This is a genomic window from Streptomyces sp. NPDC000075 (assembly GCF_040301925.1).
GTDB classification, from domain to species: Bacteria; Actinomycetota; Actinomycetes; order Streptomycetales; family Streptomycetaceae; genus Streptomyces; species Streptomyces polychromogenes.
The window spans coordinates 1-57,671 of sequence record NZ_JBEPFL010000001.1 but is presented as its reverse complement, the minus strand read 5'-3'; the positions used below and the strand labels follow the sequence as shown (position 1 = coordinate 57,671).

Genomic DNA, 57,671 nt, shown 5'->3' with positions numbered 1-57,671 from the left:
GGTTCTTCGAGGCCTACGAGCGGCTCCGCCATGACATCGCCGCGGTCCCCGGCCACCTCGGCGACCAGCTGTGCCAGTCCTTCGAGAACCCCTCGCAGTGGCTGATCACCAGCGAGTGGGAGAGCGCGCCGCAGTACCTCGCCTGGGTCAACAGCGAGGCGCACGCCGAGCAGGTCAAGCCGCTGGGGGCCTGTGCCCGCTCGATGCGCCCGCTGAAGTTCACGGTGCTGCGCGAGACCGGCCGGCGCTACGACGCCCCGCGGGCCGGCTTCGGCGCGCGGCTGCAGGACGGGCCCCGGCTCGGCGAGGGGATCGTCCGGCACGCGCTGACCTTCACGGTCAAGCCGGGCAGTGAGGGGAAGGTCGCCGAGATCCTCTCCTCGTACTCCTCCCCCGCCGCCCGCGTCGACGACCACACCCGGCTGCTGCGCACCTCGCTGTTCATGCACGGCAACCGGGTGGTGCGGGCCGTGGAGGTGCAGGGCGACCTGACGGCGGCGCTGCGGCACGTGTCGGAGCAGCCGGAGGTGCGGGCGGTGGAGCAGGCCATCAACCCGTACCTGGAGCAGGACCGGGACCTGTCCGACCCGGAGTCCGCCCGGATGTTCTTCATGCGCGCGGGCCTCCCGGCCGTCCACCACGTCGCCGCGCACGGCCCCCAGCCCGACCGGATCACCCGGCACGCGCTGTTCTACCCGGCCAAGCCGGGCTGCGGCCCGCTCGTCGCCCGGTTCCTCGCCCGCCAGGACGAGAACGCCTCGAAGATCCCCACCAGCCCCGTGCTGAGCAGCAGCATCTTCCAGCGCGACGACGTCGTGGTCCGGCTGCTCGACGTCAGCGGGCCGGCCGACGGCCGCTTCGCGGGCGGCTTCGGCATGGACGGCCCGCGCGACGCGGCGGTGCTGGACCGGCTGCTGGCCGGCGCCCCGCAGGCCCCGCACCCCATGGACCTGATCACCGACCGTCGGGCTCCGGCGCAGTCCTGATCCGGACGGGCGGCGCCACCCCCCGCGGGTGCCCGCCCCCGGCCCCGAACCACCCCACCCCCACCGGCAGCCCGTGACAGGGCTCCCGTCCGCCAGGAGGAAGTCCGCCGTGACCAAACATCACCCGCGCATCGTCGACCTCAGCGAGACCCAGCCCAACCGCAGGCGCGGAGGCGATCTGCGTGCCGTCCTCACCCCGACCTCGGTGGGCTCGACCAGCGGTTTCATGGGCCTGGCGGTGATGGCCCCGGGCGAGTCGATCGCCGAGCACTACCACCCGTACTCCGAGGAGTTCGTCTACGTGGTCGCGGGCACGCTGGAGGTCGACCTCGACGGGGAGACCCACCCGCTGCGCACCGACCAGGGACTGCTGGTCCCGCTGAACGTGCGCCACCGCTTCCGCAACGTGGGCTCCGCCGAGGCCCGGATGGTCTTCCACCTCGGTCCCCTCGCCCCGGATCCGAAGCTCGGGCACGTGGACACCGAGGAGGCCCCGAACCCGGACGCCACCGCCTGGGCGGAGCGCCCGCCGGAGCGCACCGGAGCCGTCTCGTGACCCGCCGGCGGGTGGCCGTGACGGGGGTGGGGGTGGTGGCCCCCGGCGGCATCGGCGCCCCCGCCTTCTGGGACCTGCTGTCCAACGGCCGTACGGCGACCAGGGGCATCACCCTCTTCGACCCGGACGGGTTCCGCTCCCGGATAGCCGCCGAGGTCGACTTCGACCCCGTCGAGCACGGCTTCACCGGGGACGAGGCGGCCCGGGCGGACCGGTACATCCAGTTCGCCCTGGTCGCGGCCCGCGAGGCGGTGGCCGACTCCGGCCTGGAGCTGGACGGCGAGAGCGCCTGGCGCACCGGCGTGTCCCTGGGCACGGCGGTCGGCGGCACCACGCGCCTGGAGCACGACTACGTGGACGTCAGCCAGCGGGGAGCGTGGTGGGACGTGGACCACCGCCTCTCCTCCCCCTTCCTGCACCGGGCCTTCACCCCCGCCACGCTCGCCTCGGCGGTGGCGGAGCGGACGGGGGCGCGCGGTCCCGTACAGACCGTCTCCACCGGCTGCACCTCCGGGCTCGACGCCGTCGGGTACGCGGTGCACTCCATCCAGGAGGGACGGATGGACGTCTGCATCGCGGGCGCCTCCGACTCCCCGGTCTCCCCCATCACCGTGGCCTGCTTCGACGCCATCAAGGCGACCTCGGCGAACAACGAGGACCCGGCGCACGCCTCCCGGCCCTTCGACGCCGACCGGGACGGTTTCGTCCTCGGCGAGGGCGGGGCCGTACTGGTCCTGGAGGAGCTGGAGCGGGCGCGGGCCCGCGGGGCGCGGATCTACTGCGAGATCGGCGGGTACGCGACCTTCGGCAACGCCCACCACATGACCGGGCTGACCACCGAGGGCCTGGAGATGGCCCGGGCGATCGAGACGGCCCTGGCCCAGGCCCGGGTCGACGCCCGGGACATCGACTACGTCAACGCGCACGGCTCCGGCACCAAGCAGAACGACCGCCACGAGACGGCGGCCGTGAAGCGGGTGCTCGGGGACCACGCCTACAAGACGCCGATGACCTCCATCAAGTCCATGGTGGGGCACTCGCTCGGCGCCATCGGGGCGATCGAACTCGCGGCCTGCGTCCTGGCGATGACCCACCACGTGGTCCCGCCGACCGCGAACTACGAGACCCCCGACCCGGAATGCGACCTGGACTACGTACCGCGCACCGCGCGCGGGCACACGCTGCGCAACGTGCTGTCGGTGGGGAGCGGCTTCGGCGGCTTCCAGTCCGCCGTGGTCCTGACCCAGCCCAAGGAGGTACGCGCGTGAAGAGCCGTACTGCCGGCCCCGTGGCGGCCATCACCGGTATCGGGGTGGTCGCGCCGAACGGGATCGGCGCGGAGGCCTTCTGGAAGGCGACCCAGGCCGGCGACAGCGTCCTCGACCGGGTGACCCGGCAGGGGTGCGAGCACCTGCCGGTGCGGGTGGCGGGCGAGGTGCGGGGGTTCGACCCGGGCTCGCTGGTGGAGGACCGGTTCCTGGTCCAGACGGACCGCTTCAGCCACTACGCGCTGGCCGCGGCCGACCTCGCGCTGGAGCACGCCCGGCTGGGCCGCGCCGACTACGAGGACGACCCGTACGCGGTGGGCGTGGTGACGGCGGCCGGCTCGGGCGGCGGCGAGTTCGGCCAGCGCGAGCTCCAGCGGCTGTGGGGGCAGGGCCCCCGCTACGTCGGCCCGTACCAGTCGATCGCCTGGTTCTACGCGGCCAGCACCGGCCAGATCTCCATCCGGCGCGGGTTCAAGGGCCCGTGCGGGGTGGTGTGCAGCGACGAGGCGGGCGGGCTGGACGCCTTCGCGCACGCCGGCCGGGCGATCCGGCAGGGCAGCCGGGCGATGCTCGTCGGCGCGACGGAGGCCCCGCTCGCCCCGTACTCGGTGGTCTGCCAGGTCGGTTACGAGGGACTGAGCACCGCGGACGACCCGGAGCGCGCCTACCGGCCCTTCACGGCGAAGGCCTGCGGGTTCGTCCCGGCGGAGGGCGGCGCCATGTTCACCGTCGAGGACGCGGCCAAGGCCGCGCGGCGCGGCGCGCCCGTCCGGGCCCTGCTGGCCGGGCACTGCGCGACCTTCACCCCGCCCGGCCGGACGGACGACGCCGACGGGCTGGCGCACGCCGTCCTCGGCGCCCTGCGGGAGGCGGGCTGCGCGCCGGAGGAGGTGGACGTGGTCTTCGCGGACGCCCTGGGCACTCCCGAGGCGGACGCGGCCGAGGCGGCGGCGCTGCGGGCGGCGCTGGGCCCGCACGCGGCGAAGGTGCCGGTGACGGCGCCCAAGACCGGTACCGGGCGGGCGTACTGCGCGGCCGGGACCCTCGACGCGGCCGCCGCCGTCCTGGCGCTGGAGCACGGGGTCGTGCCGCCGACGCCGAACGTCTTCGACGTCTGCCACGACCTCGACGTGGTCACCGGCAGCGCCCGCGTCGCCCCCCTGCGGACCGCGCTCGTCCTGAGCCGCGGCCGGATGGGGTCGAACACGGCACTCGTCCTGCGCGGGGGACCCGGTTCCCGCGCGCAGTGATCCGTACCCCTTCCGCCAGGGCCGTACGGGCGACCGGCCGGCCCCCGGGAAGCAGGAGAGAGAAGGCACCATGTCCGACCGACTGACCATGGAAGAGCTGGCGACGCTGATGAAGAGCGCCGGCATCACCGTCGACCCCGCCGAGCTGACGAGCCGTCCGGACTCGCGGTTCGACGACTACGGCCTGGACTCGCTGGGCCTGCTCGGCATCGTGGGCGAGCTGGAGAACCGGCGCGGCCGGGCGCTGCCCGCGGACGCCGACCGCTGCAAGAGCCCGCGCGAGTTCGTCGACCTCGTCAACAACAGCCTCATGACAGGAGCCTGAGATGCCCGGCCACACCGACAACGAGATCACCGTCAAGGCGCCCGTGGACCTCGTCTGGGACGTCACGAACGACCTGCCGAACTGGCCCGAGCTGTTCAGCGAGTACGCCTCGATCGAGATCCTGGAGCAGGCCGGGAACACCACCCGGTTCCGCCTGGCCATGCACCCGGACGAGAACGGGGTGGTGTGGAGCTGGGTCTCGGAGCGGACGGTGGACCGCGCGGGGCTCACGGTGAAGGCGCGCCGGGTGGAGACCGGTCCGTTCGCGCACATGAACATCCACTGGGAGTACGGCGAGGTGCCGGGCGGCACCCGGATGCGGTGGGTCCAGGACTTCGCGATGAAGCCGGAGGCGCCGATCGACGACGCCGGGATGACCGACCGCATCAACCACAACTCCAAGATCCAGATGGAGCTGATCCGGGACAAGATCGAGCGCGCCCACCGGGCGAAGGCCGCGTCCCCCTCGGGCCGCGGTTGAGCCCCCGCCCTACCCCGCCCTACCCCGCCCTCCCCGAAAGGCGATCCCCGATGCACCAAGCCCTCATCGTGGCCCGGATGGCACCCGGTTCCGCGCCCGACATCGCCGGCCTGTTCGCCGCCTCGGACGCCGGGGAGCTGCCGCACCTGGTCGGGGTGCGGCGGCGCAGCCTCTTCCAGTTCGGGGAGGTGTACATGCACCTGGTCGAGTGCGACTCGGATCCCGGGCCGGCCATCGCCAAGGTCGTCTCGCACCCCGAGTTCCGTGACCTGAGCGACCGGCTCCAGGCGTACGTCAGCCCGCACGACCCGGAGACCTGGCGGAGCCCCCAGGACGCGATGGCCCAGCGGTTCTACCTCTGGGAGCGGGACGCCGCCCGGTAGTCCGTACGGGTGCCCAAGCCCGCGCCGCACCGCCGGACGGCCTGGGCACCCACGGCCAGTGACGGGGGGAATTCGGCAGGTAGTTTTTGAATGAATACCTGACTGAATTGCCGTCAACAAGGTTCCGCCTCTTATCTCGATTTGATAACGACCTCGCTTTAATGGCCTGGACCTTTCCCGTGCAACGCGCGTAACTCCCTTGATTTTCAAGCGAATTGACAGTTCATCAAATCAGGCCCGAAGGTAACGGATAGATTTCCCGGGCCCGGCTCCCGTTTGTCCGAATTCTCCACGGCGCTCATCTGGCACGCTTCTGCGCACCCACTCCCCTGACCAGGACTTGAGGTGCGCATGACAGCACGACCCAAGGGCCGGCGCCGCCGGGCCGACCAGCGCCGCACACCGCGCAAACTGATACTCCTGACCGCCGCGGCGGCGTCGGCGGCGCTGCTCGCGGGCGGTCTGGCCTACTCCCGCCTCGGCCCCGACGCCGAGGCCACCACCGTCGCCGCGGCCGGAGCACCCGCCGCCGTCGCGGAACCGGCCGCCGCACCGGCCCGGGACGAGGAGCCCGCCCCGCTCGCGAAGAAGCCCGCGAACGAGGACGCCAAGGGCATGGTCTACGACGGCCTCGACACGGCCCCGAAGGGCGACCGCTGCGCCGGCGTCTACCGCACGGAGGCCGGCCTGTGCACCCACGGCCCCGACGCTCCCCCCAAGGACGTCGACATCAAGGCCGACGTGCAGCCCGTGGTCAAGTCCAAGGCCGCGGCGGCCGATCCGGCCGCCCCCGCCTCCGCCGACCCGGCCGCCACCGACGGCGGCGGGCGTCCTCAGGACGCGCCCGCCGCCGACGCCCGCAACGTCGCGGCCAACGCGAAGGCGCCGGCCCCGCCCACCGGCGGCCAGGCGGTCGCCACCGGCCCGGCCGGACAGACCGTCCAGTGCGACGGCGACGGCACCACCGGCAACCGCGTCCAGGTCGTCTACGCGCACGGCCCGGGCCGCGACCGCTACGCCGAGTACGCGGCCTCGTTCCGCAAGTGGGCCGTCGACGCCGACATGATCTACGCGGCCAGCGCCAAGGAGACCGGCGGCATCCGCCACATCCGCTACGTGACGGCCGCCGACTGCACCCCCTCGGTGCTGAACATCGAGCTCCCGGACTCCGCCCTCGCCGAGTTCAGCGCCACCAACAACGCGCTGGCCGGCAAGGGGCTCAACCGCCGCGACCGCAAGTACATGATCTTCGCGGACACCCAGGTCTACTGCGGCATCGGCACCTTCAACGGCGACGAGCGCCACGGCCAGGACAACCTGAGCAACTTCGGCCCCTCCTACGGCCGTACCGACTCCGGCTGCTGGGGCGGTCACACCGCCGCGCACGAACTCGGCCACAACCTGGGCGCGGTCAACAACAGCGCGCCCAACACCAGCCGGGGTGCCCACTGCACGGACGAGTACGACGTCATGTGTTACTCGGACACGCCGTACTACCCGCAGATGCGCTACGTCTGCAACAACCAGGCGAAGGAGAACATCCTCGACTGCAACCACGACGACTACTTCCACACCAGCCCGCAGGCCGGCAGCTACCTGGCCACCCACTGGAACATCGCCGACAACCAGTTCCTGATGCGCACGGAGGGCGGCACCGACCCGAACCCGAACCCGAACCCCTCGCCGAAGCCGACGCCGTCCCCCACCAAGAAGCCCTCGGGGGCCCCGGCGGTGACGGCCGGCCAGATCCAGGCCGACTCCGTGGTGCTGAGCTGGCCCAAGACCGAGGGCGCCGTCTGGTACCAGGTGCTGCTCAACGACAAGCACCTGACCTGGGTCCAGTCCACCTCCCTGCGCGTCTACAACCTCCGGCCCGGCACCGCGTACACGGCCGCCGTCTCGGTCCGTGACGCCTCCGGCCGCGACAGCGGCCCCGGCAAGGCCACGTCCTTCCGCACCTCCGACTCCGGCGGCGGCGCCACCACCCCGGGCACCCGCTACGTGCTCGGCAACGGCAGCAGCGGCATGGCCGCCGAGCTGTGGGGCGGACGCACCGCGGACGGCACCGTGCTCGTCGGCGGCCGGTCCAACGGCTACGCCCAGCAGCAGTGGTACTTCGACGACGCCGGCAACGGCCTCGTGCGGATCCGCTCGGCGGTCTCCGGCAAGTGCCTCCAGCCCGGCGGCGCCCCGGCCGCGGGGATGTGGATCGCGCAGCAGCCCTGCGGCGGCTCGGCCGCCCAGCAGTGGAAGGTCTCCTCGCGCGACGGCGCGGTGACCGTCTCCGACCCGAGCGGCGGCTTCGCCCTCGCGGTGAGCAACCGGCCCTACTACGGGGACTGGCTGCTCGAACTCCAGCGCGCGGACGGACGTCCGGCGCAGGTCTGGACGGCCCGCAAGGCCGCCTGACCCCGTGTGACCGGCGGGCGGCCCCACTCCCCTGGGGCCGCCCGCCCCTTCGACTTCCCCCTCCCGCACTCCACCTCATCTGGAGCACCGTGAGCACTCCGAGCACCGCGCACGCCCGTATCCGGCGGGCCGCCCTGCCGCCCCTGACCGCACTGGCCCTCACCGTCCTGGGCGCCGCCGTGGCCGGGCCCGCCCTGGCCCACGGCGACACCCTGAACGTGGTGATCACCGGGGAGCGGGCCGGCCACGTCACCGCCGACATCACCTGGGAGAACGACGGGGACGCCGTCGAGGAGGCCGTGGCGGCCACCGTGAACGCCGTCAGCCCCGACGGCACCCGGACGCAGGGCCCCTGGAAGCTGGTGCGCGACCCCGGCCGCGCCGCGGGCTGGACCACCGCCGAGGCGCTCCCGGCCGGAACCTGGACGGTGACCGTCGAAGCGGGCTTCCCCTCGCTCGGGCACGCCCGCAAGGAGATCGGCGTCCCGGTGACCGACCCGGCGCCCGCGGCCTCCTCACCCGCTCCGGCCTCCCCGGCTCCGGCCTCCCCCGCCGCTGCCGCCGCCTCCGCCGCTGTGGCCCCTCCGGCCTCGACGGTCCCACCCGCCTCCACCGCATCGGCCGACCCGGCTCCCGGGGGCACCGGCACCGGCTGGTGGACGACGGCCGGGGTGGCGGGCATCGCCCTGCTGGGGGCGGTCGGCGGCATCCTGCTGCGCCGCGCGCGCCGCCGCTGACGCCGGCCGGCGGAGTGTCGCCCCGCCCGGCCGGGCGGGGCCCTGCATGGTGGTTCCGGCAGCGGACGACCACGTTTGGGGACGGCACACATGAAGGCCACGGACGTACTCGCAGACGGCTTCGGGCGGATCCGGGAGGTGGTCCACGAGGCGGTCGGCGACCTCGGGCCGGAGGCGCTCAACGCCCGGCTCGACCCGGAGGCCAACTCGATCGCCTGGCTCGTGTGGCACCTGACCCGGATCCAGGACGACCACGTGGCGGGCGTCGCCGGGCAGGAGCAGGTGTGGCGGTCCGACGGCTGGGCCGACCGCTTCGCCCTGCCGCTGCCCGTCGACGACCACGGCTACGGGCACACGGCGAAGCAGGCCGGGACGGTCCGCGTCGACTCGGCCGGCCTGCTGCTGGGCTACTACGACGCCGTGCACGAGCGGTCGCTGCGCTACGTCCGCGGCCTGGCCGCCGGCGACCTGGAGCGGATCGTCGACGAGCGCTGGGACCCCCCGGTCTCCCTGGGGGTCCGGCTCGTCAGCGTCCTGGCCGACGACCTCCAGCACGCGGGCCAGGCGGCGTACGTACGGGGGCTGCTGGAGCGGCGCTGAATCAGGGGGCCGCGCACGCCACGGTGGCGAAGACCCCGTCGCGGTCGCTGAAGCCCTTGTTCGTGGCCCTCACCGTCCAGCCCGTGGCGGTCGGGGCCGAGGAGTTGAGCAGGACGTCGGGACTCGCGTCCCCGCCCCCGCCGACGGGCACCAGGCCGGCGGGGCATTCCACGTGCACGGTGGCGACCGCTCCGACCGCCAGCCTGACCGTACTGCTGAACTTGAAGGCGGCCTCGGTGGTGGAGCAGACGGCGGTCGCCCGCACGAACGACGGGGGTGCGTCCGGGTCGAAGTTCGTGTACTTGGCCCGCGCCGTCCACACTCCGTTGCCCACGCTCGTCTCGCTGGCGAACGTGCTGTCGCCCGCCTGGATGCCGCCGCCCACGACGAAGCGCGTGCGGCCGAGGCCGCAGTTCGCGTCACTGGGGTTGTTGGGCTCCCCCGGCTGGAGGGGCTTGTCCGGTCCGGTCTCGTAGCTGATGGAGGGATCCGTCGAGCAGACCGCCAGCGGGTGCAGCGTCTGTACCTTCCCGGAGGCGTTGAAGGCCCGCACCACCCACCGGTTGCCGGCCACGTCGGGGTAGGAGTCCTTGAGGAAGACCGCGCTCACCGGGTCGTCCTCCACCGTCGCGCCGCCCCCGGTGGGTTTCGTGCCCTGCGGGCAGTAGGCCGCCACCGTGTACAGCCTGCCGGAGAACATGACCGCGGGATGGCCCACCTGCTGGGTGACGGTGCGGGCGGCGGTCCCCGGCCGGGCGCCCTCCGCCCAGGCCTGCGGCACGGCGGCGGGGAGGGCGGCGGCGAGCAGCGCCGCCGTCAGTGCGGTCGTACGGACGGGTCCCATGCCGGGCCTCCTCGTGGTGCGGTCGTCGAAGGAGACGAGTGCCCCGCCCCGCACTCGGGAGGCCCGGCGGGCCGCCATATGCACCAGGCCTTTCACCCGCACCGCGCGAGATGACTCCATAGTGCGGAAAACATTTTCCACCATGCGATAGGTTGGCTCCGCAATGCGGTCCCGCACCGTGCACCGACAGCTGGAGGACAGAAGAGATGAGTGAGAGTCGCGTCGCCCTGGTCACCGGTTCCTCCTCGGGGATCGGGGCCGCCGTCGCCGAGCGGCTGGCCGCCGAGGGGATACGCGTGGTCGTCAACTCCGCCCACAGCGCGGAGGCCGGCGGGGAACTCGCCGCCCGGCTCCCGGACGCCGTGTACGTGCGGGGGGACGTCTCCGACGCCGAGGACGCCCGGCGGATCGTCCAAGCCGCGATCGACGCCTACGGGCGGCTGGACATCCTGGTCAACAACGCGGGCGTCACCCGCTTCATCCCGCTCGACGACCTGGAGGCCGCGGACGCGAAGGCGTGGCGGGAGATCTTCGACGTGAACGTGATCGGGGCCTGGCAGATGATCACCGCGGCCGTCCCGCACCTGCGCGCCTCCGGCGCGGGGTCCGTCGTCAACATCTCCTCGGTGTCCGCGACCCGGGCCCTGGGGAGCTCGGTCCCGTACGCCGTGAGCAAGGCCGCCGTCAACCACATGACCCGGCTGCTCGCCTCCCAGCTGGGCCCGTCGGTCCGGGTCAACGCGGTGGCGCCCGGGCTGATCGACACGCCCTGGTACGAGGGGGCGCAGGAGGTCTGGGAGAGCTCCCGTGAGTGGATCACCGAGAACACCCCGCTGCGCCGGGTGGGCACCCCGCAGGACGTAGCGGAGGCGACGCTGTACCTGGTGAACGCCGCCTACACCACGGGGGACGTGCTCACGGTCGACGGCGGGCGGCACATCGTCTGACCGGCCGGGACACTGCCGGGACAGGCCGGGTCAGTGCGGGTCAGTCCGGGGGGCAGTCCGGGTCAGGGGGCGGATGCGCGGCGGTAGCCGGCGCTGGCGTGGCCGGCGCCCGCCTCCAGGTCCAGGACGCGGGTGGCCGAGGGGTCGCGCAGGGCGTCCTCCGTCTCGCAACGGCCCGCGCCCGCACGGCAGCTGACGCGGTAGCGGGTGGCCGTGGGGAGGCCGATCTCCAGGCGGCCGGCGCCGACGTGGCCGGTGACCCGGTCCGGCGGGGCGGCGAAGGTGACCTCCGCGTGCCCGGTGTCGGCGCGGACGTCGGTGTCGGGGGCGGTGAGGCCGGTGGCGCGCAGGGTGCCGGAGCCGACCCTGGCCCGCAGGGGGCCGCGCAGGTCGGCCAGGACCAGGTTCCCCGATCCCATGTCGGCGTCGACGGCGCCGGCGAGACCGCTGACGGTGACCCGGCCGGAGCCCCCGGAGACCCTGACCGGGATTCCGGTGGGGACGGTCACCGCGAGGCGGACCGAGCATCCGGTGCCGATGGCGACTCCGATGCCCTCCCCGGGGCAGCGCGGGCTCAGCTTGAGGGTGTCGCCGAGCCAGCTCTCCTCGACGAACGGTTCCTTGAAGGTCCAGGTGAGGGCGGCCCGGTAGCCGACCTCCTGGTCCCCGCGCGGGGTGACGGTCACGTCCGCCTCACCGCCGACGACCTCCACCGCGGTGACGGCCCGCCCCGCGCTGCCTCCGGTGACGGTGCGCGTGCGGGCGCCGATGTCCGCCCGTACCTGCCAGCCGGCCGCGGCCACCACGAGGACGGCACTCAGCGCGGCGGCCGTGTACCAGGCGAGGCGCTGTCCGCGCGGGACGGGAGCGGCCGGGCCGCCCGGGGCGGGAGCGGCCCGGCCCGGAGCGGCCGGGCCGTCGGCGGGGCCGCTCACGAGGCGCCGTCCAGGAAGCGCAGGACCGCGAGGACCCGCCGGTGCGCCTCGGCGGCGGGGGGCAGGTCGAGCTTGGTGAAGATGTTGTTGATGTGCTTGGCCACCGCGCTCTCGCTCACGACGAGTCCGTCCGCGATCCCCGCGTTGGAGCGGCCCTCCGCCATCAGGGCGAGGACCTCGCGCTCGCGCGGGGTGAGCCGTTCCAGCGGGTCGGGCCCGCCCCGGCGCAGCAGCAGCTGGGCGACGACCTGCGGGTCGAGGGCCGTGCCGCCGGCCGCGACGCGGCGCAGGGCGTCGATGAACTCCTCGACGTCGGCGACGCGCTGCTTGAGCAGGTAGCCGATGCCCGCCCCGCTCTGGGAGGACAGCAGGTCGGCGGCGTAGCGCTCCTCCACGTACTGGGAGAGCAGCAGGACGGCCGTGCCCGGGCTCTGACTGCGGATCATCAGGGCGGCCCGGACACCCTCGTCGGTGAATCCGGGCGGCATCCGGACGTCGACGAGGGCGAGGTCGGGCCGGTGCTCCTCGACGGCGGCGAGCAGCCCCTCGGCGTCGCCGGTCTCGGCGGCCACCTCGAATCCGGCCATTTCCAGGACTTTGACAAGACCTATGCGCAGGAGGACGGAGTCCTCGGCGATCACAGCCCGCACGGCAGCTCCACGGTGACGACGGTCGGGCCCCCTTGGGGGCTGTTGATCAGAATGGTTCCGTCGACCGACCCTACGCGTTTGCGCAGGCCCGTCAGGCCGGTGCCGCCGGCCGGGTCCGCGCCGCCGACCCCGTCGTCGGTGACGACGACACGCAGCAGGTCGCCGCGCGGTCCGCCCGGGACGCGGGTGACGGTGACCGAACAGCGGCGGGCGCGGGCGTGTTTGGCGACGTTGGCGAGGGCTTCGGAGACGACGAAGTAGGCGACGGCCTCGACGGTGGGGCCGGGGCGTTCGGCGAGGTCCACGGTGAGTTCGACGGGCAGCGGGGCGCGGGCGGCGATCCCGGAGAGGGCGGCGTCGAGGCCGCGGTCCTCCAGGACGGCCGGGTGCAGGCCCCGTACCAGGTTGCTGAGTTCCTCGATGGCCTCCTTCGCCTCCCGGTGGGCCTCGTCGATGACGGCCTTGGCCTCGGGCGGGAGGCCGGTGAGGGTGGCGCGGGCGATGCCGAGGTTCATGGCGAGGGAGACCAGGCGCTGTTGGGCGCCGTCGTGCAGGTCGCGTTCGATGCGGCGGCGTTCGATGTCGGCGGCGTCCAGCACCCCGGCGCGGCTCTCGGCGAGGTCCTCGACGCGGCGCTGGAGTTCGCGGGCCCGGTTGGGGCCGAGGAGGGAGGCGGCGGCGAGGGCGTCGAGCCGGGTCAGGACGGCGGCCATCCAGGGCGCGGCGAGCAGCGTGAGGGCGCCGCCGACGGTGAGGAGGTCGTACTGGCGGGTCCAGCCGGCCTCGGGGAAGGCGTCGTCGGAGGGGATCACCCAGACCCAGGCGTAGGCGGAGGCGCCTGCGAGGCCGCCGGCCCAGGCGAGCACGACGAGGGCGGCCCCGAGGGCGGCGAGCGGACTGACGACGAGGTGGTAGGCGTACTGGCGCCGGGTCGCCTCGGAGCGCAGCCGTTCGGCCAGCCCGCGCACCGTCCGCCAGGGGTGGGCGTGGACGACGGGCGGCACGTCGAGGCCGAGCAGCACCCGGAAGCGGCTGCGCTGGAGCCTCGTGAGGAGGGGGCACAGCAGCACGACGAGCAGCAGCGGGAGGCCGCTGCGGCCGGGGGCCGCGGTCAGCAGGAGGAAGCCCGTCACCAGGGGCAGCGCGGGCGGGATCGCCGCGGTGCTGAAGGCGGTGTTGCGCCAGGCCCAGGCCGACCACGGGGTGTGCGCCGCGGTCCAGGTGTACGAACGCTTCAGGGCGCCCCAAGTTGCCATACCCGTACGGTAATCGCACAGGTCAGGGTGGCCGCCACCACCCTGGTGCCCGGTGGGGGGTGTACCTGGCACCACCCCCGGTTCGGACGGTGGGGCCAGTGATCGCGGGCGCGCCGGCGGACAGAGTGGTGGTGTGCCCGGCGGACGGACCGCCGGACCGGAGGGAGACCCGCAGCCATGGCCATCGCCGCCCCGCAGTTCCAGCCCCGCCGCAGCACCGCCGCGCGGCGCACGCCGGCCGGGCGGGGGCGGTCCGGGTGGGCGGGCCGGCGCCTCCCCCGCCTCGCGACGGTGTTCACCGGGTGCGGGATGGCGCTGCTGCCGTGGATGGTGGTGCTGGCGAAGACGATGCCGGCGACGGCGGAGGTGTCCAACTGGCCGGCCGCCTGGATAGGCCTCGACGCGATGCTGGCCGCCGGGCTGACCGGGACGGGGCTGCTGCTGCGCCAGGGCGATCCGCGGGTCGCGCCGGTGGCGGCGGCGACGGCGGCGCTGCTGGCGATGGACGCCTGGTTCGACGTCACCACCTCGATGGGGACGTCCGGTCAGGGCCTGGCGCTGCTGCTGGCGGCGGGGGCGGAGCTGCCGCTGGCGGTGGCCTGCGCGGTGGTGGCCGCGCGGCGCACCGCCTGAGCGGCGGCGGCCGGTCGGCTACTCGATGACGAGCTCGACGGGGATGTTGCCGCGGGTGGCCTTGGAGTACGGGCACACCTCGTGGGCCTGCTTGACGAGCAGGGCGCCGGTCTCCCCCTCCAGGGACTCGGGCAGCTCGATGCGCAGGGTCACGGCGAGGCCGAAGCCGGTCGCGTCCTGGCCGATGGAGGCCTCGGCGGTGACGGAGATGTCGCCGGTGTCGACCTTGGCCTGGCGGCCGACGAGGCCGAGCGCGCTGGCGAAGCAGGCGGCGTAGCCGGCGGCGAAGAGCTGCTCGGGGTTGGTGCCCTGACCGTTGCCGCCGAGCGCCGGGGGCATGGCGAGCGCGAGGTCGATCTGGCCGTCGGAGCTGACGGCGCGGCCCTCACGGCCGTTGGCGGTGGCGACGGCGGTGTACAGCGCGTCCATCGGGAGGTCCTTTCACAGGGGCGGTGCGGCCGGTGGGGCCGACCCTCGACCACAACTAGAGCACACAATTCAATTGCGCACAACTCAATCGCTCGCAAGTCGGCTCGGGTAGACTGGCCGGCATGACCGAGCAGCCCGGCGACACCCTCCGCGATCAGGACTTCCTGCGCCTCGACGGGCAGATCTGCTTCGCCCTGGGCGCCGCGAACCGGGCCTTCGGCGGCCTCTACCGGGTCATCCTGAAGGACCTGGAGCTCACCTATCCCCAGTACCTGGTGATGCTGGTGCTCTGGGAGCACGGAACGATGCCGGTCAAGGAGCTGGGACGGCACCTGCGGCTCGACTCGGGCACCCTCTCCCCCCTGCTCAAGCGCCTGGAGGCGGCGGGCCTGATCCGCCGCGAGCGCAGCACCGAGGACGAGCGGTCCGTGCACGCGGTGCTCACGGAGGACGGCGCGGCCCTGCGGGAGCGCGCGGCCGAGGTGCCGCGCCGGATCGCCCGGGCCACCGGGTTCGAGCTCGGCGAGATCCGCGAGCTCCAGGAGCGCCTGGGCCGCCTGACGGCCGCCCTGGACGCGGCGGTCGACTCCGTCGGGCGGGACTGAGGGACCTCAGGCCTGCGGGCCGCGCTCCAGCGTCGGGCGCAGGCGTTCCAGCAGGGCGTAGAGCGTCGCGCTCTCCACCTCGTCCAGCGTGTCCAGCGCCCCGTGCGTGGCCTGCATCTCCTCGCGCACGCGCCGCATCGTCTCGCGGCCCAGGTCGGTGGCGACGACGTTCTTGACCCGGCGGTCCCTCGGCTCGGGCTCGCGGCGCACCAGCCCACGCGCCTCCAGCCGGTCCACGATCCCGGTGACGTTCGAGGCGTCGCAGGCCAGCAGGGAGGCCAGGCCGCGCATGGGCACGGGGCCCTGGAGCTGGGCGAGGACCTTGGCCTGGGTGGAGGTCAGCCCGTACCGGGCGGCCGCGGCGGCGAAGTCCCGCCACTGGGCGGTGCCGATCGCGGCGAGCAGTTCCAGCAGCTCGAGCTTGGCGGGGCGGTGGATCGCGGTGGTGCTCATGCCCCGGAACCCTACGCGAGGATCGTTGACATTATCAACCTTTTACTTGACCACCTTAAGTATCTCTGGCTACCTTCGGAGAAGTACTTGATGACATAAAACATCTGCGTCCTCAAACAACCCGACGCAGGACCCCGAAGCACTGAGAAGGTCCCCGCAGCCATGAGCTCCGCCGCATCCATCCCCGCAGAAGGCAGGAAGGGCAACGAGACGGTCATCGTCTTCGCCCTGAGCCTCGCCGCCATGGTCGTGTCGATGATGCAGACCCTGCCCGTACCGATCCTGGGCCTGATCCGCAACGACCTCGGCACCTCCACCGCCAACGTCAGCTGGGTGACCACCGCCACCCTGCTGTCGGCCGCCGTCTTCACCCCGCTGCTCGGCCGTTTCGGCGACCAGCACGGAAAGAAGCCCACCCTGGTGGCCGTCCTCGGCGTGATGGTCGCGGGTTCCGTGGTCGCGGCGCTCGCGAGCTCGCTGCCGCTGCTGATCCTGGGCCGGGTCCTCCAGGGCTCCGCCACCGCGATCTTCCCGCTGGCCCTGTCCGTGCTGCGCGAAGAGGTCCGCCCGCAGAAGCTCCCCGGCGCGATGGCGCTGGTCAGCGGCACCCTCGCGTTCGGCAGCGGCCTGGCGCTGGTCGCCACCGGCCTGCTGACCTCCGGTGAGGGCGCCGACTACCGCAACGCCTTCTGGATGGCCACCGGCTTCGCCGCGCTGGCCCTGCTCGCCGTGCTCTTCCTCGTCCCGGCGACCCGCCACAAGACCGGCGGCCGCACCGACTTCCTCGGCGCGCTGACCCTGGGCATCGCCCTGCTGCTGCTCCTGCTGCCCATCTCCCAGGGCCACGAGTGGGGCTGGTCCTCCGCCCGCACCCTGGGCAGCTTCGCCGGCGCCGCCGTCATGACGGCCGTCTGGGTACTGGTCGAGCGCAAGGTCGCCGAGCCGCTCGTCGACATGAAGATGTTCGTCCACCGCCCGGTGCTCATGGCCAACCTGGCCGGCATCCTCGTCGGGTTCGGCATGTTCGCGAACTTCCTCGGTGTCTCCTACCTCGTCCAGATGCCGCAGAAGCTCACCGGCTACGGCTTCGACGCCTCCATCCTGCGCGCGTCCGTCCAGTTCCTGCTGCCCGGCGCCATCGTCTCCCTGCTCGCCTCGCCCGTCGGCGGCCAGCTGGTGCGCCACCGCGGACCGCGCCTGGCGCTCTCCGTCGCCGCCGCCCTCGGCGCGGCCGGCTTCGGATGGCTGGCACTCGACCACGGCCACACCGCCTCCGTCATCGGCGCGGGCGTCGTGGTCGGCGCGGCCGTCAGCTTCGGCTACGCGGCCATGCCCGCCGTGATCATGTCCAGCGTCCCGCACCACCAGAGCGGCATCGCCAACGGCATCAACTCCATCTCCCGCTCCACCGGCAGCGCGATCGGCAGCGCCATCGTCACCACGATCCTGGCGTCCAAGACGATCGAGCACCTCCCCAAGGGGGTTCCGCCGCTGCCGGCCGAGTCCGGATTCACCCTCACCTTCTGGATCGGCGCCGCCGCGTTCGCGCTGGTCGCGCTCATCAGCTGGCTGGGCCTGCGCTCCGGTCAGGGCCCGCGCGTCGTCCAGGCCGCCGCCCCGAGCACCGCGCCGGAGAAGGCCGCCGACACCGCCGCCGCCGCCCGCTGACCCCCTTTACGTCCGGGCCCGTCACCCCCGGCGCCCCCACCACTGCCCCCGGTCCCACGGACCGGGGGCAGTGGTGTTCCCGCCACCGCGCGCACCCGCCCAACGGCGTTGTCAGTGGGGCTCGCTAGTCTCCCGACATACCGCAGCCCGGCAGGCGTTGGAGCCTTCCTTCGGGCTGCGCAAGATGGTTTTCGGACAGGCGGAGGGGCACGGCTGATGGCTTGGCTGGCGTTGGACGAGGGGTACGAGGTCTCCCTCGTGGAAGGACGGGTCGCGGTACGACGGCCCGCGGGTCGGCAGTTGAAGGCGGTCCCCAAGGCGCTGCGCGACCATCCCGAGGTGGACCGGCTGCGGCGGCTCGCCGAGTGGCTCGACCGGCACGAGGCCGCCTGCGTGGCCCAGGTGGACGCCTGGATGGTCTCCTCGCTGCCGGTGCCCACGGCCCTCCTGGCCCGGGTCTGGCGCGACGAGGCCTGGCAGGCCGCCCTGCGCGACCTGGCCGTCGTCGGCGACGCCGACCCCGACGAGGTGGGCTTCCTGCGCGACGCCACCGACGCCGGCGAGCTCAAGGTGGTCAACCTCGACGGCGAGACCGTACGCCTCTCCCCGCGCACCGTGACCCTGCCGCACCCGGTGCTGCTGCCCGACCTCGACGACGTACGGGAGTTCGCGGCCGAACTGGACATCACCCAGCGCGTGGAGCAGATCCACCGGGCGACCTGGACCCGGCCCGAGGACGTCAAGGACTCCGCCACCGAGGTACGGGAGTACGCGGGCGGGAAGTTCCCCTCCCGGTTCAGCCTCGCGGCCCGCGCCACCGGCCTCGGCTACCGCGTCTCCGGCGGCTACGCCACCAGCCGGGTCCGCGACGGCGGCCGAACGGTGGAGGCGGCCGTGTGGATCGGCGAGCCCTACTGGGAGGACGAGTCGGAGACCGGCGCCCTGAGCTGGCACGACGAGGAGGGCCGGGCCGTACGGCTCGGCGAGGTCGGACCGGTGGCCTGGTCCGAGGGGATGCGGATGGCCGCGGCGCTGTACGCCGGGCGCAAGATCGAGGAGGGCGGGAACGCATGAGCACCGGGACCACCGACGCACAGGCCGTCACGGGCACGGACACGAGCGCGGACACGGGCACGGACACGGGGGCCGGCGCCGGTACCCGCACGGCGAGCGCCGAACTCCTCGCCGCCGGCGCGGTCCTGCCCGCCGGCACCGCCGACGCGGGCCCCGGCGCCGTCCCGCTGACCGCCCGGACGTACCGTCACCCGGCGCTGGGGGACGAGCGGTTCGTCGTCCGGCTCGCCGCCGCCGAACTGGGCGCCGCCGAGGACCTCGCGGCCGGATTCCTGGGCCTCGTACCGGAGGGCGAGCCTGCCGTCGTGGGCCTCGGCCGCCGGCAGGCGCTCGGCTTCCCCGAATGGGTGCTGGTGCACCACCCCGAGGACGGCCACCACGCCCTCGCCCTGGTCCCGGAGCTGGACCGGCTGGCCCGGCAGGCGAAGACCAAGCCCAAGGCCGCCCTCGACGCCTGCACCGAGATCTCCGAGCGGCTCGCCGCCTCCCTCCCGCACTTCCTGCCCGTCTTCCACGAGCAGGCCGCGCGCGTCTTCCTCGCCGTCGAGAACACCACGTACGCCGCCCAGCTGTTCGGCCGGGCCCGCGCCGCCGAGGCCCGCTACGGCCTGGCCGTCGACGAGGACCGCCTCGACGCCGTCTTCCTGGAGTTCGCCCTGGCCGGGGCCCTGCCGGTGAAGGTGCTCACCGGCTACGGCAAGGAGCTCTCCCAGCGGGTCTCCCCCGCCGAGGCCTTCACCCGCTTCCGCCGCCTGTGCGTGCGCCGCACCGCGGGCGGGCTCCCGCCGTCGGCTCAGGCCACGACGGAGCTGCGCCGCCTCGCCCGCGCGGCGGGGCTGACCGGCGGCGTGCCCGAGCAGGAGTACCTGGCCGAGCTGCTGCCGCTGCCCGCCACCCTGCGGGCCGCCTCCGGCTGGTGGAAGTCCCACCGCGCCGCGCTCGTCGCACTGGCCAAGCGGGTGCCCTCCGTACGGGGAACCCTGCTCGGCATGGTGCCGGGCGGTACCGGTGAGGCGGGCGAACTGTCCGCGATGTGGCTGGAGGTACTGGAGGAGTCCGGCGCCACCGCCGGCCTGTGCGACGACGCCGTGCCCGAGGAGCAGCGCTCCCCCGACGGCACCGCCGGCTGGCTGGAGCGCTTCCACACCGCCCGGCACGCCGGCTGGGGCACCCCGCCCGCCGTCCCGGCCCTGCTGGAGCTGGTCACCCGCTGCGCCGGCCCGCTGCGCGCCGAACTCGCCCTGCCCGGCCGTGAGCAGGGCCTGCGTCTGGGCCTCCAGGACGTCAACCTGCTCGACCTGCTGCTCTCCCTGGACCTGCCCGTCGCCGGCCCCGGGGACGACTCCAACGCCCTCCTGGGCCTGGAGGCCTGGCACCGCTCCGAGCACCCCCGCGACCTGCGGGCCCTGTGCGCCGACGAACGGCTGCGCCCGGCGTTCCTGCGCACCCTCGACCGGTTCAACAGCCACATGTCGCAGGGCCGCGAGACCGTGCGGCGGCTCGCCGTCACCCCCGGCAGCGCCCCGCTGCTCGCCGACTGGGTGCGCGGAGTGGCCGCCGAGTCCACGGCGACGGCCCTGCCCGACCTGCCCGAGGCGATCCGGCGGCTGACCTGGCTGCCCTCCGAAGCCCTGGCACTGGCCCCGGCCGAGGTGGCCGCGGCCGCGGCCGCCGACCTGGACGAGGTCCTCGCCCGCACCCTGCGCGGCGGCCTCTTCGAGGAACTGGTCTGGCCCGCGTGGGAGAGCGCCGTCCGCGAACTGACGCCCGGCCGGGGCCGGGGCCACCTGACCGTGATGGACGCCTGGCCGTACGTCATCGTCGCCAACTCCACGCAGGTCCGCGTCCTCGACGCCGACTCCACCGTGCTCACGCACGACCTGCGGGCCCCCTCCGTCAGCAACCGCCAGCTCGGCTTCCACTACACCGACGGGGACCTGCTCGTCTTCTGGGCCACCTACAACGGCCCCGTCGAGGGCTACTGGCTCAGCGCCCCGGACGAGGTCCTCACCCTGGACTCCTCGGCCACGTACTGGTCGATGCGCTCCGGGCACGCGAGCCTGCCGCTGCCCGGCGGCGGCCGCACCACCGGCCTCGGGGTGCTGCACCGGGGCGACAGCCGGCTCCCGGCCGAGCGCCCCGTCATCTCCGACGGGACCTCGTACTGGGCGTGGGAGGGCGGCCACGACGGCGACCACGGCTGGGCCGAGTACGACCCGGCCACCGGGGCCACCGGCCGGCGTTCGCTGCCCGGCTTCCTCGCCGACGCCCTGCACGGCCACCCGCGGGGCAGCACCCTGCCCGACAACATCGGCCAGAACTGGCTGCGCCCCGCCCCCGCCGTCGAGGGCTCCGTGCTGGGCACGCCCGCCGACGGACTGGCGGGCTGGCGCGCCGTGCGCGTCCCGGGCCGGGGCTGGGAGGGCAGCGACCCGGCCGGCGGCCGGGTCACCGTCCCCGAGGGCGGCGCCAGGCCGCACGCGGCGGTCCGGCTGCCCGGCGACGAGCGGCTCCGCGCGGTGACGAGCGACTGGCGGACCCTCTGCCTCGTCGACCCCGACGGGGCCGTCACCTCCCGGACCACCGCCGATCACCACGGCGCCCCGCACGCGGCCGGCAAGGCGGAACTCCCCCCGCTCGCCTACTGGTACTGCCTGCGCCCCCGCGACCCCGAGGGTTCGGCGGCGCTGCGCTCCCTGGACGCGACGACCGCCGGAGCGCTGCTCAAGGCGGCCGCCGAGGCGGAGAAGCGCGAGGAGCTGCCCGCGCTGGTCCGCGAGGCCCTGCCCGCGATCGGCGAACCCGCGCTGATCGGCGGCGTCGCCGACGCCGTCCGCTGCGCGCTGGTCCAGCGCAAGGCACTGGCCCGGGTGGCCCAGTCGCTGGCCGGCCGGCCTGCGGCCCCTCCGCAGCAGCCCGTGGACCGCGGGCCCGCCGACCAGCTGCTGACCGCCGCCCTGCACGGGCTGACGGGCACCCCGTACCACCGCTACTACGGCGGGGAGGGCTCCGCGACCTTCGCGCTGCTGCGCCGGATGCGGGCGGCCGCCGCCGACACCGCCGCCGAGGCGGTGCCGGGCCGGCTGCACGTGGACGTGCCGAAGCTGGCCGCGTCCTCGCTGCCCTGGGCGGGGCTGTTCCTGGACGCTCCCGCCGCCGTCGCCTACCGCGCGGTCTCGGGCGCCGCCGGCACCACCGAGGAGCAGCGGGCCGCCCTGTGCCGGGTCCTGTCCGAGGTGGACGGCCTGGGTCTGGCCTCGGCCGAGACCTTCGCCGCCCACTGGCGGCGGCTGACGGTGCGCATCGACACCGGCCACCTGCTGGGCGCCGACGGCCGGGAGCGGGGCAAGGGCGGCCGGCACCGCGCGGTGCTGCCGCTCGGCGGCGGCGCGCTGCTCGTGCTGAACGAACAGGTCAAGGAGGACACCCGGGTGCGGGAGTTCGACGCGCTGCTGCACGACCCGGCCGGCGCCTTCGCCGTGCCCGGGCCCTACACCGGCGTCGGCGCGGCGGCGACCGTCGGCGACCCCGAGCGCGCGGCCGGCTGGCTGGAGGCCTTCCTGAAGGAGGCCGCCGAACGCGGTCCGGCGCCGTGGTTCCCGGAGGCCGCGGCGGAGTTCGGCCGGCTGACCGGGGTGTCGGCCGCCACGGCCGCACTGGTCGTCGCGGGCCTGCCGCACCTGGAGACGTACGAACGCGGGTTCCTGGACGCCGAGACGCGCGCGCTCCTCGGGGTCAAGGCCACCGAGGCCGCGCACGCCCGCGACGACCTCCGCGAACTCACCCCGGCCGTCCGGCGCGAGCTGGTCGCCGCGCTGCTGCCCGCCGACCCGGCGCGGCTGTGGACGGACGGGCCGGACGTACAGGCCGCCGCGCGGGTGTGGGTCCGGCGCGCGGGCCGCCGTACGCCGGTGCCCGAGTGGCTGCTCGCCGACGCCGCCAAGGACGTGCGCGGCACCTGGGCGCCGCACCGCGCGCTGCCCGCGCTGCTGGACGCCGCCGCCTCCCCGGTGCTGTCCGCCGACACCGCCTGGGCGGTCACCGGCGACCACGTCGAACCGGTGGTCCCGGGCGGTCAGACCTTCGACACCGGCGTGCTCACGGGAGCGGTGGGCCTCACGGCCTGGCTGGCGCACCGGCTGCCCGCCGGGCACCCCGTACGGGCCTGCCTGCCGCCCGCGCTGACGGCCGTACGGCAGCGGCTGGCCGCGCCCGGACTGCTGCTGAGCGTGGGCCACTACCTGCACCTGCCCGAGTTCCGCAAGGCGGCCGGGACCCCGACCGAGACCGGGGAGGGATACGAGCGGTACGGGGCGGTGGTGCTGGCCACGCACGACGACCGGCCGCGGCCCGCGCTGCGCCCCGCGCTGCTCGACTCGACGGGCTGCGACCCGTACCTGCCGCTGCTGCGCGGGGGCGAGCAGCTGCCCTTCCCCGCGGAGACGGCACTGCGCCTGGCCCACGACCCGGCCTTCGCCGCGCTGCTTGCCGACCCGGGGGCGCCGGTGGCGGGCACGGTGGACGGGGAGGGCACCTGGTGGCCGCAGGACCCGGGCCGCAGCGTGCCGGAGCTGGTGGCGGAGGTGTCCGCGCGGTACGGGCTCGGCGCGGACGCGGCCGTCCTCTACCTGGCGCTGCTGGCGATGCCCGACCCGACCGACCGGAACACGGCCCGCTGGACGGGCTGGAAGCCGGCCCGGCTGAAGGTCGCCCGCGCGGAGCTGGCCGCCACGGACCTGGTGGTCACGGCCACCCGCAGCCGGGCCGGGCGCTCCCTGTTCCTGCCCGGCCCGTGGGCCGAGCCGGCCTCGCCCGCGCTCCCCGTCGAGCAGTGGAAGCTGCCGATGTACGCCGTGGCGCCGGGCGGCCGTCCGGTGCTGGGCGTCCTGGTGCCCGCCGAGCCGGCGGCGGAGCTGTACCGCCGGGCGTGGGCGCGGGTCCGCGAGGGCGACGTGCCGCGCTTCGAGGAGCTCAAGGTGAAGCGCACCGCGGGCCGTCGGCGCTGAGCCGCCGCCCCTGACCGGCCCCGGCGGGGGCGCGGGCCGTGACCGGCCCCGCCCCCGCCGGGCCCCTTCCTCTTTCCCTTCCGTACGGCTGAAGCCGAGAACACGAGGACTTGACCATGACCGTGACCGAACCGTCCGCTCCCGCACGGCAGGTCGTGCCCGCCGAGGAGCGGTACGCCGCCGAACTGGCCTTCCTGGCCGCCCAGGACAGCGGCCCCCGCCCGCCGGGCTGGGCGCTGACCCCGCGCGCGGTGGTGACCTTCGTGTGCGGCAGCGACGGCGAGGAGCTGGCGCTGCCCGGGCGGCGCGCCGGACTGCCGTCGAAGCTGGTGATCGCGCCGAAGTTCGTCGGCGAACGCGCGCTGGTGGAGCGCTGCGTGGTGACCCTGGCCGGGGAGCGCGGACTGCTGCTCACGGGTGAGCCGGGCACCGCCAAGTCGATGCTGTCCGAGCTGCTGTCGGCCGCCGTGTGCGGCACCAGCGCGCTCACCGTGCAGGGCACGGCGGGCACCACCGAGGACGCCTTCCGGTACGGCTGGAACTACGCGCTGCTGCTGGCGCAGGGCCCGACCCGGCAGGCCCTGGTCGACTCGCCCGTGCTGGCGGCGATGCGCGCGGGCCGGGTGGTGCGGGTCGAGGAGATCACCCGCTGTCTGCCCGAGGTGCAGGACGCGCTGGTGTCGATCCTGTCCGACCGGCGGGTGAGCGTGCCCGAGCTGACGTCGACGCAGGACTCGGTGGTCTCGGCGGCCCCCGGCTTCACCGTCATCGCCACCGCCAACCTGCGCGACCGGGGCGTGTCGGAGATGTCGGCGGCGCTCAAGCGGCGCTTCAACTTCGAGACGGTCGGACCGATCTCGGACCCGGACGCGGAGGCCGCGCTGATCCGCCGGCAGGCCGTGTCCGCCGTGGAGCGGGCCGGGGCGGCGTTCGGGGTGGACGACAGCGTGCTCGACGCGCTCGTCACCGTCTTCCGGGACCTGCGTTCGGGGCGCAGCGCGGAGGGCTGGGACGTGGAGCGGCCGGGGACGGTCATGTCCACGGCCGAGGCGGTGCAGGTGGCGGCCTCCCTGGGGGTGGCGGCCGCGTACCTGCCGGGCGGTGACGTGCTGGACCTGCTGCCGGGGCACCTGCTGGGCGTCGTCCGCAAGGACGACCCGGCCGACCACGGCCGGCTGCTGGGCTACTGGGACGGCCCGGTGCGCCGCCGGGCCGAGGACGGCTCGGCGATGTGGCGCCGGCTCTGGGACCTGCGCGGGAGCCTGCGTTGAGGCTCACCGCCGGCCCGCGGGAGGCCGTGGACGCCCTGGCCGCCTCGCGCGAGCCGTACCTGCTGGGCGTACGGCACCACAGCCCCGCGCTGGCGGCGGTGGTGCCGGCGCTGCTGGACGCCGCGAACCCGGAGGTGGTCTGCGTGGAGCTGCCGGCCGACTTCCAGCCGTGGCTGACGCACCTGGCCGACCCGGAGACGGTCGCCCCGGTGGCCCTGGCGGGCCTGGGCCGCGAGGGCCGGCTGGCCTTCTACCCCTTCGCGGACTTCTCCCCGGAACTGGCGGCGCTGCGCTGGGCGCGGGAGCGCGGCGTGGAGGTCCTGTGCTGCGACCTCCCGCTGTCGGACGGCGGCTGGTCCCTCCCCGTCCCGGCCGGGTCCGTCCCCGAGGGCGCCGGCGCGCCCGGGGCGGATCACGGCCCGGCGGAGGCGGACGTACCGGCCGGCCGGAGCGGTCCCGGGCCCGGGTCCGCCGCCGGGCGGCGGTCGTACGCGGACGCGCTCGCCGCGTCCGGGTCCGGGCGCGACGGGGACGACATGTGGGACCGGGCCGTGGAGGTCCTGGCCCCCGGCTGCGCCCCGGAGGCCGTGCGCCGCGCGGCCCTCGGCGTCGGCTGGGCCCTGCGCGCGGACGCGGGCACCGTCCCGGCGACCGACCTGGCGCGGGAGTCGCACATGCGGCGTGTCCTGGCCACGGCCGCCGGGGGCGGCCGGCGGGTGGCGGCGGTCGTCGGCGCCTTCCACGCCCCGGCGCTCCTCGCGGGCGCCCCGGTTCCGGGGCCGCGCGAGGGCGACGACGCCGGGCACCCGGCCGAGGACGTGGTGACCTCGTTCGTCGCGTACTCCCACGATCTGCTCGACTCCCGCTCCGGGTACCCCGCCGGGATCCGGGATCCGCTGTGGCAGCAGGCCGTCTTCGAGGCGGGCGGGGATCCGGTGCGGCTGCGGGAGGCGGCTGCGGCGGCCCTGACGCGGCTGTGCCGCGAGCTGCGCCGGGCCGGGCACACCGCCGGGACCGGGGAGGCCGCCGAGACCCTGCGGCTGGCCTGCGACCTGGCGGTGCTGCGCGGGCTGCCCGCGCCCGGCCGGGGCGAGCTGCTCGAGGCCGTCACGACGGTGCTCGGGCAGGGCGAACCCCTGGGCCGGGGGCGGGCGCTGGCCTCCGCCCTGGAGGTGGTGTTCGTCGGTACGGGCCGGGGCCGGACCACGCCGCGCGCCCCGCGTTCGGGGCTCGGCCCCTCCGTGGAGGAGGAGCTGGCCGGCCTGCGGCTGCCGTCCCCGCAGGACCCGGCCCCGCGCGAGGTGCGCCTCGACCCGCTGCGCTCCGAGCTGGACGGGCGCCGCGAGGTGCTGCTCCAGCGGCTGCTGGTGTGCGGGGCCTCGTACGGGGAACCCGTCGCCGTGGCCGCCACCGGCGACGGCACCGCCCTGGGGAGCAAGTGGCGGCTGGCCTGGACCCCTTCCGTCCCGGCCCGCCTGGACCTCGCGGGGGTCCGCGGCGTCACCGCCGCCCAGGCGGCCGCCGGCACGCTGCGCGACATCGCGCGCCGCCAGGCCGCCGAGGGCGGCCCGACGGCCGCGCAGGTACTGACCGGGCTGGCCGCCGCCGCCCGCTGCGACCTGCCCGAACTGGTCGACGTACGGCTGGCGGAGGCGGCCGCCGTGCTGCCGGAGACCGCCGGCGTGGCGGAACTCCTCGAAGCCGTCGACCTGTTGGAGGGGCTGCGGCGCGGCCACCTGCCCGGCGCCTCCGCCGGGGCGCGGGCCGTCGCCGAGGCGCTGGGCGGCGATCTGCTGGACACCGCCGTACGCTCGCTGCCCGGTCTCGCGGGCAGCGACGACCCCGCCGACGCGGCTGCCCTGGTGGCCCTGTCCGACCGGGCCGCCGCCCGTCGGCTGGGGCTGCGGATGGACGCCGCGCTCGCGGAACTGGCCGATGGGGGCAGCCCGTTGATGCGGGGTGCGGCGCTCGCCGTACGGGTGCTGCTGGACCTGGATCCGGCGGCCGGGCTCGGTGAGCGCGCCGCCGCCTGGGTGGACGGCGCCGCCACGGCCGACGGCCGGCGCGCGCTGGCCCGCCGGCTGGCCGGACTGCTCACGGCCGCCGGGCCTCTGCTGGAGACCTCCCCGGCGGCGCTGGTGCCGTTGCTGGACCGGGTGGACGGCCTGGCCGACGGGGCGTTCCTGGAGCGGCTGCCCGCGCTGCGCGCCGGTTTCGACACGCTCGCCCCGGCGGCGCGGGACCGGCTGCTGGACACGGTGACCGAACGGCTCGGCGACCGCCCCGACCTCACCCTCGACGCACCGCCCGCCCTCCTCGCCCTCTGGGCCGCCGCCGACGCGGCCGGCCTGGCCGCCCTCAAGGAACTCCCGCTGCCGACGCCCCCGTCGGGGGCGGCCGACGCGGCGGCGGCACGCGCGCACCCGGGGCAGCCGGTGGAACCGGCGGCCCACCCGGCGGCGCCGGCCCCTGCGGACCTGCCCCCGGAGGCGGCCGCCGTCCCCGAGGCCGCGCCCGGGCGGCCGGCGGAGACCGGCGACGGACCGCGGCTGGTCGCCGCCGACCGGTGGCGGCTGCTGCTGGGACGGCAGCGCGACCGGCTGCCCGCCGGGGCGCACCGTTACGCCCGCGCCCTCGACGAGCTGTACGGCGCGGGGCGCGGGGAGGGCTCCAGGGACGTGGGCCGGTCCGGTCCCGGCGGCGGGGACGGGCCCTCCTTCCCGACGGCCCGCGAGTGGTCGCGGGAGCTGGAGTCGCTGTTCGGCGCCGACGTACGGGAGGAGGTGCTCGCGGACGCGGCGGGCGCGGGCCGTACCGACGTGCTGGCCCAGCTCGACCCGGCTTCGGTCCGGCCCTCGGTGGAACTGCTGACCTCCGTGCTGTCGCTGGCCGGCGGAATGCCCGAGCAGCAGCTCGCCCGGCTGCGGCCGCTGGTGAAACGGCTGGTGGACGAGCTGACGGCGCAGCTGGCCAACCGGATGCGACCGGCCCTGTCGGGCCTGTCCACCCCGCGTCCGACCCGCCGTCCCGGCGGCCGGCTCGACCTGGCGCGCACCCTGCGGGCCAATCTGGCGCACACCCGGCGCTTCGACGACGGCCGGGTGGTGGTGGTCCCGGAGCGGCCGGTGTTCCGCACCCGCGCGTCCCGTGAGGCGGACTGGCGGCTGATCCTGGTGGTGGACGTCTCCGGGTCGATGGAGGCGTCGGTGATCTGGTCGGCGCTCACGGCGGCCGTGCTGGGCGGGGTCCCGACCCTGTCCACGCACTTCCTCGCCTTCTCCACCGGGGTCGTGGACCTCACCGGCTGGGTCGCCGACCCCCTCTCGCTGCTGCTGGAGGTCCGCGTCGGCGGCGGTACGCACATCGCGGCGGGCCTCGCGCACGCCCGGTCGCTGATCACCGTGCCGAGCCGCACCCTCGTCGTCGTGGTCAGCGACTTCGAGGAGGGCGGCCCGGTCGGCGGCCTGCTCTCCGAGGTCCGCGCGCTGGCCGCCTCCGGCGCCCACCTGCTGGGCTGCGCCGCCCTCGACGACTCGGGCACGCCCCGGTACTCGGTCCCGGTGGCGCGGCAGCTCGTCGCGGCCGGGATGCCGGTGGCCGCGCTCAGCCCTCTCGCCCTCGCCCGCTGGGTGGGCGACCGACTCCGTGGGGAGCCCTGATGACCAGCCCGCTGTTGCCGCCCGTCGCCGCCGAGGTGACGGCGCGGGCCGTGGAGGACCTGAGCGCCCGGCTGCGCAAGAAGCTCGACGCCGCCGTGGAGGGCTGCGGGGAGCGCGCGGCCGCCGGGGAGGACGGGAGCGTCACCGTCCGGTTCGGCGAGGACGCGGCGGTCACGCTGCGCCCGGGGCCCTCGGGGGTGGTGGCGGAGGCCGCGCAGGCCGTCTGCACCTGCCTCCTGGCCCCGCGCTGCCTGCACCGCGCGGCGGTCCTGACGGCGTCCCCGGTGGCGGACGCGTGGCCCTGGCCGGGCGGGGCGGAGGACCCGGCTCCGGCCGCCGAGGGCCCGTCTGAGGCGGAGGCCGGGGTCGGGGACGAGGAAGCGGCGTCGCCCTGCGGGGCCGGTCCCCTCCCCGCCCTTCCGCCGTTCCCCGGGCTCCGCCGGGACCCCGGCGCGGGCCCGGCCGCCGGGCAGGAGAACCTCCCGGCGGCCGCTGCCCCCGATCGCGCCGACGGCACGGCTCCGGCGACGGCCGCCGTGACCGTCCCGGGAGCCGTGACGGGCTCCCCCGGCGGGCACGGCTCCCCGGGCGGGGGCGAGGGCGTGGCCCCGGGCGGGACCGGCGCCGCCGGACGGACGCATGACCCGGGCGGCCCCGTCGCCCCGGGCGGGGACGGGGGTGCCCCCGTGCCCACGGCCGCGCAGGTGCGGGCCGGGGCTTCCCTCTGGGCGGTCGGGGCCGAGGCGCTCGCCGCCGGGGTGGCCGCCGGGGGTGCCGTGGTGCAGGCCGAGCTGTTGCGGGCCGCGCACACGGCGCGGGTCGCCGGGCTGCCCGGCGCCGAGGCCGCCGCCCTGCGGGTGGTGCGGGGACTCCGGGCGGCGCGGGAGCACGGCGCGGGCCAGCGGCTGGCCGACCTGGCCGCCGCCTTCGAGGCGCTGCTGCGCACCGCCGCGCTGCTCGCCGCCGGCACGGGCGGGCCCGGGCTGACCGGGAGCGCCCGGCGCGCCTACGCCTCCGGGGGCAGCCTCCGGGTCCACGGCCTGTGCCGGGAGCCCGTGCTGACGGCTACCGGCTACGGCGGCGTGGTCACCCACCTCCTCGGAGCGGACGGCGTCCCCTACTCGCTGTCGGACGTCCGCCCCGGCGGCCTCGCCCGCGCGCGCGGCGCGGGGGCCGCCTCCGTGGCCCTGGGCGGCGGTGTGCTCGACCACGCCGGGCTCGCGCGCGGCGGCCTGCGCATCGCGGGCGCGACCGTCTCCGCCGACGGGCGGCTCGGCGCCGGGCGCGGGGTGCGGGCCACGCCCGTACCCGGTGTCTCCTGGGACCGGGAGCCACTGGCCGCCCTGTTCGCCCGCCCGGCGGCCGAGGCCGTCGCCGAGCTGCTCGCGCGGGACGCCGAGCCCGGCCTGCTGGGCTGCGCGGTCCAGGTGGCGGGCGCGTCGGGCGAGCACCTCCTCGTACGGGAGCTGTCGGCCGACGGCACGGTACGGGCGGACGCGCCCCTGCTGCGGCTGGCCCCGGCGCACCCGCACCCGGAGCTGGCGCACACCGCCAACCTGCGCCGCCTGGCCGGCTGGCCGGGGCTCGCGCTGCGGGTGGTGGGCCGCCCGGATCCGGACCGGGCGGCCACGCTGCGGCCGCTCGCGGTGGGGCCGGTACCCGGCGCCGCGTACACGCTGCGGCTGCCGCCGGAGTGGCGGGACCGGGCCGACCTCGGCTACGACCGGCTCCAGGGCTCCCACGTCACCGGCGAGGCCCCGGCGGCCGCGCCCGGTCCCGTCGAGCCGGGCCCGGATCCGCTGGCCGACGCGCCGCTGTGGCGGGTGCGCCGGCTGCTGGAGGCGGGGGTCGCGGGCGGGCGCCGGGCGGTGGCGGAGGCGGCGCGGGCCCCCGAGCAGGCGGCGGCGTACGGGCCACTGCGCCGGTCCGGGTTCACGGCGGCGGCCGGCCTGGCCGCCGCCCTCGTCGCCGAGGCGGACCGGCGGCCCAGGGACGCCTTCGGCCGGCTCACCGACCCCTCGGCCGACGGGTACGCCTGGGCCTGGCTGGCGGCCTCGGCCCACCTGACGGCGGCACGCCGCTCCGTGGTCGCCGCGTCCTGGGCGTAGCCCGTTCGGCTTGCGGATCCCACGGTGCCGGAGCACACAATAGGCGCTAACGGTGTGAAACTCGGATGAAATTGCATAAAACGCATTCCATGCGGGGTTTCGCCTTTCCTGTGCCCATCCGGTGGGAGGGGAATGTGAGTTCCGAACCACTGTCAGAGCGTCCCACCGGCCCGCCCTCCGGCCCCCTCTCCGGACGCCCGTCCGGGGAGGGGGCGGGGGTCCCTCCGCCGCCCCCGCCCTCGGGTGGCGGCCCGCCGTCCGGTCCCGGAGGTCCTCCGTCCGGTCCCGGGGGCCCGCGCCCCGGCGGACCCCCGCCGCCCTCGGGCGGGGACGGTCACCGCCCCTGGTGGCGGTCTGTACCGAGGATCGCCGCCATCACCGCGGCCGTGGTCGTCGCCGTGATACTCGCCGTGGTCCTCGGCCGCCCGGGCGGGGACACCGCGACGGCCGGCGAGGTCATCCTCCAGCCCACGGACGACGCGGGAGTGGACCCGTACACCCCGTCGACGGCGAACACCACCACGGCCCTCCCGGCGGCCGCGCCGAGCACGGCCCCCGCCAAGAAGGACACCATCTCCAGCGTGGCGGGGTCGGAGCCCGGCCTCTACGGCGGCAGCCGCAACACCGCCAGCTGCGACGTCGAGAAGCAGATCCGCTACCTGTCGGCCGACCCGGCCAGGAACCGCGCCTTCGCCTCGGTGGTGGGCGTACAGGAGTCCACGGTCCCGGCCTACCTGCGGTCGCTGACGCCCGTGCAGCTGCGTTCGGACACCCGCGTGACCAACCACGGCTTCCGCGACGGCGTCGCCACCAGCTACCAGTCCGTGCTCCAGGCGGGCACCGCCGTGCTCGTGGACAAGTACGGCGAGCCGAAGGTGCGCTGCGCCTGCGGGAACCCGCTGAGCCGGGTGGTACCGCAGCCGGGAACACCCCGGCAGAAGGGGCCCAGCTGGCCCGGTTACCAGCCGCAGAACGTCGTGGTCGTCAACCGCTCGACCACCGTGATCAACGTCTTCGTCATCTACGACTCCAGGGACAAGCAGTGGGTCCACCGGTACACGGGTGACCAGGTCCACCACGACAAGCCCGCCCCGCCCCCGCCCCGGCACTGGCCGACCTCCCCGCCGTCCCCGCCGGTGACGCACACGCCCGGCACCAGGCCGCCGACGGGCACGGAGTCCCCCGTCACGAAGCCGCCGACCGGCACTCCGACCAACACTCCGACCAACACCCAGTCCCCGGCGACCCGGACCCCGGGCCCGAAGACGCCGACGGAGACCCCGACCGGGGCCACCCCGAGCCCGGCGACCGAGACTCCGGCCACGCCGACCCCCACGCCCACCCCCACCACGGAAGCGACTCCGACGCCGACTCCGACTCCGACGAAGGAGACCGAGACCCCGGCCGTCACGCCGACGCCGACGCCGACGCTCCCCGCCCCGACGCCCACCGAGACCCCGGCCACCGGACGGACGGCCACCCAGGCCCCGACGACCCAGCCGCCGGAGAAGCCCCCGGCGCCGCCTCCGACGCCGACCCAGGCCCCCGTCACCCCTCCGCCCCCCACCCGGGCGCCCGAGACCGAACGGCCGTACACCCAGGCCCCCGCGCCCCAGACCGAGGCCCCTGACCAGCAGAACCAGAACCGGAACCACAACCAGCAGAACAACCAGAACAACCAGCAGAACGACAACCGGCAGAACCAGAACCAGAACCAGAACAACCAGCCCGGGTACTGACCCGGACGTCAGACCTCCCGTCGGGGCCCCGCCTCCGGCGGGAGGTCGCTGACGAAGAGCAGGCCGTCGCTCGCGGCCAGGTGCTCCGGGTCGAGCGGGGCGTAGCCGAACCAGCCGGAGGTCCGCCCCGGCGGCGTACCGCCGAGGGTGGCGGACAGCCGGCGGGCGTCGACGAGGCAGTGGTCGTACCGAAGCCCGTACAGGAGCCCCTCCACGCTCTCCGGCTCCGGGGTGTCCACCCCGCGGTGCCGGATCGTGCCGAGGGCCGTGGGCACGAAGGCGTACCGCGCGCCGAGGCGGGCGGCCACCAGCGCACCGGCGCTCCACCACTCCACCGGGTTCCCGCCCATCGGCATCGAGCTCTTCTCCCGCTGGAGATGGGCGTTGTGCGCGAAGACGAGGACCGGGCCCCGTTCGGCGAGGGCGAGGAGGTTGTCGGCCATCATCCGGTCGCGCACGCCCAGCAGGCGGGTCATCCGGGCCGGCGACCCGTCGGCCATCCAGTGGTGGTAGCGCAGCAGGCCGGTGGCGGAGCGCCCGTGCAGGCGCGCCCGGTCCCAGGCCTCCCCGGAGGTGGCCGCGATCAGGTGCGGGGTCTGCTCGTCGAGCAGCTCCACCAGGTCGTCAGCGAGCAGTCGCAGCTCCCGGGCCTCGGCCGACCGCCCCACCGACAGCGCCGGGTCCCACATCACGCCCTCGTCGGTCCACCGGTCGTCGGCGCCGAGCAGCCGGTCGAGTTCGCCGGCCGTACAGGGCAGCAGCCGCGGGTCCACCGAGGCCGCGAGGTAGCCGTGGAGCGCGGTGAAGGCCCGGCGGGGGCTCTCCGCTCCGGTGATCTCCAGCGGGCCGTCGAAGCCGGCGAAGCGGAGCCGGTCGTGGGCGGGGCGCCCTTCGTTGTACTCCCGCATCCAGCGCACGAGTTCACGGTTGGCGGCGGAGGCGCCGAAGCCGTGGCTGAACCCCCGTTCCATGACCTCGTCGAGGGTGCCCGTGCCCGAGGCGAGGTATTCGTCGACGACCAGGCCCCGCAGGCAGTCGCTCTCGATCGCGACCGTTCGGTAGCCCTGCTCCTCGACGAGTTGCCGGAAGAGGCCGTTGCGCAGTTCGAGGAGGGTGTCCTCGCCGTGGGTGGGCTCGCCCAGGGCGAGCACCCGGGGCCGGGTCCCGAGCAGGGCCATCAGGGCGGCGGCGCCGAGCGCGCGGGTGGTGTCCTTGATGCCGTTGTCCATGCCTTCAACGCTATCGTTGAACCTTCGGTGGAAACTTCTGCCGACAATGACCGCGCTATCGTCGTCCGTGTGGAAGAAAACCTTCAAACAGGTGGGAAGCTGCGGCCGGTCGATCTGGCGCGGGCCCACGGGCTGTCCACGCAGGCCGTCAGGAACTACGAGGAGGCCGGCGCCCTCCCTCCGGCCGCCCGCACCCCCGCGGGCTACCGCGCCTACACCCCCCGGCACGCCCTGGCCCTGGCCGCGTTCCTGGCGCTGGTTCCCGGGCACGGCCACGCGACGGCCACGGCCGTGATGCGGGCGGTGAACCGGGGCGCGGCCGACGAGGCGTTCCGGCTCATCGACCAGAGCCACGCCCAGCTGCTGGAGGACCGCCGGACGCTGGAGGCCGTGGAGCGGGCCCTGCGCGACCTGCCGCCCGTGCCCGGGCCCCCCTCGGTGCCGGACGGGACGGGCGGGTGGTTCATCGGACCCCTGGCGCGGGAGCTGGGGATCCGCCCGGCGACCCTGCGCAAGTGGGAGGCCGCCGGGCTGGTGCGCCCGGGCCGGGACCCGCTGACCGGGTACCGCGTCTACGACGGGGCCGCCGTCCGGGACGCCCGGCTCACGCACCAGCTGCGGCGGGGCGGCTACCCGCTGGAGCGGATCGCCCCGCTGCTGGAGCGGGTGCGGACGGCAGGCGGGCTGGAGCCGCTGGAGGCCGCGCTCGGCGACTGGCGGGACCGCCTGTCGGCCCGCGGACGGGCCCTGCTGGCGGGGGCCGCCGGGCTGGAGGCCTACCTGCGCGGGCCTGTCAAGTAACGAACAGCCGGGGCTACGGTCCCCGGCCCTCCCCCGGGCACGGTGGAAATCCACCGCTCCGCACCCCCGGGTGCCGGAGCGCCCGTCCGGACCGGAGGCATCATGTTCCGTCGTGCGGGGGACCGCGTCACCCGCCGTCCCCGTCTCGTCCTCCTCGCAGCGCTGGTCTTCCTCGTGCTGTCGGCCGTGTTCGGCGCGGGAGCGACCGGCCGGCTCAAGAGCCAGGGGTACGACGATCCGCGCTCGGAATCCAGCCGCGCCGCCCGGCTGCTGGCCGAGCACGCCGGGGCCGCCCCCAACCTGATCCTGGTCGCCGAGGCCCGTACCGGCTCCGTCGACGACCCGGCGGCCCGCGGTGCGGGCGAGGCCCTGACCGCGCGGCTCGCCGCCGAACCGTACGTCAGCGGGGTGACCTCGTACTGGTCCGCGCCGGCCGGGGCGGGGCTGCGCGGCCGGGACGGCCGTGCGGCCATGCTGGTCGCGCACCTGGACGGCGAGGGCGAGCGGCTCGGTGAGCGGGCCCGGCGGCTGAGCGAGGAGCTGAGCACCCCGGCGGGGGACGCCGGGCAGGCCCTGAACGTGCACGTCGGCGGTTCGGCGGTGGTGGACGCCGAACTCCAGGACGTCTCGGAGTCCGACCTGAAGCGGGCCGAGGCCGTCGTCCTCCCCGGGACCCTGGTGCTGCTTGTACTGGTGTTCGGCAGTGTGGTGGCCGCGGCGCTGCCCCTGCTGATCGGGGTGCTGGCGATCGCCGGGACGCTGCTGGTGCTGAGCCTCCTGGGCGGGGTCACCGACGTGTCGGTGTTCGCGCTCAACCTGACCACGGCGCTCGGCCTGGGGCTGGGCATCGACTACGGGCTGCTGGTCGTCTCCCGGTTCCGCGAGGAGCTCGCCGCCGGGCACGCCCCGCGCGAGGCCGCCGTGCGGACCGTCCGGACGGCCGGCCACACCATCGGCTTCAGCGCGGCGACGGTCGCCGCCGCGCTCGCGACCCTGCTGGTCTTCCCGCCGTACTTCCTGCGCTCCTTCGCGTACGCGGGCATCGCCGTCGTGGCGATCGCCGCGGTCAGCGCGATGACGGTGCTGCCCGCCCTGCTCGCCCTGCTCGGCGAGCGGGTCAACGCCTGGCCCGTGCCGTGGCGCCGCCGGGCCCGGAGCGGGGCGCGCTCGCGCCTGTGGGAGGGGCTCGCGCGGATCGTCGTACGCCGTCCGCTGCTCGCGGCGCTGCCCGTGATCGGTCTGCTGCTGGTGCTCGCCGCGCCGTTCGCGCACGCCGGCTTCGCCACCCCGGACGACCGGGCGCTGCCGGTGAGTTCGGCAGCCCGGCAGACCGGCGACCTGGTGCGCGAGGGGTTCGACCCGCAGGGCGCGAGCGCGCTCACGGTGGTGGTGTCGGGGGCGGTGTCCGCGTCGGAGCGGGCCGACTACGCCCTGAGGCTGTCGCAGCTTCCGCAGGTGGCCCGGGTGACGGGGCCCGGGGTCGGGTTCCGGCAGGGCCTGCCGGAGCCCGCTCCCGGCTCCGCCCCGGGGGCGCCGCCCGCCGGGGCGGGTGCCGCCGGTACCGCTCCGGAGCAGCTCTCCGTGGTGCCGCTGGCCGACCCCCGGTCGAGCGCCGCCCAGCGGCTCGTGCACGACGTCCGCGCCACCCCGGCGCCGGCGGGCACCTCCGTCCTCGTCGGCGGGCCGAGCGCGGTCCTGGTCGACGCCAAGGCCACGGTGGGGGCGCGGCTGCCGCTGGCGCTCTACCTGATCGCCCTGACCACGTTCGGCCTGCTGCTCGGCTTCACGCGGAGCCTGCTGCTGCCGCTGAAGGCGATCGCGCTGAACGCCCTGAGCCTCGCGGCCGTCCTCGGCGCGATGGTGTGGATCTTCCAGTCGGGCCACCTGCGCGACCTGCTGGGCTTCACCCCCGGCCCGCTCAGCACGACCATGCCGGTGCTGCTGTTCTGCATCGTCTTCGGGCTCTCGGTGGACTACGAGGTGTTCGTGCTCGCGCGCATCAAGGAGGCGCACGAGGCCGGTGAGGACAACGCCGGATCGATCGTCACGGGCATCGCCCGCACCGGGGGCATCGTCACCACCGCGGGCGCCCTGCTCGCGTTCACCCTGCTCAGTTTCGGCACCTCGCAGGTGTCCCTCCTGCAGTTCTTCGGGATCGGCGCCGGCCTCGGCGTCCTGCTGGACGCCACGCTCGTACGGGGTGTGCTCGTCCCGGCGCTCATGCGCCTGGCCGGCGCCTGGAACTGGTGGGCGCCCTGGCCCGTGACCGCCGCGCGCCCGGCCTCCCGGCCGCCTCCCGCGCCACAGCCACCGCCGCCGCCCCGGCCGGTCGACCGGTGCCCCACGTGGGCCCTGCTGGCCGCGCCCCCGGCCCCCGCGCCGCCCTGAGGACCCGCGGACCCCCCGTCAGCCCGTCCACCCGTCACCCCTCAATCCTCACCCGCCCTCACCCCCCACCCCGTCACCACGACACGGAAGACCGAAGGAAGAGCGTCATGACCGACATCGCCATCACCGGACTCGGCTGCCGTTTCCCGGGCGCCCGGGACACCCGCGCCTACTGGAAGCTCCTGCTGAGCGGAGAACGCCAGTTCTCCTCCGTTCCGGCGGACCGCTGGGACCACGGGACCTTCCACGCGCCCGGCGACCACTCGGCCACCCATGCCGCGTACACCGACCAGGTCGCCTTCCTCGACGGGGTGGACCGCTTCGACGCCCTGCACTACGGGGTGCCCCCCGCCCGCGCCAGAGCCATGGACCCGCAGCACCGGCTGATGCTCGACGTCACCCGCGAGGCCCTCGAGGACGCCGGGATGGGGCGCGGCGGCTTCGACCGGGAGAACACCGGGGTCTTCTTCGGCATCTCGGTCTCCGACTACAAGGACCTGATGGCGGCCCCCCTGCGCGCCCTCTCCCTGGTACGGGAGGAGCGGGCGGCGGACGGCCCCCGCGACGGCGGGGCCGACCACAAGGCCGACCGCGAGCGGGTCCGGCGGTTCGGCACCGTGCAGTCGTTCACCCTCCCCGGGAGCCTGCTCAACATGGCGCCGGGCACGGTGAGCCGGCAGTTCGACCTGGGCGGCCCCAGCTTCGCGGTGGACGCCGCCTGCTCGGGCTCGCTGGTCGCCCTCGACCAGGCAATGGCCCAGCTGCACCGGGGCACCTGCCGGATCGCCGTCGTCGGCGGGGTCTACCTCAACCTCACGCCCGACAGCCTGGTCGGCTTCTCCCGGCTGCGCGCGCTGTCCGCCGCCGGGGTGTGCCGCCCGTTCGACGAGGAGGCCGACGGGTTCGTCCTCGGCGAGGGCGCCGGCACGGTCGTCATCCGGCCCCTCGCCGACGCGCTCGCCGCCGGGGACCGCGTCTACGCCGTGATCAAGGGCATCGGCTCCGCCAACGACGGCGCCTCGCCCGGGCCGCTGGTCCCCACCCCCGAGGGCCAGCTGCGCGCGATGCGCCGGGCCTACAAGGACGCGGGGGTGCCCCCGTCCTCGGTGGGCTTCCTGGAGGCCCACGGCACCGGCACCGCCGCCGGAGACCGGGCCGAGATCGAGGCCCTGCGCCGGCTGCGCACCGAATGGCCGGACGAGGACCCCGGCCTGTGCTACCTCGGCGGGGGCAAGGCCCTGATCGGCCACTCGCTGGCCGCGGCGGGCATCGCCGGGCTGATCAAGACGGCCCTGGTGGTCCACCACCGCACGATCGTCCCGCAGCCGCGCACCGCCCCCCACCCGGAGCTGGGCATCGCCGCGGCAGGCCTGCGCTTCACCGAGACCGCCCGGCCGTGGGCGGACGCGAACGCCCCGCGCCGGGCCGCCGTCAGCTCGTTCGGTTTCGGCGGCACCAACGTCCACGTGGTGCTGGAGGAGCCGCCGTCGGCGCCGGCGCCCGTCCGCCGGCCGGTGGCGGCCTCCGCCACCGGGGGCGCGGCGCCCCAGCTCGTCCTCCTCTCGGCCGGGAGCCCGCGGCTGCTGGTGCGGCACCTCGACGACGTGCTCGACGCGGTCGAGTCCCTCGGCCCGGCGGACCGGCCGCCGCTCGGGGCGCTGGCCCACACGCTGGGCGGCCGGGAGCCGCTGAGGAGCCGGCTGGCGATCGTGGCCGCCGACACCGAGGAGTTCCTGCGGCGGCTGCGGCGGGCCCGGCGGCAGCTGGAGGACGGCGCCCTGGGCGACCTCGGCGACGACGCCTTCGCCGCCGAGGCCCCGCTCCCGGCCGCGCAGCGCCGGATCGCCCTCCTCTGTCCCGGCCAGGGCAGCCAGCGGCCGGGCATGATGCGGGGGCTCTACGAGGGGTACGCCGGGTTCCGCGCGGCCGTGGACGCCCTGGGCGCCGTGGCCGGGACGGACGTGGCGGACCTGCTGTACGGGAGGGCCGCCGGGAGCGGCGGGCCCGGGCGGCTGGCGGCCACGGAGGTGTGCCAGCCGGTGCTCGGCACCGTCCAGATCGCCGTCACCCGGCTGCTCGCCGACTGCGGCGTCACCCCTGACCTCGCCCTCGGCCACAGCGTCGGGGAGTTCGCCGCGGCGTCCGCCGCCGGGGCGCTGACCGGCGAGGAGGCCGTACGGTTCCTGGCCGGCCGGGGCGCGGCGCTGCGGCACGCCGTCGAGAGCGGCCCGCCGGGCGGGATGCTCGCCGTGCAGACGGACGAGGAGACCTGCCGGCGGCTGGCCTCGGGCATCGAGGGGGTGTGGCTCGCCTGCTTCAACGAGCAGCGGCAGATCGTGGTCAGCGGTACCGCCGAGGGACTCGCCGCGCTGCGGCTGGCCTGCGCCGGGGCCGGGGTGGTCACGGCGGCGCTGGAGGTGGCGGGGGCCTTCCACTCCCCGCTGATGGACCCGGCCGAGGAGGCCGTGCGCGCGGCCCTGGCCGGCCGGCGGATCGGCGCCCCCGCGCTGCCGTTCGTCTCGTCGGTGAGCGGCGAGCCCTGCACGGACCCCGCGGCGCTGCGGGAGCTGTGGGCCCGGCACGCGTCCGCGCCGGTCCGCTTCGGCGACGCCGTCCGCGCCGCGTACGACGGGGGCGCCCGGGTCTTCCTCCAGGTGAACGGTGGCGGCTCGCTGCTGACCCCGGTCCGCCGCGCCCTCTACCAGCACGACGACGTGTACCTCCTCGCCGCCGACGAGGCGGCGCGGGACGACGCGCGCGGCTTCGTCCGCACCCTGGCCCGGCTCGCGGTCCTGGGCACCCCGGTCGACCCGAGGGGCCTGGTGGCCGCCGGGGACCGCCGCCTGCTGGACCTGCCCCCGGCGGAGCTGGACGGCCGGTCCTACTGGGTCCCCGGCAAGCGGCCCGCCGCGCCCCCGTCCCCCACCGCGGAGCCCGTGGTGGAGCCCGTGGCGGACGACACCCCGTACGAGCTCCTCCGGATGATCCGGCACCAGGTCGCCCTCCTGACCCACCTCACGGGCGCGCTCCCCGCACCGCCCGGGACCGCCCGACCGGCCCCCGTACCCGCCCAGACCCCCCGAACCCCGTCCCCGGCACCCCCGGTCCCTGCTGCCCCGGACCCGGTGTTCCGGCCTCCGGAGCCGGCCGACGAGGGATCCGCGCGGACGGTCCGGGAGTCCGCACCGGTCGCGCCCGTACCCGCGGCCCGGGCGGAGTCCGTCCCCGACCGCCCGGCCCCCGCCCAGGGGGGCGGGGAAGGTTCGGGCGACGGTGCCGACGAGGTGACCGGGGCCGTGTTCGCGCACGTGGCCCGGATCAGCGCCTTCCCCGTGACGCATCTGCGCGGGGACCAGCTGCTCGTCGACGACCTCGGCTTCGACTCGCTGATGCTGACCGACCTGTTCACCGCCCTCGCCCGGCAGTGGCCGCAGTGGAGCTTCGACGAGAAGACCGCCGACCGGCCGACCGTCGCCGGCCTGGCCGCGCAGATCACGGCCACCACCCCGGCTCCCGTCTCCGCCCCCGCCCCGGCTCCGGCCCCAGCCCCGGCCCCGGCCCCGGCCCCGGCCCCGGCCCCCGAGGCCGTACCGGAAGCCGTACCCGTGCGGCAGGCCGCCCCAGCCCCGGCCCCGACTCCCGCCCCGGCCTCGCCCCCCGAGGCCGTCCCGGAAGCTGTACCCGTGCGGCAGGCCGCCCCGGCGGCCCCGGCACGGCCGGACCCGGAGCCCGCCCCCGCCCCGACCCCCGGAGGGAACCCGCTGCCCGAGGAGCACACCCGGATCGAGTGCTTCCCCGAGGTCACCGGCCACGGCGAGCGGCTCGGCCTGCTGGCCCGCGCCGGGCTGGCCAACCCCTACTTCCTCGTCCACGAGGGCGGCATGACCGACACCACCGTCGTCGACGGCCGCAGGCTGCTCTCCTTCTCCGGCTACAACTACCTCGGCCTGGCCACCGACCCCCGGGTCACCGGCGCGGCCCGGGAGGCCGTGGAGCGCTACGGCACCTCGGCGTCCGCCAGCCGCCTGCTGTCCGGCAGCCGCCCGCTCCACCTGGAGCTGGAGTCCGAACTCGCCGACCTGCTCGGCTGCGAGTCCGCCCTCACCCTGGCCAACGGCCACGCCACCAACGTCACCGTCATCGGGCACCTCGTCGGCCCCGGCGACCTGGTGGTCCACGACGCCCTCGCCCACGACAGCATCCTCCAGGGCTGCCGGCTCTCCGGCGCCACCCGCCGGCCCTTCCCGCACGACGACGCGGCCGCCCTGGACACCCTCCTGCGGCAGGTCCGCCACCAGTACCGGCGGGTCCTCGTGGTCGTCGAGGGCGTGTACAGCATGGACGGGGACATCGCCGACCTGCCCGCCCTCATCGAGGTCAAGCGGCGCCACGGCGCCCTGCTGATGGTCGACGAGGCCCACAGCATCGGCACGATCGGCGCGACGGGCGGCGGCATCGGCGAACACCACGGCGTCGACCGGGAGGCCGTGGACCTCTGGGCGGGCACCCTGTCCAAGGCGCTGGCCAGCTGCGGCGGATACGTCGCCGGGTCCCGGCGGGTCGTGGAGTACCTGCGCTACACCGCCCCCGGATTCGTCTACAGCGCCGGTATGACCCCGGCCGACACGGCGGCCGCGCTGGCGGCGCTGCGGCTGCTGCGGGAGGAGCCGCAGCGGGTGAGCCGCCTCGGGGCGAACGCCTCCCTCTTCGCGGGCCTCGCGCGCGGGGCCGGCATGGACATCGGGGCCGCCCACGGCACGCCCGTCGTCCCGTGCGTCGTCGGGGACTCGGTACGGACCCTGCGTCTGGCGGACGCCCTGTTCCGGCAGGGCGTGAGCGTCAGCCCCATCCTCCATCCGGCCGTGCCGGAGGAGCTGGCCCGGCTGCGGTTCTTCGTCACCCGCGACCACACGCCCGAACAGATCCGCCGGACGGTGACCACGCTCGCGGCCGAACTGGGCCGGCTGGACTCGCCCGGCGAGGGCTCCCCCGACGGCCCCGCCGACGCGGCTCCGGCCGCCGCCTGACCGGGGGCTCGCCATGGACACCGTCTTCCGGCAGATCGCCCCGGGCCGCGTCCACCACTGGGGCGGCGCCGGGCTCATCGTGGCCCGCCGCCCCGACCTCACCCATCTGCCGCTGTGCCTCTCCTCCGCCGAACAGCGGGTGGCGCGCGCGCTGCCGGCCTGGCGGCGCTCCGAGTGGATGGCCGGGCGGCTGCTCGCCAAACGGCTGGCGGGCGAGCTGGTCGGGGCGCCGGCCGGGGAGGTGGAGGTGCTCCCCCGGGAGGACGGCAGCCCGCACCTGGTCGTCGGGGGGCGCCCGCTGCCCTCCCTGCACGTCTCGATCAGCCACACCCCCGGTCACGCGGCGGCCGCCCTCGCGCCCGGGCCGGTGGGCGTGGACCTGTGCGAGACGGCGTCGGCCGCCGCCGTACGCCGGGTCGCGGAGCACGCCTTCTCCCCCGGGGAGCTCTCGCTGATCGCCGCGGACGGCGCCGAGGCCCTGGCCGGGGCCTGGGCGCTGAAGGAGGCGGCGGTCAAGGCCGACCGCGACGGGGTGTTCGGCACGGCCCCGCGCCGGATCCCGCTCCTGGGGCTGCGGCCGCCGGCGCTCGGGGGGCCGCGCCGGGCGATGGCCTGGCGGGCCGGGGACGCGGTCGTGGCCCTCGTCCTCGCCCACCCGTGACGCGGAGGAAGGCACTGCGTTGGTGCTCCCCGCCGCGCCGGATCATCCTTGTCAGTGGAGCACCCTGGCAGGACGAGCGAGGGCGAGATGAGCGGCGATGGCGCAACTTCCCACCTTTCCCGGTGAGCGGCCGCACGAGGCGAGCGCCCCGGGCGGGGCGGCCTACACCGCCACGGCCACGATCGGCGACGACGGCGTCGTGACCCAGTGGGGCGAGGGCGCCACCCGGCTCCTCGGCTACGCGCCCGCCGAGGTCGTGGGGCGTCAGGCCGCCCTGCTGCTCGCCGACGGCGGGGCCGGGCCCGGGGTCGAGCCGGGGAGCGACCGGTGGAGCGGCACGGTGGCACTGCGGCACCGGGACGGCCGGCGCGTCGAGGTGCCGCTGCTGGCGCACCGGTGGACGTCCACGGGCGGAACCGTCAAGTGGAGCGTGGTGTCCGCCGTGGCGGGCGCGGCGGAGGAGCCCTGGGACGCGCCGCTGAACGAGTGGGCGTTCGCCCAGTCCCCCTGCCACCTGGCGGTCTTCGACGCGGACCTGCGGCTGCTGCGGGCGAACACCGGCATGCAGCGGACGCTGTCCCTCACGGAGGAGCAGATGCGGGGGCTGCGGCTGCCGGAGATCGCCCCGGATCCCGTGAGCGAGGAGACGGAGCGCAGGATGCGCCTGGTCCTGGAGACCGGCGAGCCGCAGCGGCTGACCGCTTTCGTCCCCCGCATGGGCGAGGGCCCCGAGCAGGGGTGGGAGACCTCGCTGGCCGCGTTGCGCGACCGGGACGGCCGGGTGCGGGCCGTGTGCCTGGCCGCGCACGACCGTGGCGGGGCCGAGGGCCTCCCGCACCCGGAGCACCTGCGGCTGGCCGAGGAGTTCACGGCCGGAGCGGCCGGAGCGGCCGGAGCCCCGGACGCGGCCGGGGGCGGCCCTGGCTCCGGCGGTGCGCACGGGCCCGGCCGGGAGCACCGGGAGCACACGACGACCATGACGCTCCAGCGCAGCCTGCTCCCGCACACGCTGCCCCAGCAGGGGGCCCTGGAGATCGCCTCCCGCTACCTGCCGGCCGGCGGCGAGGCCGGGGTGGGCGGCGACTGGTTCGACGTGATCCCGCTGTCGGGGGCGCGGGTGGCGCTGGTCGTGGGCGACGTGGTGGGCCACGGCATCCGCGCGTCGGCGACGATGGGCCGGCTGCGCACCGCGGTGCGCACCCTGGCGGACGTGGACCTGCCGCCCGACGAGCTGCTCACCCACCTCGACGACCTGATCATCCACCTGTCCGCGGACGAGGCCGATCCGGACGCGCCCGAGGAGTCCGCCGGGGGGATCGGGACGACCTGCCTGTACGTGGTCTACGACCCGGTCACCCGACGGTGCACGGTGGCCCGGGCCGGGCACCCGCCGCCGGCCGTGGTGTCCCCGGAGGGGTCGGTGTACCTGCTCGACGTACCGGCCGGGCCGCCGCTGGGGCTGGGGGGCCTGCCGTTCGAGACGGTCGAGGTGGAGCTGCCCGAGGGCAGTCTGCTGGCCCTGTACACGGACGGTCTGCTCCAGGCCCGGGAGCACGACCTGGACGAGGCCCTGGACTCGCTGTTCGTGGCCCTCACCCGGCCCGCCTCGACCCTGGACACGGTCTGCGACCGGGTGCTGACGGCCCTGCTCACCCACCGTCCCGAGGACGACGTGGCGCTGCTGGTCGCCCGGACCCGGGTCCTGCACGCCGACAAGGTGGTGGTCTGGGACCTGCCGTCCGATCCCTCGGTCGTGGCCGACGCCCGCCGGTACACCACCGACCAGCTGGCGAGCTGGGATCTGGACGAGGCCTCGTTCGTCGCCGAGCTGGTGGTGAGCGAGCTGGTCACCAACGCCATCCGCTACGGCGAGCCGCCCATCCAGCTGCGGCTGATCCACGAGAACGACACCCTGATCTGCGAGGTCTCCGACGCGAGCAGTACCGCACCGCACATGCGGCGCGCGCGGACCTTCGACGAGGGCGGGCGGGGCCTGTTGCTGGTGGCCCAGCTGGCCCAGCGGTGGGGCACCCGGCACGCCCCCACGGGCAAGACGATCTGGGCCGAGCAGTCCCTCGTGGGGTTCTGAGGACGGGGTCGCGGGGCGCCGGGTTGCCCCTCCCGGTCCCCTGTGACGCGCCTGTGACAGTCGACGGACAACTCCATGAAGTGCCGCCCGCAAGCTCTTTATCAGGGACATACAGCGACATTCCGATATATGTCCCTCTGCTTCCAAGGGTGTGAGCAGCAGCGATGACCGAGCCGACACGGCGGAGGAAATCCCATGAGCCTCACCCTCGTCATGGAGCACGTCGAAGCCCCCTCGACCTCCACCTCTCTGGCCCCGCGTGAGCAGGAGGCGCTGCGCCACATCGCCGCCGGGTGCACCTACCTCCAGGCCGCCCGCAACATGGGTCTCTCGAAGCACACGGTCGACGCCTACCTGCGCCGCATCCGCGCCAAGTTCGGCGTCAACACCACGGCGGAGCTGACCCGCCTGGCCATCTCGATGGGGCTCTGACGGGACGCCCCCGGCTCCCCCCGCTCCCCCGGCCCTACGGCCCGTACGGCACCGCGCCGTGCGGGCCGTACCGCTGTGCGCGGAAGACGGGAACGGCCCATGCCGGGGGCTCCTGTGGGGGTTCGGGGATCACCGAGACCTCGGTGGGCGGGTGGTCGCCCGCAGGCCGCGGATCCACGCGCCGGACCGCCGTCCCGGTGGCGGCGCGCAGGGCGGCGATGAACTCCAGACAGGTGTCGTACCGGTCCTCGGGGACCTTCGCGAGGCCCTTGGCCAGCACCTCGTCGGCGGCGGGCCCGATGTCCGGCCGCTTCTCGCTCAGGGCCGGCGGCTGCTCGTACTGGTGCGACCACAGCAGTGCGGCCGGGTCGGCGTCGCGCCCGAAGGGCGGCCCGCCGGCGAGGGACTCGTAGACCACGCAGGCCAGGCTGTAGAGGTCGCAGCGGCCGTCCACCGGGCGGCCGGAGATCTGCTCGGGGGCCATGTAGTCGACCGTGCCGACGAACTCCCCGGCGGTGGTGAACCCGGTGGGCGACAGGGCCTTCTTGGTGAGGCCGAAGTCCGTGAGGTAGATGTGCTCGGGGTGGTCGCTGTCGGTGCCCGCGGCGACCAGGACGTTGCCGGGCTTGACGTCCCGGTGGACGAGGTCGTGGCGGTGGGCGGCGTCGAGGGCGGAGGCCACCTGGCCGGCGATGCGCAGGGCGGCGGTGACGGGCAGCGGGCCCTCCCGGTCGAGCAGCACCCGCAGGTCCTGGCCGGCGACGTAGCGCATGGCGATGTAGAGGACCCCGTCGGTCTCCCCGGCTTCGAAGACGGGCACGATGTGGGGGTGGTCGATGGACGCGGCCACCCGTGACTCGTGGGTGAAGCGGCGCCGGAAGGTCTCGTCGCGGGCGCGTTCGGGAGCGATCAGCTTGAGCGCGACCGTGCGGTCCAGGCGCAGGTCCCGGGCCTGGTAGACGACGGCCATGCCGCCGCGGCCGATGATGCGCTCGACCAGGTAGCCCGCGATCTGCCGGCCGATGAGCCCGGAGGCCCGGCCCGCGTACAGGTGCAGATTGGATGCCGTGCCCATCAGGCGCCGCCCTCACCCGGCCGCCGCGGACGCGCTGGGGCGCGGCGGGCCGCTATTGGCTCATCGAAAGTGTATCCAGTGGTCCATACGGCCGCCCCTCGCCGGCGAGGGGCGGCCGGTCCGCGCGGAACGTCCTCCGGGGCGGGGCTCCGGAGGACGTCGCGAGGTGCGCGGGGGTGGCGGGGTCAGCCGTCACCGCCGTCGCCGCCGCGGCCACCGAGCCCGCTGCTCTCACAGCCGACGCCGACGCAGATTCCGCCGTCGCCGCCGCGGCCGCCGTCACCGCCGTCGCCCCCGGCCAGGGCGTTGCCGCCGTTGCCGCCGTCGCCCCCGTTGGCGCTGCCCCTGCAGACTCCGGCGCAGACCCCGCCCTTGCCGCCGTTGGTGCCGTTCCCGCCGTTCGTGCCGTCGGTGCCGCCGCCTCCGTTGGCGCTGCCGTTGCAGAGGCCGGCGCAGACGCCGCCGTTGCCGCCGTTCGTGCCGTTGACGGTTCCGTTGCAGCGGCCGGCGCAGACGTTGTCGCCGACGCGGACGCTGCCGTTGCCTATCTTGACCCCGCCGTTGCCGGAGCCGGAGCCGCCGAAGATCTTTCCGAGCGGGTTGCCGGAGCCGCCGCCGGAGCCGGAGCCGTGGTGTCCGGTGAGGACCTGGGCCGGCTGGACGGCCGGGGCGGCCGGGGCCGCGGAGGCGATCGGCGCGAGGGCGCCGGCGCCGAGGAGGGTGGTGGAGACGACGAGACCGAGACGAAGCTTCCAGGAACGTACACGCATGGCATTTCTTCCTTGCTGGGGAATTGTTTCCGCTACGGCTGAGAAGTCATTTTCCATTCGGATGCGAAGGGCGCCCCGGCCGTTTCGGGCCGGGGCGCCCGGGAGCCTTTCCGTTTCGGCTCGCCCGCCTCGCCGGATCAGGCGGCGGAGCCGCTCATCAGGGCGAACCAGTCTCCGTCGAGGTACTGCTTCTTCCAGGTGTCGATCTGCTCGGTGGTGATCTTGTACTTGTCGGCGATCTTGTTCTTCATGTCCTTGGAGTCGTCGGCGGCCATCACCGTGAGCACGATGCGCACCTTGTCCACCACCGTCAGCTCCGACTTGGGCTTGTCCGGCAGGTCACCGAAGCCGAGGCAGGCCGTCCCGCCGGGCTTGCCGGGCTCGCCCGGCTGACCGGGCTGACCGCCCTTGCCGCCCTCGCCGCCCTTGCCGCCTTCGCCACCCGCGCCGCCGATGCCTCCGATGCCGCAGTTCGAGGACTGGAGGGCCGTGACCGGGGCGCTGACGGGGGTGTGGGACACCGCTGCCTGCGCGGCGCAGGCGGTACCGGTGACGAGGGCCAGGGAGGCCGCGGCCAGGATGAGCGGACGCTGGAAGGGGATCGTGAACATGGGGGTTGCTCCGTTCAGAGAACGTTCTTGCCAGAGGAGTGGGGGGGCGGTCGGGTGGGGCCGGGGGTGGGGTGGAGGCCCGAGGGCCTCCACCCCGTCACGCCGGGTGCCGGTCAGAAGATGCTGCCGCCGCCGGCACCACCGCCGCCGCCGAGGCCGCCGATGAGTCCGCCGAGGCCGCCCTTGCCGCCCTTGCCGCCATTGCCGCCCTGGAAGACGCCGAACCCGCCGCCGCCACCGGTGCCGCCGTCGCCGCCCTTGAGCCGGCCGTCGCCGCCGGCGCCACCGCCGCCGCCGCTGCCGCCGAAGAGGCCGGAGCCGCCCTTGCCGCCGCCGCCGCCCTTGCCGCCGATCAGGCCGTCGCCGCCGCCACCGCCACCGCCGCCGCCACCGCCGGCGAGGAAGCCGTCGCCACCGGCGCCGCCCTTGCCGCCCTCACCGCCGGTACCGAGGACGCTGCCGCCGCCGGAGCCACCGGAGCCACCGCCGCCGCCGATCAGGCCGCCGCTACCGCCGGCACCGCCGTCTCCGCCCTTGCCGCCTCCGTTGGGGAGGGCGGTGACCACGTGGGCCGGGGTGGGGGCCGCCATGGCCGCCCCGGCCGGGAGGACGACGCCTCCGGTGACGATGGCCGCCGCGGCCGCCAGGGTCGCGAGGCGCAGGGTCCGGCGCTGCGGGCGGGCGGTGGCGGTGGTGTCAAACTTGCGGTTCATGACTTTCTCCTGACTGTACATGCCGTGAATTGAGGTTCCCCGGGGAATTCCGGGACGGTGCGGCGAGGGGATTCGATCGGGAATTCCTCCGGGGAGGATTTCCCTCTCTTTCCTGTTTCCTCGTTTCCTTTCCGTGCCTCAAGTAAGCCCCAGCGGGCGCGGCAGGGTCACGTTCCGGAAAGTCGGGACTTGACGGCGCCGAGGGCGGCGGGTTAAAAGCCGGCCCGGCCACCGCGCGGCGGCCCGCCCGAGCGGGTAGGGATGCGGGGAGGGCCCGCCGGCCCACCCGCCGCGACCCCGGAGCACGCCCCGAGGAGCACCCCGTGATGAGCGCCCGACGATGAGCACCGCATGAGCACCGAGCCCGCCCCCTTCGGCCCGGTTCCCCCGGCCCCCCGGGTCTCGCGCCGGGAGTTCGACGCCCTCTTCGCCGCCGTCCGCACCTGGGGCCGGTGGGACCCGGCCGACCGGGGCGCCTGGAACCGGGTCACCCCGGAGCACGTGCGGCGGGCGGCGGCCCTGGTCCGCGACGGTACGGCCGTACCCCTCGGCCGGCCGTGGGACACCCGGCCCGGCCCCGACAACCCCCGGCCGGCCCTGCACCACATGACCGACCTCGGCGACGTGGAGCCCCCGGAGCCCTCCGCCCACAAGGACTTCCTGGGCGCCGACTACCACGGCAAGGCCGTCAGCCACCTCGACGCGCTCTGCCACATCGCCTACCGGGGGAAGCTCTACGGGGGCCGGCCCGCCCACGGCTCCTTCGGCTCCGGGGGCGCCCGTTTCGGCTCGGTGGCCGCCCTGGGCCCGCTCGTCACCAGGGGCGTGCTCCTGGACCTCCCGGCCGTCCTCGGGACCGGCTGGCTGGAGCCCGGGCACCCGGTCCGGGCCGATGACGTGCTGAACGCGGAGCGGGCCCTCGGCGTCCGGATCGACGAGGGGTGCGCGGTGCTCCTGCGCACGGGCCGCTTCCGGCGCCGCCGGGAGCTGGGGCCCTGGGACCCGGACGCGGCGAGCGCGGGCTTCCACGTCGACGCGGTGCCCCTGCTGGCCGAGCGGGGGGTCGCCCTGATCGGCTCGGACGGGGACGGGGACCTGCGGCCCTCGCCGGTCGAGGGCCTGCACTCCCCCGTCCACACCCTCGCCGTCACCGCGATGGGGGTGCCCCTGCTGGACAACCTGGACCTGGAGGGGCTGTCCTCGGCGTGCGCGGACGCCGGACGGCACGCGTTCCTGCTCGTCGTGGCCCCTCTGAACGTCCCCGGCGGGACGGGGTCGCCGGTCAGTCCCGTCGCCGTCCTGTGAAGCGGGAAAACACCCGGAATATACTCAAAACGACGCCGATTCAACTTTCACCCGGCACGGGGAAGTGATGCAGATGGGGGTCACGGGAGACCAGACCGGCCCCGCACGCTCCCGTGAGCGGTTCCTGGGGGGCGAGCCCGTGGAGACCGGGGTGCGCGGCCCCATCATGGACTCCTGGCTGCGCTGCCGGCTCCTGGGGCTCTCCCCCGACCGGTCCGAGCTGCCCTTCCGGGAGGACTTCGACCCGGACAGCCGGCTCCTGCGGGCCGCCGGACCGGTCCTCGACGAGCTGCGCGAGCGCTTCTCCGGCAGCCGGATGAACATCGCCGTCGCCGACGCGGACGGCATGGTGCTGCGACGCCGCTTCGGCGAGCCCTCCCTGGCCCGGAGCCTGCCCCCCATCCAGACCGTGCCCGGCTTCGTCTTCGCCGAGCGGTACGGCGGGACCAACGGCATCGGCCTCGCACTGGCCGAACGGCGCCCCGTGCAGGTCTACCGCGCCGAGCACTTCGCCGAACGCGCCCAGTCGAACGCCTGCTGCGCCGCCCCCATCCGCGACCAGCTCAGCGGGCAGATCGTCGGCGTGCTCTGCTTCGGCTACCCCTACGCCCTCGAACACCCGGACCTGGCCGCCCTGCTCGGCCGCGCGGTCGGGACGATCGAACGCCGGCTGATGGCGCAGCGCTCGGAGCGCGAGCGCGGACTGCTGCACAGCTACCTCGAGGCCGAACGCCGCGCCGCGACGGCCGCCGGGGACGGCCACACCGGCCCGAACGGACTCCCCGGGCCGGCCGGAGCCGGCCTGGACCCGCTCGACCGGGCCGTCCTGAAGAAGCGGGCGACGGAGCTGCTCTCCTCGTCCCGGCGGGGCGCCTTCGGCGTCACCCTCCCCCACGGCGGCGGAGCCACCCTGCTCAGCCGCCACGTCACCACCGGCACCGGGGTCGCGGGCATGGTCGTCGAGGCCGTCGTCGGCGGCGACGGCCCGCCCGCCGGCCCCCTGTCCCCCTCGGCGAACCGGCCCACGGGCACGGTCCGCGGCCTGGTCCTGGTCGGCGAGCCCGAGGTGGGCAAGTACGCCGTGGAGGCCCGGCGGCGCCTGGAGCTGCTGGCCGAGGCCAGCACCCTCATCGGCACCACCCTGGACGTGGAGCGCACCGCCCGGGAGCTCGCCGAGGCGGCGGTCCCGCGCCTGGCCGACTACGTCACCGTCGATCTGCCGGAGGCGGTGCTGCGCGGGGAGGAGTCCGCCGACCCCGGAGCCGAGCTGCACCGCACGGTGGTCCACGGCATCCGCGACGACTGCCCCTTCTACCCCGCCGGACAGCGCGTGGAACTGCTGGCCGGCACCCCCCAGATGCGCTGCCTCACGGGCGGGCGGGCCGTCCTGGAGCCCGAACTCGGCGAGGCGGCGGGCTTCATCGCCCAGAACCCCGAACGGGCCCGCCGGCTCCTGGAGCACGGCCTGCACTCCCTCGTCGTCGTCCCGCTGCTCGCGCGCGGGGTCCTGCTGGGCATCGCCAGCTTCTACCGCTCCGAGGACCCCGCTCCCTTCGGGGAGGACGACATCCGGCTGGCCCGGGAACTCGCCGCCCGCGCCGCCCTGTGCATCGACAACGCCCGCCGCTACACCCGCGAGCACAACCTCGCCCTGGCCCTCCAGCGCAGCCTGCTGCCGCGCGGCCTGCCCGAGCAGGCCGCCGTCGAGGTCGCCCACCGTTACCTGCCCGCCGAGTCCGGGGTCGGCGGCGACTGGTTCGACGTCATCCCCCTCTCCGGGACCCGGGTCGCCCTCCTCGTCGGCGACGTCGTCGGCCACGGTCTGCACGCCGCCGCCACGATGGGGCGGCTGCGGACCGCCGCGCGCAACTTCGCCGAGCTGGAACTCGCCCCCGACGAGCTCCTGACCCACCTCGACAACCTGCTGGTCCGCCTCGACCGTGAGGAGGGCGGCGACGAGGACCCGGGCAGCACCGGCATCGCCGGCGCCACCTGCCTGTACGCGGTCTACGACCCCACCACCCGGCTGTGCACCATGGCCCGGGCCGGCCATCTGCCGCCCGCCCTGGTCCACCCCGACGGCCGCGTGACCTTCCCCGACCTGCCCGCCGGGCCCCCGCTGGGCCTGGGCGGGCTGCCCTTCGAGACGGCCGAGATCGAGCTGCCCGAGGACAGCACGCTGGTCCTCTACACGGACGGGCTCGTCGAGGACCGCCACCGCGACATCGACGTCTCCCTCGACCGGCTCCGGACCGTCCTGGCCCGTCCGGAGCGCGGCCCCGAGGACACCTGCCGGGCCGTCATGGAGGCCATGGCCCCCGAGCACCCCGAGGACGACATCGCCCTCCTGGTCGCCCGCGCCCGCACCCTGCCCGCCGACCGGATCGCCGCGTGGGACCTGCCGGCCGACCCCTCGAAGGTCTGCGACGTGCGGGCCGCCGCCACCCGGCGGCTGGCCGACTGGGGGCTGGAGGGGCTCGCGTTCGCCGCAGAACTGCTGCTCAGCGAGCTGGTCACCAACGCGATCCGCTACGGGGGCGAGCCCATCCAGGTCCGCCTCATCCGCGACCGCACGCTGATCTGCGAGGTCTCCGACGGCGGCAGCACCGCGCCGCACCTGCGGCGGGCGGCCAGCACGGACGAGGGCGGCCGCGGCCTGTTCCTCGTCGCACAGCTGTCCCAGTCCTGGGGCACCCGCTACACCCCCCGGGGCAAGGTCATCTGGGCCGAATGCGCCCTGGACGCGGCATAACGTCCCGTCATAGCCCGATATGGCGGGGTCCGGACAGTAACATCCCCGTGTCCCGCCCTCCTGTGCGGGGGATCCGAGGCCGGCCCCGGAGACGTCCGTGCATGACGCCCATGACGAGTACGCCGCCCCACCGCGCCCCGGCGCGGAGCCGCTCCTGCGGATCCGGGGCCTGTCCAAGCGGTTCGGCGGCACCGTCGCCCTCGACGGGGTGAGCCTCGACCTGTACGCGGGCGAAGTCCTCGCCCTGCTGGGCCCCAACGGTGCCGGCAAGTCCACGCTCATCAAGGTCCTCGCCGGGGTCCACCGCGCCGACGCGGGCGAGGTGACCGTGGCCGGCCACCCGCTCGGCTCCGAGGCCGCCCGCGCCGCGATGTCCTTCATCCACCAGGACCCGGGCCTGGTCGACTGGATGACCGTCGCCGAGAACATCGCCCTGGGCACCGGCTACCCGCGCCGCCACGGCCTGATCTCCTGGCGGCGGACCCGCGAGCGGTGCGCCGACGCCCTGGCGGCCGTCGCCGGACACCTGGACCCGGACACCCGCGTCGCGGACCTGGCCCCCGCCGAGCGGTCCCTGACGGCGCTCGCCCGGGCCCTCGCGCGCGGCACCCGGCTCCTCGTCCTCGACGAGCCGACCGCCACGCTCCCCGCCGCCGACTGCGCCCGGCTCTTCGACGTCCTGCACGCCCTGCGCGACCGGGGCCGGGGCGTCCTCTACGTCAGCCACCGGCTCGACGAGGTGTACCGGGTCGCCGACTCCTTCACCGTCCTGCGCGACGGCCGCCCGGCCTCCCGGGGCCCCCTCGCCGGGTACGACCCCGGCCGCCTGGTCCGGGACATCACGGGCGGCGCCCCTGCCGGACGCGCCCGCCCGTCCCCCGCCGGACCGCCGCCCGGACGACCGCCCGTCCTTCGCCTGGAGGCCGTGACGACGGCGCGCTGCGGGCCCGTCTCCCTGGAGGTGGCCGCCGGGGAGATCGTGGGCATGGTCGGGCTGACCGGTGCCGGGCACGCGCACCTCGGACGGGCCCTCGCCGGGGCGCTGCCGCTGACCGGCGGGCGGGTCCTGCTCGACGGCCGGCCCTACCGCCCGCGCGGCGCCGCCGGCGCCGTGGGCCGGGGCGTCGGCTTCGTGGCCGCCGACCGTCAGGAGGAGGGCAGCGCCCCCGAGCTGACGGTCCGGGAGAACCTCCTGGCCAACCCGCGGGCGGCCGGGGTGCCGGCGTGGCGCCTCCTCGGGCCCCGGCGCGAGCGCCGCGCGGCGGCCGCCCTGCTGGAACGGTTCGCGGTGCGCCCCCGGGACCCCGAAGTGCCGCTCGCCTCCCTGTCGGGCGGCAACCAGCAGAAGGTGGTCCTGGCCCGGGCGCTGCGCGGACGGCCCCGGCTGCTGGTGCTGGAGGAGCCGACCGCGAGCGTGGACGTCGGCGCCAAGGCGGCGGTCCACCGGATGCTCGACGGGGCGGCCGCCGAGGGGACGGCGGTGCTGCTGGTCTCCACCGACTTCGAGGAGGTCGCCGGCCTGTGCGGGCGCGCGCTGGTCTTCGTGCGCGGGGCGGTGGCGGCCGAGCTGTCGGGGCCCCGGCTGATCCCGGCCGAGCTGACCCGCGCCGCCTCGGCCATGCCCGCGATCACCGGGAACACGGGGGCCCCGTGACCCGCCGGTCCCCGCGCGGGCACCTCGTCGGCGGCTACGGGCTGGCGGCCCTGGCCGTCCTGCTCTTCCTGGCGTTCTCCCTCGCCCTGCCGGACACCTTCCCCACCCGGGCCAACGTGTCCTCGATCCTGTCCAACCAGTCGATCCCCGCGCTGCTCGCGCTCGGCGCAACGGTCCCCATCGCCACCGGCAGGTTCGACCTGTCCCTCGGCTACGGGCTGGGCCTGGCCCACGTCCTGGTGATGTACCTCGTCGTGGACGCGGGCACGCCCTGGCCGCTGGCCTGCCTCGCCGTGGTCGCGGGCGGGGGCCTGGCCGGCGTCCTGAACGGGATCGTCGTCGAGTTCGCCCGCATCGACTCCCTGATCGCCACCCTCGGCACCGGCAGCATCATGTACGCCGTCACGGGACGGCTCACCGGAGGCGGCCGGATCGTGCCCGGCCCGCAGGGGCTGCCGTCCTCCTTCACCGCGCTCTTCGACGCCCGGTTCCTCGGCCTGCCGCTGCCCGCCTTCTACGTGCTGGCCGCCGCCGCGGTGCTGTGGGTGGTGCTGGAACGGCTGCCCTTCGGCCGGTACCTGTACGTCACCGGCTCCAGCCCCCGCGCCGCCGCCGTCCTCGGCATCCCCACCCGCCGCTACTCGGTGGCCGCCTTCGCCGCGTCGGGCCTGGTCACGGGATTCGCCGGGGTGCTGCTCGCCGCACAGCAGGAGGTGGGGAACCCGAGCGTCGGCCTGGACTACCTGCTGCCCGCCTTCGTCGGCGCGCTGCTGGGCTCCACCACCGTCCGGCCCGGCCGCGCCAACGCCGCCGGCACCCTGGTGGCCGTCACCGTGCTCGCCGTCGGGCTCGCCGGGATCGGCCAGCTCGGCGCCGACTTCTGGGCCACCCCGCTGTTCAACGGCGGCACGCTGCTGCTGGCCGTCGGCCTGGCCGGCTACGCGGCGCGGCGGCGGCTGCGCACCCGGGCCCCGGCGGACGCGCCGCCCCCTCCCGTCGCGGCCGGCTCCTCCCCCCGGCCCCCCGCACGTCCCTGATCAGGAGCACCGTGGAACCCCACCGCAAGCGCCTCCCCGTGGCAGCGGCCCTGTGGGCGGCCGTCTGCGCCCTCGTCGCGGGCTGCGGGGGCGGCCCCGCGCCCGGCCCGGCCCCGACCCCGGGGGCCCGCTGCCCGGCCGCGCTCGCGCGGGCCGAAGCGGCCGTGGCCCGGGCCGAACGGACCGGTGCCCGCTGGAGCGGCCCCACCACGGGCCCGGCGGCGGTCCCCGGCAAGACCCTGGTGTACGTCGCCCAGACCATGACCAACCCGGGGGTCGCCGGGGTCGCCGGGGGGCTCCGCGAGGCCGCGGCGGCGATCGGCTGGCAGGTCCGGGTGATCGACGGGGAGGGCACCCCGGCCGGGCTCCAGGCGGCGCTCAGCCAGGCGGTCGCCCTCGGGCCCTCGGGCATCGTCATCGGCGGCTTCGACCCGAGGCTGACGGCGCGCCAGACGGCGGCCGCGCGGGACGCGGGCATCACGCTGATCGGCTGGCACGCGGTGGGCTCGCCCGGCCCGAGCACGGACCCCGCCCTGTTCACCAACATCACCACGAACGTGGAGGAGGTCGCGGGGATCAGCGCGGACTGGGTGATCGCCCGCTCCGGCGGGTCGGCGGGGGTGGTCGTCTTCACCGACGACTCCGTCCCGTTCGCCCGGACCAAGGCGGAGCTGATCCGGCGGCGGCTGGCCGGCTGCGCGGGGGTGTCGCTGCTCGCCTCGGAGAACATCCCCATCCCGGACGCCGGCCAGCGCACCCCCCAGCAGGTCTCCTCGCTCCTGTCCCGCTTCGGGGACCGGTGGACCGACTCGGTCGCCGTCAACGACCTGTACTTCGCCGACGCGGCCCCGGCGCTGCGCGCCGCCGGGCGCCCCGGCGGGGGCCCGCCCTTCAACATCGGCGCGGGCGACGGGGACCCGTCCGCCTTCCAGCGGATCAACAGCCGGGGGTACCAGGCGGCCACCGTCCCCGAGCCGCTGTCCCAGCAGGGCTGGCAGGCCATCGACGAGTTCAACCGCGCCTTCGCGGGGCGGCCCGCCAGCGGCTACGTCGCGCCGGTCCACGTGGTGACGGCGCGGAACTCCGGCGGGGCCGCCTCCTGGGACCCGGAGGGCTACCGGGAGGCGTACCGCAGGATCTGGCGCGGGGCATGACGCCGCGTACGGCCGGAGGGGCGGTGCGGGGTTGGATGTCCGGTTATGGGTAGTCTTCCCGGGTCGGTGTGCGGAGTCGGAGTCTCGTCAGGGGCGGGGTGGGGTTGTCATGGGTCGTCAGACGGGCGTGCGCGCCGGGGCGGTGGCCGCCGTGCTGCTGCTCGGGGTCGGCGGCTGCGGCGGACCGGGAGGCGCCGGGGACGGGAAGACCCCGCGCGGGCCGGCCGCGAGCACCGCCCCGCCGGCGCCGCCCGCCTCCTCCGCGCCGCCGGCCGGTGACGCGAAGCCGGCCTCCGGGGACGTGCTGCCGGGCATGGTCGGCGCGGCCGTGGCGCGGACGCAGCTGGCGGCGCTGACGACCGGCAAGCCCGGCACGATGGCCGGCTACAGCCGCGACAAGTTCACGCACTGGGCCGAGCAGGGCGACAAGTGCGACACCCGCGAGGTGGTCCTCCAGCGCGACGGCCGGGGGGTCACCCGGGACGCCGAGTGCCGGGCCGTGTCGGGCAGCTGGAAGAGCCTGTACGACGGCGCCGTCGTCAACGAGGCCTCGAAGCTGGACATCGACCACATGGTCCCGCTCGCCGAGGCCTGGCGGTCGGGCGCCGCCGCGTGGGACGCCGCCAAGCGCAAGGCTTTCGCCAACGACCTGACGCGGCCGCAGCTGCTGGCGGTCTCGGCCGCCTCCAACCGGTCCAAGGGCGACCAGAGCCCCGATCTGTGGCAGCCGCCGGACAAGTCGAGCTGGTGCCAGTACGGGCGCGCCTGGACCACCGTCAAATCCCATTACGGGCTGACCGTCACCGACGCCGAGAGGGCCATGCTCACCACCATGATCGACACCTGCGCCGGATGACCGGCCCCGTGCGGTACCAGTGGCAGGACGAGGTCCTGGCCGGCCCCGGCGGGGCCATGACCGACGAGGTCGGGGTGATCACCGGCGAGCTGACGCTGCGCACCACCGGCGGGCCCGACGGGAAGGTCCGCTTCGAGGTGCAGTACACCGACGCGGACGAGTGGTACACGCTGACCGGCAGCCCGGTCGCGCACGGGGACCCGTCCGGGCTGCACGCCGCGGCCCTGCGGGCGATCCGCGCCGGGGGCGGCGCCGAGGCTCCCGCCGCGCCCGCCTGAGCCGCCGCGGCGGGCGGATCGTTGGGCCGGTCGGGTGACGGGCGATAACCCCTGGCGCCGGGCGCAGTTGATCCAGTCGTCCCGCCGGGGACAGCTCATGCGACAGAAGGATCTCCAATGCTCAAGAAGTTCATGGCCACCGCCGCGGTCACCGCCTCCATCCTGGGCACGGGCGCCCTCGCGGCCTCCCCGGCGATGGCGATCGGCAACGACAACGGCGTCAACACCGTCAACGGCAACGGCGCGCAGCAGATCTACGGCAACCAGGAGACCTCCGGTGCGATGAGCCCGCAGCTCAGCGCCGTCCAGGGTTCGCTGAACAAGCTCTGCGTCGGCCTGCCGGCCAAGGTCAACGTCCAGTCCGTGCTCGCCCTCATCAACGTCGGCGTCCAGGACATCCCGATCGCCTCCAACCCGCAGAACCAGCAGTGCACCGAGAACTCCACCCAGGCCAAGGGTGACGAGACCCTCTCGCACATCGCCTCCAACATCCCGATCCTGTCCGGGAACCTGTCGGCCGGCAGCTGATCCAGCGGTCCCGGAGCGGCGTGGCGACGCAGTCGCCAC

The 57,671-nt window shown here is 75.7% G+C and carries 44 protein-coding genes and 1 pseudogene (1 of these 45 running past the window's edge); 34 read left to right on the top strand and 11 right to left on the bottom strand.

The window, feature by feature from the left end; genetic code table 11:
• The 10 genes from ABT403_RS00225 to ABT403_RS00180 all read left to right on the top strand — a co-directional run.
• Nucleotides 1-986, top strand: partial view of a SchA/CurD-like domain-containing protein gene (locus tag ABT403_RS00225; protein ID WP_344167957.1) — the 3' portion only. Its footprint begins 100 nt before the window's first position; 986 of the gene's 1,086 nt are visible here — the last part of the coding sequence; the start codon falls outside the window, past its left edge; the stop codon is at nt 984-986.
• A gap of 109 nt (nt 987-1,095) precedes the next feature.
• On the top strand, nt 1,096-1,542 hold the full coding sequence (locus ABT403_RS00220) for a cupin domain-containing protein (protein ID WP_344167960.1): 447 nt from the start codon (nt 1,096-1,098) through the stop codon (nt 1,540-1,542).
• Complete coding sequence (locus tag ABT403_RS00215) at nt 1,539-2,810, top strand: beta-ketoacyl-[acyl-carrier-protein] synthase family protein (protein WP_344167963.1); 1,272 nt, start codon at nt 1,539-1,541, stop codon at nt 2,808-2,810. The genes ABT403_RS00220 and ABT403_RS00215 overlap by 4 nt, the downstream gene beginning before the upstream one ends.
• Entirely contained in the window at nt 2,807-4,060 is a 1,254-nt protein-coding gene (locus ABT403_RS00210; protein ID WP_344167966.1) for a beta-ketoacyl synthase N-terminal-like domain-containing protein, read from the top strand. The genes ABT403_RS00215 and ABT403_RS00210 overlap by 4 nt, the downstream gene beginning before the upstream one ends.
• Nucleotides 4,061-4,130: 70 nt before the next feature.
• Nucleotides 4,131-4,385, top strand: coding sequence for an acyl carrier protein (locus ABT403_RS00205; RefSeq protein WP_344167969.1), 255 nt, complete (start codon nt 4,131-4,133; stop codon nt 4,383-4,385).
• Nucleotide 4,386: 1 nt separating this feature from the next.
• Nucleotides 4,387-4,866, top strand: a complete 480-nt coding sequence (locus ABT403_RS00200; protein WP_344167972.1) for an SRPBCC family protein — start codon at nt 4,387-4,389, stop codon at nt 4,864-4,866.
• Nucleotides 4,867-4,916: 50 nt separating this feature from the next.
• A complete protein-coding gene (locus tag ABT403_RS00195) occupies nt 4,917-5,249 on the top strand; it encodes a TcmI family type II polyketide cyclase (RefSeq protein WP_344167975.1) in 333 nt (110 codons plus the stop codon).
• A gap of 351 nt (nt 5,250-5,600) precedes the next feature.
• Nucleotides 5,601-7,658, top strand: a complete 2,058-nt coding sequence (locus ABT403_RS00190; protein ID WP_344167978.1) for an RICIN domain-containing protein — start codon at nt 5,601-5,603, stop codon at nt 7,656-7,658.
• Between the two features lie 89 nt (nt 7,659-7,747).
• Entirely contained in the window at nt 7,748-8,395 is a 648-nt protein-coding gene (locus tag ABT403_RS00185) for a hypothetical protein (protein ID WP_344167981.1), read from the top strand.
• Nucleotides 8,396-8,485: 90 nt separating this feature from the next.
• On the top strand, nt 8,486-8,995 hold the full coding sequence (locus ABT403_RS00180) for a mycothiol transferase (RefSeq protein ID WP_344167984.1): 510 nt from the start codon (nt 8,486-8,488) through the stop codon (nt 8,993-8,995).
• Between the two features lies 1 nt (nt 8,996).
• Here the strand turns inward: ABT403_RS00180 and ABT403_RS00175 are convergent, their stop codons facing one another.
• Nucleotides 8,997-9,839, bottom strand: a complete 843-nt coding sequence (locus ABT403_RS00175) for a hypothetical protein (protein ID WP_344167987.1) — start codon at nt 9,837-9,839, stop codon at nt 8,997-8,999.
• Nucleotides 9,840-10,045: 206 nt separating this feature from the next.
• Here ABT403_RS00175 and ABT403_RS00170 point away from each other — a divergent pair, with 206 nt between their 5' ends.
• Nucleotides 10,046-10,786, top strand: coding sequence for an SDR family NAD(P)-dependent oxidoreductase (locus ABT403_RS00170; protein WP_344167990.1), 741 nt, complete (start codon nt 10,046-10,048; stop codon nt 10,784-10,786).
• A gap of 62 nt (nt 10,787-10,848) precedes the next feature.
• On the opposite strand, the gene ABT403_RS00165 is transcribed toward ABT403_RS00170, so the two are convergent.
• From ABT403_RS00165 to ABT403_RS00155, 3 genes are read right to left on the bottom strand one after another with little or no spacing between them, the layout of a single operon-like run.
• Entirely contained in the window at nt 10,849-11,721 is an 873-nt protein-coding gene (locus ABT403_RS00165) for a DUF4097 family beta strand repeat-containing protein (protein WP_344167993.1), read from the bottom strand.
• Nucleotides 11,718-12,371: a response regulator transcription factor gene (locus tag ABT403_RS00160; protein ID WP_344167996.1), complete on the bottom strand. Its 654-nt coding sequence runs from the start codon at nt 12,369-12,371 to the stop codon at nt 11,718-11,720. The genes ABT403_RS00165 and ABT403_RS00160 overlap by 4 nt, the downstream gene beginning before the upstream one ends.
• Nucleotides 12,359-13,627: a sensor histidine kinase gene (locus ABT403_RS00155; protein ID WP_344167999.1), complete on the bottom strand. Its 1,269-nt coding sequence runs from the start codon at nt 13,625-13,627 to the stop codon at nt 12,359-12,361. Before ABT403_RS00155 ends, ABT403_RS00160 begins: the two co-directional genes overlap by 13 nt.
• A 177-nt stretch (nt 13,628-13,804) precedes the next feature.
• Here ABT403_RS00155 and ABT403_RS00150 point away from each other — a divergent pair, with 177 nt between their 5' ends.
• Nucleotides 13,805-14,260, top strand: coding sequence for a hypothetical protein (locus tag ABT403_RS00150; protein WP_344168002.1), 456 nt, complete (start codon nt 13,805-13,807; stop codon nt 14,258-14,260).
• An 18-nt stretch (nt 14,261-14,278) separates the two neighbouring features.
• On the opposite strand, the gene ABT403_RS00145 is transcribed toward ABT403_RS00150, so the two are convergent.
• Nucleotides 14,279-14,689 (bottom strand): organic hydroperoxide resistance protein, encoded by a 411-nt coding sequence (locus ABT403_RS00145; protein ID WP_079424070.1) that lies wholly within the window; start codon nt 14,687-14,689, stop codon nt 14,279-14,281.
• Between the two features lie 122 nt (nt 14,690-14,811).
• Here ABT403_RS00145 and ABT403_RS00140 point away from each other — a divergent pair, with 122 nt between their 5' ends.
• On the top strand, nt 14,812-15,294 hold the full coding sequence (locus tag ABT403_RS00140; RefSeq protein ID WP_344168010.1) for a MarR family winged helix-turn-helix transcriptional regulator: 483 nt from the start codon (nt 14,812-14,814) through the stop codon (nt 15,292-15,294).
• Between the two features lie 6 nt (nt 15,295-15,300).
• Here ABT403_RS00140 and ABT403_RS00135 read toward each other — a convergent pair whose 3' ends face one another.
• On the bottom strand, nt 15,301-15,747 hold the full coding sequence (locus ABT403_RS00135) for a MarR family winged helix-turn-helix transcriptional regulator (protein ID WP_344168013.1): 447 nt from the start codon (nt 15,745-15,747) through the stop codon (nt 15,301-15,303).
• 162 nt (nt 15,748-15,909) lie between these two features.
• On the opposite strand from ABT403_RS00135, the gene ABT403_RS00130 reads away from it, so the two are divergent.
• The 7 genes and pseudogenes from ABT403_RS00130 to ABT403_RS00100 form a co-directional block, all read left to right on the top strand.
• Nucleotides 15,910-17,415, top strand: a complete 1,506-nt coding sequence (locus ABT403_RS00130) for an MFS transporter (protein ID WP_344168016.1) — start codon at nt 15,910-15,912, stop codon at nt 17,413-17,415.
• Nucleotides 17,416-17,631: 216 nt separating this feature from the next.
• Nucleotides 17,632-18,489, top strand: coding sequence for a DUF4132 domain-containing protein (locus tag ABT403_RS00125; RefSeq protein ID WP_344168019.1), 858 nt, complete (start codon nt 17,632-17,634; stop codon nt 18,487-18,489).
• On the top strand, nt 18,486-23,495 hold the full coding sequence (locus ABT403_RS00120; protein ID WP_344168022.1) for a DNA-binding protein: 5,010 nt from the start codon (nt 18,486-18,488) through the stop codon (nt 23,493-23,495). The genes ABT403_RS00125 and ABT403_RS00120 overlap by 4 nt, the downstream gene beginning before the upstream one ends.
• A 116-nt stretch (nt 23,496-23,611) precedes the next feature.
• Nucleotides 23,612-24,766 carry an ATP-binding protein gene (locus ABT403_RS00115; RefSeq protein ID WP_425580323.1) on the top strand — a complete coding sequence of 385 codons (1,155 nt, stop codon included), beginning with the start codon at nt 23,612-23,614 and terminating at the stop codon, nt 24,764-24,766.
• Nucleotides 24,763-28,425 (top strand): DUF5682 family protein, encoded by a 3,663-nt coding sequence (locus tag ABT403_RS00110; RefSeq protein ID WP_344168028.1) that lies wholly within the window; start codon nt 24,763-24,765, stop codon nt 28,423-28,425. The genes ABT403_RS00115 and ABT403_RS00110 overlap by 4 nt, the downstream gene beginning before the upstream one ends.
• On the top strand, nt 28,425-30,533 hold the full coding sequence (locus ABT403_RS00105) for a hypothetical protein (protein WP_344168031.1): 2,109 nt from the start codon (nt 28,425-28,427) through the stop codon (nt 30,531-30,533). The genes ABT403_RS00110 and ABT403_RS00105 overlap by 1 nt, the downstream gene beginning before the upstream one ends.
• A gap of 134 nt (nt 30,534-30,667) precedes the next feature.
• A pseudogene (locus tag ABT403_RS00100) lies at nt 30,668-31,942 on the top strand (DUF6777 domain-containing protein); the annotation flags it as partial.
• Nucleotides 31,943-32,280: 338 nt separating this feature from the next.
• Here ABT403_RS00100 and ABT403_RS00095 read toward each other — a convergent pair.
• A complete protein-coding gene (locus ABT403_RS00095) occupies nt 32,281-33,501 on the bottom strand; it encodes an erythromycin esterase family protein (RefSeq protein WP_344168037.1) in 1,221 nt (406 codons plus the stop codon).
• Between the two features lie 69 nt (nt 33,502-33,570).
• Here ABT403_RS00095 and ABT403_RS00090 point away from each other — a divergent pair, with 69 nt between their 5' ends.
• From ABT403_RS00090 to ABT403_RS00065, 6 genes are all read left to right on the top strand, one after another.
• Nucleotides 33,571-34,302, top strand: a complete 732-nt coding sequence (locus ABT403_RS00090) for a TioE family transcriptional regulator (RefSeq protein ID WP_344168040.1) — start codon at nt 33,571-33,573, stop codon at nt 34,300-34,302.
• Nucleotides 34,303-34,404: 102 nt separating this feature from the next.
• Complete coding sequence (locus tag ABT403_RS00085; protein WP_344168043.1) at nt 34,405-36,690, top strand: MMPL family transporter; 2,286 nt, start codon at nt 34,405-34,407, stop codon at nt 36,688-36,690.
• A gap of 107 nt (nt 36,691-36,797) precedes the next feature.
• Nucleotides 36,798-41,717 carry an aminotransferase class I/II-fold pyridoxal phosphate-dependent enzyme gene (locus ABT403_RS00080; protein ID WP_344168046.1) on the top strand — a complete coding sequence of 1,640 codons (4,920 nt, stop codon included), beginning with the start codon at nt 36,798-36,800 and terminating at the stop codon, nt 41,715-41,717.
• Nucleotides 41,718-41,730: 13 nt separating this feature from the next.
• On the top strand, nt 41,731-42,378 hold the full coding sequence (locus tag ABT403_RS00075) for a 4'-phosphopantetheinyl transferase family protein (protein ID WP_344168049.1): 648 nt from the start codon (nt 41,731-41,733) through the stop codon (nt 42,376-42,378).
• Between the two features lie 97 nt (nt 42,379-42,475).
• Nucleotides 42,476-44,467: an ATP-binding SpoIIE family protein phosphatase gene (locus ABT403_RS00070; RefSeq protein ID WP_344168052.1), complete on the top strand. Its 1,992-nt coding sequence runs from the start codon at nt 42,476-42,478 to the stop codon at nt 44,465-44,467.
• Between the two features lie 195 nt (nt 44,468-44,662).
• Entirely contained in the window at nt 44,663-44,899 is a 237-nt protein-coding gene (locus ABT403_RS00065; protein ID WP_344168055.1) for a response regulator transcription factor, read from the top strand.
• A gap of 34 nt (nt 44,900-44,933) precedes the next feature.
• On the opposite strand, the gene ABT403_RS00060 is transcribed toward ABT403_RS00065, so the two are convergent.
• The 4 genes from ABT403_RS00060 to ABT403_RS00045 all read right to left on the bottom strand — a co-directional run bounded on the left by ABT403_RS00060 (nt 44,934) and on the right by ABT403_RS00045 (nt 48,068).
• Nucleotides 44,934-45,974: a serine/threonine-protein kinase gene (locus tag ABT403_RS00060; protein ID WP_344168058.1), complete on the bottom strand. Its 1,041-nt coding sequence runs from the start codon at nt 45,972-45,974 to the stop codon at nt 44,934-44,936.
• 185 nt (nt 45,975-46,159) lie between these two features.
• On the bottom strand, nt 46,160-46,744 hold the full coding sequence (locus ABT403_RS00055; protein ID WP_344168061.1) for a hypothetical protein: 585 nt from the start codon (nt 46,742-46,744) through the stop codon (nt 46,160-46,162).
• Nucleotides 46,745-46,881: 137 nt separating this feature from the next.
• Nucleotides 46,882-47,355 carry a hypothetical protein gene (locus ABT403_RS00050; protein ID WP_344168064.1) on the bottom strand — a complete coding sequence of 158 codons (474 nt, stop codon included), beginning with the start codon at nt 47,353-47,355 and terminating at the stop codon, nt 46,882-46,884.
• A gap of 113 nt (nt 47,356-47,468) precedes the next feature.
• A complete protein-coding gene (locus ABT403_RS00045; RefSeq protein WP_344168067.1) occupies nt 47,469-48,068 on the bottom strand; it encodes a hypothetical protein in 600 nt (199 codons plus the stop codon).
• Between the two features lie 351 nt (nt 48,069-48,419).
• On the opposite strand from ABT403_RS00045, the gene ABT403_RS00040 reads away from it, so the two are divergent.
• The 8 genes from ABT403_RS00040 to ABT403_RS00005 all read left to right on the top strand — a co-directional run bounded on the left by ABT403_RS00040 (nt 48,420) and on the right by ABT403_RS00005 (nt 57,632).
• Nucleotides 48,420-49,373 carry a cyclase family protein gene (locus tag ABT403_RS00040; RefSeq protein ID WP_344168070.1) on the top strand — a complete coding sequence of 318 codons (954 nt, stop codon included), beginning with the start codon at nt 48,420-48,422 and terminating at the stop codon, nt 49,371-49,373.
• 73 nt (nt 49,374-49,446) lie between these two features.
• A complete protein-coding gene (locus tag ABT403_RS00035; protein ID WP_344168073.1) occupies nt 49,447-52,125 on the top strand; it encodes a SpoIIE family protein phosphatase in 2,679 nt (892 codons plus the stop codon).
• A 97-nt stretch (nt 52,126-52,222) separates the two neighbouring features.
• A complete protein-coding gene (locus tag ABT403_RS00030) occupies nt 52,223-53,779 on the top strand; it encodes a sugar ABC transporter ATP-binding protein (protein ID WP_344168076.1) in 1,557 nt (518 codons plus the stop codon).
• On the top strand, nt 53,776-54,816 hold the full coding sequence (locus tag ABT403_RS00025; RefSeq protein WP_344168079.1) for an ABC transporter permease: 1,041 nt from the start codon (nt 53,776-53,778) through the stop codon (nt 54,814-54,816). The genes ABT403_RS00030 and ABT403_RS00025 overlap by 4 nt, the downstream gene beginning before the upstream one ends.
• An 11-nt stretch (nt 54,817-54,827) precedes the next feature.
• The gene (locus ABT403_RS00020) at nt 54,828-55,970 is read left to right on the top strand and encodes a substrate-binding domain-containing protein (protein WP_425580324.1); all 1,143 of its coding nucleotides are present in this window, start codon (nt 54,828-54,830) and stop codon (nt 55,968-55,970) included.
• A 109-nt stretch (nt 55,971-56,079) separates the two neighbouring features.
• A complete protein-coding gene (locus tag ABT403_RS00015) occupies nt 56,080-56,826 on the top strand; it encodes an HNH endonuclease family protein (RefSeq protein WP_344168083.1) in 747 nt (248 codons plus the stop codon).
• Nucleotides 56,823-57,104 carry a hypothetical protein gene (locus ABT403_RS00010; RefSeq protein ID WP_344168086.1) on the top strand — a complete coding sequence of 94 codons (282 nt, stop codon included), beginning with the start codon at nt 56,823-56,825 and terminating at the stop codon, nt 57,102-57,104. Before ABT403_RS00015 ends, ABT403_RS00010 begins: the two co-directional genes overlap by 4 nt.
• 117 nt (nt 57,105-57,221) lie before the next feature.
• Nucleotides 57,222-57,632, top strand: coding sequence for a rodlin (locus tag ABT403_RS00005; protein WP_344168089.1), 411 nt, complete (start codon nt 57,222-57,224; stop codon nt 57,630-57,632).
• The last annotated feature ends 39 nt before the right edge of the window (nt 57,633-57,671 follow it).

Coding starts and splice junctions, on each gene's coding strand:
- ABT403_RS00205 (WP_344167969.1), top strand. CDS start 4,131: ATGTCCGACCGACTGACCATGGAAGAGCTGGCGACGCTGATGAAGAGC.
- ABT403_RS00200 (WP_344167972.1), top strand. CDS start 4,387: ATGCCCGGCCACACCGACAACGAGATCACCGTCAAGGCGCCCGTGGAC.
- ABT403_RS00195 (WP_344167975.1), top strand. CDS start 4,917: ATGCACCAAGCCCTCATCGTGGCCCGGATGGCACCCGGTTCCGCGCCC.
- ABT403_RS00190 (WP_344167978.1), top strand. CDS start 5,601: ATGACAGCACGACCCAAGGGCCGGCGCCGCCGGGCCGACCAGCGCCGC.
- ABT403_RS00180 (WP_344167984.1), top strand. CDS start 8,486: ATGAAGGCCACGGACGTACTCGCAGACGGCTTCGGGCGGATCCGGGAG.
- ABT403_RS00175 (WP_344167987.1), bottom strand. CDS start 9,839: ATGGGACCCGTCCGTACGACCGCACTGACGGCGGCGCTGCTCGCCGCC.
- ABT403_RS00170 (WP_344167990.1), top strand. CDS start 10,046: ATGAGTGAGAGTCGCGTCGCCCTGGTCACCGGTTCCTCCTCGGGGATC.
- ABT403_RS00155 (WP_344167999.1), bottom strand. CDS start 13,627: ATGGCAACTTGGGGCGCCCTGAAGCGTTCGTACACCTGGACCGCGGCG.
- ABT403_RS00150 (WP_344168002.1), top strand. CDS start 13,805: ATGGCCATCGCCGCCCCGCAGTTCCAGCCCCGCCGCAGCACCGCCGCG.
- ABT403_RS00145 (WP_079424070.1), bottom strand. CDS start 14,689: ATGGACGCGCTGTACACCGCCGTCGCCACCGCCAACGGCCGTGAGGGC.
- ABT403_RS00140 (WP_344168010.1), top strand. CDS start 14,812: ATGACCGAGCAGCCCGGCGACACCCTCCGCGATCAGGACTTCCTGCGC.
- ABT403_RS00135 (WP_344168013.1), bottom strand. CDS start 15,747: ATGAGCACCACCGCGATCCACCGCCCCGCCAAGCTCGAGCTGCTGGAA.
- ABT403_RS00130 (WP_344168016.1), top strand. CDS start 15,910: ATGAGCTCCGCCGCATCCATCCCCGCAGAAGGCAGGAAGGGCAACGAG.
- ABT403_RS00125 (WP_344168019.1), top strand. CDS start 17,632: ATGGCTTGGCTGGCGTTGGACGAGGGGTACGAGGTCTCCCTCGTGGAA.
- ABT403_RS00120 (WP_344168022.1), top strand. CDS start 18,486: ATGAGCACCGGGACCACCGACGCACAGGCCGTCACGGGCACGGACACG.
- ABT403_RS00115 (WP_425580323.1), top strand. CDS start 23,612: ATGACCGTGACCGAACCGTCCGCTCCCGCACGGCAGGTCGTGCCCGCC.
- ABT403_RS00105 (WP_344168031.1), top strand. CDS start 28,425: ATGACCAGCCCGCTGTTGCCGCCCGTCGCCGCCGAGGTGACGGCGCGG.
- ABT403_RS00095 (WP_344168037.1), bottom strand. CDS start 33,501: ATGGACAACGGCATCAAGGACACCACCCGCGCGCTCGGCGCCGCCGCC.
- ABT403_RS00085 (WP_344168043.1), top strand. CDS start 34,405: ATGTTCCGTCGTGCGGGGGACCGCGTCACCCGCCGTCCCCGTCTCGTC.
- ABT403_RS00080 (WP_344168046.1), top strand. CDS start 36,798: ATGACCGACATCGCCATCACCGGACTCGGCTGCCGTTTCCCGGGCGCC.
- ABT403_RS00075 (WP_344168049.1), top strand. CDS start 41,731: ATGGACACCGTCTTCCGGCAGATCGCCCCGGGCCGCGTCCACCACTGG.
- ABT403_RS00070 (WP_344168052.1), top strand. CDS start 42,476: ATGGCGCAACTTCCCACCTTTCCCGGTGAGCGGCCGCACGAGGCGAGC.
- ABT403_RS00065 (WP_344168055.1), top strand. CDS start 44,663: ATGAGCCTCACCCTCGTCATGGAGCACGTCGAAGCCCCCTCGACCTCC.
- ABT403_RS00060 (WP_344168058.1), bottom strand. CDS start 45,974: ATGGGCACGGCATCCAATCTGCACCTGTACGCGGGCCGGGCCTCCGGG.
- ABT403_RS00055 (WP_344168061.1), bottom strand. CDS start 46,744: ATGCGTGTACGTTCCTGGAAGCTTCGTCTCGGTCTCGTCGTCTCCACC.
- ABT403_RS00050 (WP_344168064.1), bottom strand. CDS start 47,355: ATGTTCACGATCCCCTTCCAGCGTCCGCTCATCCTGGCCGCGGCCTCC.
- ABT403_RS00045 (WP_344168067.1), bottom strand. CDS start 48,068: ATGAACCGCAAGTTTGACACCACCGCCACCGCCCGCCCGCAGCGCCGG.
- ABT403_RS00040 (WP_344168070.1), top strand. CDS start 48,420: ATGAGCACCGAGCCCGCCCCCTTCGGCCCGGTTCCCCCGGCCCCCCGG.
- ABT403_RS00035 (WP_344168073.1), top strand. CDS start 49,447: ATGGGGGTCACGGGAGACCAGACCGGCCCCGCACGCTCCCGTGAGCGG.
- ABT403_RS00015 (WP_344168083.1), top strand. CDS start 56,080: ATGGGTCGTCAGACGGGCGTGCGCGCCGGGGCGGTGGCCGCCGTGCTG.
- ABT403_RS00010 (WP_344168086.1), top strand. CDS start 56,823: ATGACCGGCCCCGTGCGGTACCAGTGGCAGGACGAGGTCCTGGCCGGC.
- ABT403_RS00005 (WP_344168089.1), top strand. CDS start 57,222: ATGCTCAAGAAGTTCATGGCCACCGCCGCGGTCACCGCCTCCATCCTG.